General features: G+C 41.4%; 27 protein-coding genes and 1 pseudogene. 4 read left to right on the forward strand and 24 right to left on the reverse strand.

Annotated features, from left to right (window positions below; translation table 11 throughout):
- Positions 1-187: 187 nt before the first annotated feature.
- From PN447_RS08710 to PN447_RS08745, 8 genes and pseudogenes are all read right to left on the reverse strand, one after another.
- On the reverse strand, positions 188-865 hold the full coding sequence (locus PN447_RS08710; protein ID WP_271762391.1) for a TIGR04283 family arsenosugar biosynthesis glycosyltransferase: 678 nt from the start codon (positions 863-865) through the stop codon (positions 188-190).
- Between the two features lie 170 nt (positions 866-1,035).
- Entirely contained in the window at positions 1,036-2,010 is a 975-nt protein-coding gene (locus tag PN447_RS08715; protein ID WP_271762392.1) for a PRC-barrel domain-containing protein, read from the reverse strand.
- A 58-nt stretch (positions 2,011-2,068) separates the two neighbouring features.
- Complete coding sequence (gene smc, locus PN447_RS08720) at positions 2,069-5,641, reverse strand: chromosome segregation protein SMC (protein ID WP_271762393.1); 3,573 nt, start codon at positions 5,639-5,641, stop codon at positions 2,069-2,071.
- Positions 5,642-5,777: 136 nt separating this feature from the next.
- Entirely contained in the window at positions 5,778-6,884 is a 1,107-nt protein-coding gene (locus tag PN447_RS08725) for a tetratricopeptide repeat protein (protein ID WP_271762394.1), read from the reverse strand.
- A gap of 95 nt (positions 6,885-6,979) precedes the next feature.
- Positions 6,980-7,201 (reverse strand): annotated as a pseudogene (locus tag PN447_RS08730) (hypothetical protein); the annotation flags it as partial.
- A gap of 120 nt (positions 7,202-7,321) precedes the next feature.
- Complete coding sequence (locus tag PN447_RS08735; protein ID WP_271762395.1) at positions 7,322-8,500, reverse strand: tetratricopeptide repeat protein; 1,179 nt, start codon at positions 8,498-8,500, stop codon at positions 7,322-7,324.
- A 223-nt stretch (positions 8,501-8,723) separates the two neighbouring features.
- Positions 8,724-10,730: a serine/threonine-protein kinase gene (locus PN447_RS08740; protein ID WP_271762396.1), complete on the reverse strand. Its 2,007-nt coding sequence runs from the start codon at positions 10,728-10,730 to the stop codon at positions 8,724-8,726.
- A 96-nt stretch (positions 10,731-10,826) separates the two neighbouring features.
- A complete protein-coding gene (locus PN447_RS08745; RefSeq protein ID WP_271730946.1) occupies positions 10,827-12,635 on the reverse strand; it encodes an aspartate kinase in 1,809 nt (602 codons plus the stop codon).
- Positions 12,636-12,938: 303 nt separating this feature from the next.
- Here PN447_RS08745 and PN447_RS08750 point away from each other — a divergent pair, with 303 nt between their 5' ends.
- Complete coding sequence (locus PN447_RS08750) at positions 12,939-15,143, forward strand: HAD family hydrolase (protein WP_271762399.1); 2,205 nt, start codon at positions 12,939-12,941, stop codon at positions 15,141-15,143.
- A gap of 7 nt (positions 15,144-15,150) precedes the next feature.
- Here PN447_RS08750 and PN447_RS08755 read toward each other — a convergent pair whose 3' ends face one another.
- The 14 genes from PN447_RS08755 to PN447_RS08820 all read right to left on the reverse strand — a co-directional run bounded on the left by PN447_RS08755 (position 15,151) and on the right by PN447_RS08820 (position 36,462).
- Positions 15,151-16,542: a PP2C family protein-serine/threonine phosphatase gene (locus PN447_RS08755; protein ID WP_271762400.1), complete on the reverse strand. Its 1,392-nt coding sequence runs from the start codon at positions 16,540-16,542 to the stop codon at positions 15,151-15,153.
- 461 nt (positions 16,543-17,003) lie between these two features.
- Positions 17,004-18,500, reverse strand: a complete 1,497-nt coding sequence (ftsY, locus tag PN447_RS08760) for a signal recognition particle-docking protein FtsY (protein WP_271762401.1) — start codon at positions 18,498-18,500, stop codon at positions 17,004-17,006.
- 102 nt (positions 18,501-18,602) lie between these two features.
- Positions 18,603-19,232 carry a transcription antitermination factor NusB gene (gene nusB / locus PN447_RS08765; protein ID WP_271730939.1) on the reverse strand — a complete coding sequence of 210 codons (630 nt, stop codon included), beginning with the start codon at positions 19,230-19,232 and terminating at the stop codon, positions 18,603-18,605.
- 100 nt (positions 19,233-19,332) lie between these two features.
- Positions 19,333-20,067 carry a DUF502 domain-containing protein gene (locus PN447_RS08770; RefSeq protein ID WP_271762402.1) on the reverse strand — a complete coding sequence of 245 codons (735 nt, stop codon included), beginning with the start codon at positions 20,065-20,067 and terminating at the stop codon, positions 19,333-19,335.
- A 339-nt stretch (positions 20,068-20,406) separates the two neighbouring features.
- Positions 20,407-21,240: a hormogonium polysaccharide biosynthesis protein HpsJ gene (gene hpsJ-B / locus PN447_RS08775; RefSeq protein ID WP_271762405.1), complete on the reverse strand. Its 834-nt coding sequence runs from the start codon at positions 21,238-21,240 to the stop codon at positions 20,407-20,409.
- 30 nt (positions 21,241-21,270) lie between these two features.
- The gene (locus tag PN447_RS08780; protein WP_271762406.1) at positions 21,271-21,912 is read right to left on the reverse strand and encodes a TIGR04282 family arsenosugar biosynthesis glycosyltransferase; all 642 of its coding nucleotides are present in this window, start codon (positions 21,910-21,912) and stop codon (positions 21,271-21,273) included.
- Between the two features lie 147 nt (positions 21,913-22,059).
- The gene (gene rpmB / locus PN447_RS08785) at positions 22,060-22,296 is read right to left on the reverse strand and encodes a 50S ribosomal protein L28 (protein WP_271730934.1); all 237 of its coding nucleotides are present in this window, start codon (positions 22,294-22,296) and stop codon (positions 22,060-22,062) included.
- 68 nt (positions 22,297-22,364) lie between these two features.
- The gene (gene htpG / locus PN447_RS08790; RefSeq protein ID WP_271762407.1) at positions 22,365-24,314 is read right to left on the reverse strand and encodes a molecular chaperone HtpG; all 1,950 of its coding nucleotides are present in this window, start codon (positions 24,312-24,314) and stop codon (positions 22,365-22,367) included.
- Between the two features lie 193 nt (positions 24,315-24,507).
- Complete coding sequence (gene clpB, locus PN447_RS08795; RefSeq protein WP_271762408.1) at positions 24,508-27,174, reverse strand: ATP-dependent chaperone ClpB; 2,667 nt, start codon at positions 27,172-27,174, stop codon at positions 24,508-24,510.
- A gap of 288 nt (positions 27,175-27,462) precedes the next feature.
- Positions 27,463-27,858 carry a lactoylglutathione lyase gene (gene gloA / locus PN447_RS08800; RefSeq protein WP_271762409.1) on the reverse strand — a complete coding sequence of 132 codons (396 nt, stop codon included), beginning with the start codon at positions 27,856-27,858 and terminating at the stop codon, positions 27,463-27,465.
- Between the two features lie 416 nt (positions 27,859-28,274).
- The gene (locus tag PN447_RS08805; protein ID WP_271762411.1) at positions 28,275-28,493 is read right to left on the reverse strand and encodes a type II toxin-antitoxin system HicB family antitoxin; all 219 of its coding nucleotides are present in this window, start codon (positions 28,491-28,493) and stop codon (positions 28,275-28,277) included.
- A 140-nt stretch (positions 28,494-28,633) separates the two neighbouring features.
- On the reverse strand, positions 28,634-32,581 hold the full coding sequence (locus PN447_RS08810; RefSeq protein ID WP_271762413.1) for an Eco57I restriction-modification methylase domain-containing protein: 3,948 nt from the start codon (positions 32,579-32,581) through the stop codon (positions 28,634-28,636).
- 140 nt (positions 32,582-32,721) lie between these two features.
- Complete coding sequence (locus PN447_RS08815; RefSeq protein WP_271762414.1) at positions 32,722-36,120, reverse strand: helicase-related protein; 3,399 nt, start codon at positions 36,118-36,120, stop codon at positions 32,722-32,724.
- Positions 36,121-36,285: 165 nt separating this feature from the next.
- On the reverse strand, positions 36,286-36,462 hold the full coding sequence (locus PN447_RS08820; RefSeq protein ID WP_271762415.1) for a hypothetical protein: 177 nt from the start codon (positions 36,460-36,462) through the stop codon (positions 36,286-36,288).
- A 225-nt stretch (positions 36,463-36,687) separates the two neighbouring features.
- Here PN447_RS08820 and eno point away from each other — a divergent pair, with 225 nt between their 5' ends.
- On the forward strand, positions 36,688-37,977 hold the full coding sequence (eno, locus tag PN447_RS08825; RefSeq protein ID WP_271762416.1) for a phosphopyruvate hydratase: 1,290 nt from the start codon (positions 36,688-36,690) through the stop codon (positions 37,975-37,977).
- A 32-nt stretch (positions 37,978-38,009) separates the two neighbouring features.
- On the opposite strand, the gene argC is transcribed toward eno, so the two are convergent.
- A complete protein-coding gene (gene argC / locus PN447_RS08830; RefSeq protein WP_271762417.1) occupies positions 38,010-39,068 on the reverse strand; it encodes an N-acetyl-gamma-glutamyl-phosphate reductase in 1,059 nt (352 codons plus the stop codon).
- Positions 39,069-39,431: 363 nt separating this feature from the next.
- Here argC and ribBA point away from each other — a divergent pair, with 363 nt between their 5' ends.
- Entirely contained in the window at positions 39,432-41,207 is a 1,776-nt protein-coding gene (gene ribBA, locus PN447_RS08835; protein WP_271762418.1) for a bifunctional 3,4-dihydroxy-2-butanone-4-phosphate synthase/GTP cyclohydrolase II, read from the forward strand.
- Between the two features lie 179 nt (positions 41,208-41,386).
- On the opposite strand, the gene PN447_RS08840 is transcribed toward ribBA, so the two are convergent.
- Positions 41,387-43,396 carry a DUF262 domain-containing protein gene (locus PN447_RS08840; protein ID WP_271762421.1) on the reverse strand — a complete coding sequence of 670 codons (2,010 nt, stop codon included), beginning with the start codon at positions 43,394-43,396 and terminating at the stop codon, positions 41,387-41,389.
- 686 nt (positions 43,397-44,082) lie between these two features.
- Here PN447_RS08840 and PN447_RS08845 point away from each other — a divergent pair.
- Positions 44,083-44,850 (forward strand): lipase family protein, encoded by a 768-nt coding sequence (locus tag PN447_RS08845; RefSeq protein ID WP_271762423.1) that lies wholly within the window; start codon positions 44,083-44,085, stop codon positions 44,848-44,850.
- The last annotated feature ends 81 nt before the right edge of the window (positions 44,851-44,931 follow it).

The following is a 44,931-nucleotide window of genomic DNA, read 5'->3' on the forward strand; positions in this document are numbered from 1 at the left end:
GTACACACCAATTCCCTATTCCCTGTTCCCTATTCCCTACTCCCTACTCCCTATTCCCTGTTCCCTATTCCCTACTCCCTACTCCCTATTCCCTACTCCCTGTTCCCTGTTCCCTGTTCCCTCAAACTAAAAAAAATGTACCTCACGAGCATGGGAAATGCTATAACATAGGATATTTATCAAGTTTTTATCGCCGATACCAGCGGCGAATGCGTTTCGGTGATATACCCAGAAGGTAAGCAGTAATTACTATTTGATTCAGGATTGTAGTGTAAAATACTCCTTTTTGCAACCATCTCCGCGCAGAAGTAATAACTGGTACAGGGATGATGATAATTTTGCCGATGCTTTGTAAACGACGGATGAGTTCAAAATCCTCCATGATAGGTAAATCTGGAAAATGACCAACTTGATCGAATACTTCTGCTGTTAAAAATATTGCCTGGTCACCATAGGGCATTTGACAAAAACGCGATCGCCAATTTACTCCTTTTTCTACCCATCTCAAAGTCCACAGGGTGGCATTAATCTGTAAAGCAAAGGCTCCCGCTACCATCTGCGGCTGTTGTACCGCTGTGCGGATCATACCATCAAATCCAGGGGGTAAGCGTGTATCGGCGTGGAGAAACAGGAGGATGTCCCCACTCGCAGCCATAGCACCTGTATTCATTTGAGTAGCACGACCAGGAGCAGAGGTAATGACCTTGACATTTAAAGACTCAGCAATGGTAACAGTGTCATCTTGTGATCCCCCATCTACCACGATTAATTCTACATTAGTGCTGGGTTGAGTACAAGCGATCGCCTCTCGAATATTTCCTGCTTCATTATAGGTGGGGATAATAATTGAAATTTTGTTATACACTGCTTTTGTGAAGTCTCACAAGAGGTTATTTTAGAGGATATTTAGAATAACACTTTGAATTGAAATACCCCCTTCCGTGTATGAGAGGAAGAGGGTTAGGGTTATCTACTTAATTACGAATTACCTTGGCGTAGCGCTTCCGCAGGAAAAAGGAAATATGAGCGATTATTTCAGTATCCGCCTTCTTCTTCGTATTCTGGCTGTCTTTCTTTGATTTTCTTGGGAATATTCACTGGCTTTGGTGCATCCTCCCAAGCATCGCCTTCTACATCATCATCATCGTCGTATTCGTTGGTGTAAGCTTGGGTTTCATATCTGGGTTTAGGTGGCTCTTGATATCTATCCCTAGGAGTAACTTCACTCCAGTTATCTTCCTCGTCTTCTTCGTATGGAATAGATTCGTACTGTTGGGCCCGCATGACTTGACGACGGGGAATTTCTTCTTCCACATAGTCTTGACTCCATTCCTCCTGTTCCACAGGTTCAGGAGCGCGAACTCTGGTTTTAGGTGGTTGTAATGGTACTCCGCTAGGTAGCTGATTCGTTGGTGAAACTGTGCGGGGAATATAGCCATATTCCTCTTCTGCTTCTCTTTCCCAGGGTGCTTTACCGATACCTAAGCGCTCTAGTACGCCCACTGTTAACTGGTTAACTCGCTCTTCGGCTCCTTCAAATACAATCAACCTACTCGGTCCGGTGCTGACGACTTCATCCATCGATAACTCGTAGGTGCTGAGAAATTGGTCAGGAATTTGGGGGACTCCTAAAGAGGCGATGACTATGGAAAGAATCCGACCAGTTTCGCCATTGAACTTGAACCCCCGCACTCTCCCTAATACTTCACCCGTTTCTGTGATTACTTCCCAGTTAATCAGGTTGCTTAAACTCTCAATCTCAATATCTTCGATCGCATCTTCGTTATCAACTAGAATTACATCACCAATTTGGTTGATAGTGTTGAGGTACATATAGCGTGGCAGACCCGAAATAGAGATCAGGCTGTCTCGCAAACCAAGAGCCACAACCTCTCTTTGATCAATATCAACCCAAAGTTGATTGACGATACCGAGCCGTTTGCCGTTATCGCGAGTAATCACCTGGGTGTTTAATATGTCGGAACGCCTAATTATCTGTTCAGAGGTCATTCTATACCGAGTCCTGATCTCGAATCCGGTTTATCTATACACTATTATTAACAAAATCTCAAGCAGATGCATTGGATGATTTTAATTTAATCCCCAATACTTGAGTGTAAGCTCCTCGTGCTTGAGTAACGCCAATAGTCCGTTCGGCCGATTCTATCATCGGACGGCGTAAACTCACAACTATAAATTGGGCTTGTTGGGCTTGTTGTTTAATCATTTTAGCTAATCGCTCGACGTTGGCACCATCTAAAAACATATCTACCTCGTCAAAAGCATAAAATGGGGAGGGGCGGTAACGTTGTAGAGCAAAGATGAAACTTAAGGCTGTGAGGGATTTTTCTCCCCCGGACATGGAAGCAAGGCGCTGTACTGGTTTACCTTTGGGGTGGGCGACTAAATTTAGTCCACTGTTAAAAATATCTTCGGGATCTTCTAGTTGCAAATAGCCGTCACCTTCGGAAAGAACCGCAAAAATAGATTGAAAGTTGGTGTTGACCGCATCAAAGGCTTCTTTAAATGCTAGTTGTCGCAATGTGGTAAAGTTTTCAATCCGTAGGAGTAATTCGGTGCGTTCGCCTTCTAGGGTCTCTAATTTTTCCGTTAGTTCTTCCAGGCGGTTCTGGGTGCGTTCGTATTCCTCTAAGGCCAACATATTCACCGGTTCCATGGCCTGTAAGCGTTTGGTTAGGCTCCGCAGTTCTTTTTGCAGTTCCTCTAAATCTACCTGGTCTGGTACTTCTGGTAAGGGATTGGGCAATTCTGCGCCGGTTTCTCGTAATTGGTTTTGCAATGCTTTCAACTCTTCGAGCCGTTTGTGTTGGGTTTCTTGGAGTTTTTCTATTTCCCATTGCAGTTGTTGTTGATGTAAAAGTTGCGATCGCAATTCTTGTTCTATTTTGTCCCGTTTTTGTTTCTCTAACCCTAAATTTTCGCTGATTTGCTGTAAATTAGCCTGGTTTTGATTAATTTCACTGCTGAGGTTAACTGATTGACTATTCAGGGAATTTAGTTGATTTTCTTGGCTGGTTTGTTGTTGCTGATATTGCTGTATTTTAGCTTCAGCTTCTTGGATGCGTTCTTGCGATCGCTGTTGTTGAGTTTGACAATTTTTTAATTTTTCTTCCGCTTCCCTTAATTCTCTCTCTTTTTGTTGTAGTTGTTGCTCTTGGTTTTTAATAGTTATTTGCATTTCTTGCCATTCTCTGGGGGTTTGAGATGCTTCTAACTCCCCTAACTCTTGTCGCAATTGTTGTAACTCATTTTCTTTTATTGGTAATTCCCGATCTAACACTGATAAACGGGATTGGGCGAGGCTGATTTTTTCGGTATTTTGGGTCAGTTGCGATCGCGTCCCATGCAATTGCTCTGTTAAATTCTTGACTTCTTTTTGCAGTTGTTCCCATTGTAACTGCTGTTCTCTCCGGGTTTGTTTTGCTTCTGCGAGTTCCTGGGTATATTGTTTAGTTTGAGCCGATAAAGTAGTTATAGACTCAGTACAACGTAATAAAATTCGCTCAATCTCTCCCAAGCGCCCCTTTAAAGCTATAGCTTCCTCAGATTCCGCTGACTCAGTTTTCCCAAACCGCAATACAGAACGCTGACTATTACTCCCCCCTGTCATAGCGCCGCTAGTTTCTAACAATTCCCCATCTAAGGTGACAATCCGATACAAACCCATATTTTGCCGGGCTGTTTGGATACTCGTAAATACTACCGTATTACCGAAAACATAACTAAACACATCTTGATAACGGCGATCGCATTCAATTAAATTCACCGCATAATTGACAAAACCGTGGGCATAACGCAAGGTGGCATCCTGAGTAAATTTACTAGGTTTTACCTTATTTAAAGGTAAAAAAGTTGCCCTTCCTGCCCGTTTTTGCTTGAGTAATTCAATTCCCGCCGCGGCGACGCTGTCATCTTCTACGACAATATGACCCAAACGCCCACCAGCGGCAATTTCCAAGGCTAACTGATAGCGGGGGTCTACCTTACCCAACTGTACCACCAAACCGCACAACCCCGGCAGTCCCGACTGTAAAATTACCTTACTGGCTTGGGTTCCCTGTACCTCCTGTTGGGCTTGGGCTTGGGCTTCAATTTTATCTAACTGGCGTTGTTTTTCCCGTTGTTCTTGTAAAAGTCGCTTTTGGGTTTCCTGTTGGATTTGTAACTCTTGTTCTGTAGCTGCGAGAGTTGCGGTTAAATTGGCTATGGGTTCGCCCCCTCCCTGAAACTCCATTTCCCAGCGACTACATTCAGCTTGTTTACCACTTAACTCCGGTTCCCAACTATTAACCAGCTGAGTTTGTTCAGTAATTAGCTGCTGTAACTGCTCATAGCGTTCCCTCAGTTGTGCTTGTTCAGTGCGTTGGGGTTCCAGGATTTGCAGTAAAGATTCAATTTGACGATTAAAAGCTGTTTGTTGCTGTACCCAAGCTTCCGAAGCGGAAGCGATCGCCGCAGCTGCTGACCTGGAAGCATCTAAAACCCCTTGGGCTTGATTTCGTGCTTCCACACAACCCAGAATAGATTCTCTGGCTAAAACCTCAGTTTGGGCTAAACTTGTTAGTGACTGCTGATATTGTGCCACATCCTGCTGAGTTTGGCTCAATTCTTGGGTTGTTTGGGTTATGGCTGCGGTTAATTCCTGTTGTCGGCGCTGGAGTTGTTTAAATTCCGCCTCTTGGGTGGCTAAAGTAGTTTGGAGCGCCAAGAGTTCCTCCTCACCCAAAGCTTTGACATAAGCATTGAGTTGTTCTAGTTGCTCCGTCTGGAGAGTAATGGCGCAATTGAGGTTATTTAACTGAGTAGTAAATTCAATATAACTGCGATCGCCCCCTTGAATTTGCGCCACCAAATTTTCTTGCTGTGCTTGAAGAGAGCGCCAAGATAAAACCGCCTCCCAGGACTGCTTACACTGAAACTCACTGCGGAGTACTTGATACTTTTGCGCCTTAGCACGGGCTTGAGATAGGCGATCGCGCTGTATAGTTAACTCAGTCTGAATAATCCGACAACTATCTTCCTTGTCCTTCACCTCATCCAGAGTTTTCTTAGCTTGGACAATTTTACGGTCAAAAGCCGCCACCCCAGCCAACTCATCAATAATTTCCCGACGTTCCCTAGCATTCATAGAGATAATACTAGTAACATCCCCTTGTAACACCACATTGTAACCCTCTGGATAAATCCGCAGGTTATTCAACTCCTCATGTAGCTCCGTCAGAGTACAAGGCTCACCATTAATATAATAGTTAGAGGTATAACTACCCTGCTGACTTACCCGCAACCTCCGGGTTACAGTCCACTCAGTGACAGCACCCTCCCCAATCTGGGTTTGTGTCCCGGATACATCCCCCGACAAATCAAAGGTTACCGTCACACTGGCCTCAATTCCAGCGCGTCCTTTAGGCTTTTGAGCATTATTCACCAAATCCGGTAACCTATCCGCTCGCATTCCCTTAGAACTAGAAAGCCCTAAACAAAACAGCAACGCATCCAGGATATTAGATTTACCCGAACCATTCGGCCCAGAAATGACCGTAAACCCCGGTAGTAGAGGAACCGAGGTAGTACCACCGAAGGATTTAAAGTTAGTGAGTTCCACGCGCTTGACGTGTACCATAGATGCTGCTTAACTGGGCTGATGTAGCATAAGTGTATCAATTAATTAAGATTTGGCAATAGGGACAAGACCATTTTTTAGCATCCTCTAGGGGAGAACCAGATTTAGGTTAAGTATGAGTTGACATTAAGCTGTTTCAGAGTGGAATATCATCCTTCAGATATTTAATTCTATCCATAGCAGTTTGATAGTCTTTTGTTTTTCCTTGTCTTTTATATATATTGGCAGCAGTCTCAAAATCGTCAATTGCACCCTGGTTGTCTCCTAACTTAGAACGAGCTAACCCCCGGTTGAAGTAAGCATTAGCATAATTAGGGTCAATCTGAATAGCTTGGGTATAGTCATCAATTGCACCCTGCTTGTCTCCTAAGTTAGAGCGAGCATTCCCCCGGTTGTTGTAAGCATTAGCATAATTAGGGTCAATGTGAATAGCTTGGGTATAGTCATCAATTGCACCCTGCTTGTCTCCTAAGTTAGAGCGATCTACCCCCCGGTTGAAGTAAGCTAGAGCAAAATTAGGGTCAATGTGAATAGCTTGGGTATAGTCATCAATTGCACCCTGTTTGTCTCCTAAGTCAGAGCGATCAAACCCCCGGTTGAAGTAAAATTGAGCATTTTGCACAGTTTCATCAACTGGGGAAACTGTCAAACTTTCTAAATAGCCCCGTAAACCCCCACAATAGAGCAACTCATTGATTTTTACCCTGGCTTTCCCCCCAGTCGCAGTGGTCATATTAGTGGGTAAAAACCCTGCTAGGACTAAATGATATTGATTTTGTGCCTCATTGACTTGCTCTTGAATTAAAATACAAACCAAAACAGCATTTTTGTTAATTTCTTCTTGACTAATTGACCATTCAATCTGATTAAATCTACCCTGACGAGCTTTTACCTGAATACCAATAGATGAATCAGCGGTGAGGGTAAAGTCTACCTTACCATCACCACCCTGATATTTTTCATAGTCAACCTCCGTGAGCAGATCACCTAAACGGGTTTTAACTACCTCCTCCCCTAGCTTTCCCTTCATGTTGTTAACAAACACCTGACGAACAGAAGAGGACTTATTTCTATACTTATCAGCCATGTCCCAGCAAAAATCCCGTAATTGCTGTAAGGAGTCACCGGTGATCAGGGTTAACTCACTGTGCTTTCCTTGGTGGTCACACTGGAGTAAATTACCGGATTCCAGTCGGTTGATGAAGTCTGTCTGTTGGGCTTGTAATATAGTTTTCCCGTCCATTAGTAAAAATTCGCCTTCATCTGACAAGGAATATTAACATCTTGAGGAGATATGCAGACGCGGGAAAAATCACAACCATCAAAAACCCAAGGGTGTCCTTGAGGCTTTTGAGCATTATTCACCACATCCGGTAACCTATCCCCTCCCATTCCCTGAGAACTAGAAAGCTCTAAACAAAACAGCAACCCATCGAGAATATGAGATTTTACCGAACCATTGGGGCTAGAAATGACAGTAAACCCCGGTAGTAGAGGAACCGAGGTAGTACCACCGCAGGATTTAAAGTGAGTGAGTTCCACGCGCTTGACGTGTAGCATAGATGCTGCTTAACTGATCTAGTCTAGCACAAGTGTATCAATTAATTAAGCCTTGGCAATAGGGACAAGAGCATTTTTTAGCATCCTCTAGGGGAGAACCAGATTTAGGTTGAGTATGATTTATGACTTTTCATCGCCGTTGCGTGAGAGCAGTTCAATTTTATCTACAGCATATTGATAGCATACTTCATCCCCTACTGTTTGATAGATATATGCAGCAGCTTTCCAGTCATTAATTGCACCCTCCTTATCTCCCATATCACAGAGGGCTAACCCCCGGTTGAAGTAAGCAGAAGCATAATTAGGATTAATCTTAAGGGCTTGGGTATAATCTGCAATTGCTCCCTGATTGTCGTCTAAGTAATAACGGGCTGAACCGCGGTTATTATAAGTATCAGCATCATTGGGGTTAATTTTGAGGGCTTGGGTATAATCTGCAATTGCTCCTTGTTCATCTCCTAGGTCAGATAGAATATTCCCCCGGTTATTGTAAGCATCAGCATCATTGGGGTTAATTTTGAGGGCTTGGGTATAATCTGCAATTGCTCCTTGGTTATCTCCTGCATCACAACGAGCTAACCCCCGATTGTAGTAAGCTAAAGCGTAATTAGGGTTAAGTTTGATGGCTTGAGTATAATCATTAATTGCGCTCTGGTTATCTCCTATATCGGAGTGAGCTAAACCCCGGTTGTAATAAGCTAAAGCATCGTTGTGGTTAAGTTTGATGGCTTGGGTGTAGTCTGCAATTGCAGCAATGGTTTCTCCTAAGTGATAGTGAACTAGACCCCGCAAGTAGTAAGCTGTGGCGAAATTAGGGTTAATTTTCAGGGCTTGGGTATAATCTGCAATTGCCCCCTGGTTATGTCCTAAGTAATAACGAGCTTTTCCCCGGTTGTTGTAAGCATAAGCTAAATTAGGGTTAATGCTGATAGCTTGGGTATAATCTGCAATTGCATCAGCGGTTTCTCCTAAGTAATAGCGAGCTACTCCCCGGTTGTTATAAGCATAAGCATCATTGGGGTTAAGTTTCAGAGCTTCGGTATAATCTTTAACCGCTAATTGCCTATTCCCTAATTTACTGTAAGCATTACCCCGGTTGTTATAAGCATAAGCATCATGGGGATTAATTTTGATGGCTTGGGTATAATCTTCAATGGCTGCGCTGATTTCTCCTAAGTAGTAGCGCGCTTTACCCCGCTGGAAATAAGCGCCAGCATTGTCTGGTTTTAGTTGTAATGCTTGATTACAATGAGCGATCGCACTCTCATAATCTGTTTTATTAAGGTATTCTTTAGCCATATCAATATACTCCTCAACTTCCACAGATGTCTAAGTTTCTAAATAACTATACAAATCTTAGCATTTTACATCAAGTCACAAAAATTACTCGTCTTTGGAAAATTAGGCTGATGGGGTGATAAAATAAACTGGAACCTCACCTGAACACCCCTGGTTGATTTGACGCGGGTATGTGTGGTATTCTCCAATTTAATTGGTAGGATGCCTGAAGTGTATCTGTGGGTTATCGCTTAGTTTGCAGTAAGTTCAGTTCTTTGCGTGCGTCACGAAGACTATTTTGATCTCCACTTTTTTGGAAAAGTTTAATAGCTTGTTCAAAATCGGCGATCGCACTTTGTGTATTTCCCTGTTTTGTGTGATTCACAGCCCTGTTATAATAGGCTAACCCATATTGGGGATTAATGGCGATCGCCTGAGAGTAATCTTTATCCGCAGCTTTGTAATTTCCCAATTGTAGGTGAACATTACCACGGTTATTGTAAGCCGCTACATCCTGAGAATTGAGTTCAATAGCCTTAGTATGGTCTGCAATTGCACCTTGGTAATTTCCAAAAGAAAGACGATGAATACCACGGTGATTATAAGCTGCTCCCCACCGGGGATTTAGCTCTAAAGCTTTATTATAATCTTCACCAGCTTTTAATCTATATCCTAACTCGCTGTGCATATCCGCCCGTTGCAGATAGGTGACTGCTTGAGGATGGCGATTAATGGCGTGAGTATATTCCCGAATGGCTGCATATTTTTGATTTTTGCTCGCGTAAATTAAACCTTTTTGATAATAAGGTCTAGCATCACCGGGATTAATCTTAATGATAGCATCAAAATCCTCCATAGCGGTTTGGTAAATTCTCAGACGACGGCGGAGAATACCCCGTTGTAAATAAGCCTCAATATAATTAGGTCGCAGCCTGATGGCCGTGCTAAAATTTTCATTAGCGCTTCTATTGTCATTCATCTGTACTAAGGCTAAACCCCGCCCATAATAAGCATAGGCATGACGAGAATTTAAGGCGATCGCTTTGGTATAATCAGTAATTGCTTCTTGGTATTTACCCAATCCATATAAAGAAAATCCCCTATCATAGTAAGCATCAGCATTTTCTGGGTTTAATTCAATAGCTTTAGTAGCATCTGTCTTTGCTTGCTGATAGTTTCCCAACCGGTAAAATGCATTTCCACGGCTCTTATAAGCCTGATAATTGCTTGAATCTAATCTAATAGTTTGAGTAAAATCCTCAACTGCAGCTTGATAGTTTCCCTCTTGATATTTTCTCAATCCCTCCTGGTATACTTGCTCAAAGTTTACTGGAGGAGCAATAGTTATCAGTGATGAAACCAACCTCAATACTGTCATTATCCCTATAAAACCTATTCCCCCTAGGATTAACCAAAGTTTTGGGGGTTGCTTCTGAGTAAATTCATGAGTTTTCACCTGCTCTATATCTTTTAAAACTTCAATTACTGACTGGTATCGCCTCTGATAGTCAAAGCGTACCATTTGATCTAAAATTTTTCCTACCTCCTGACAAATTTGAATATTTTTCCTCCGCCAAATAATTGCCCCTGTTAGCAAACCTTTCTGCTGTTGTAAGGTTGATATTTCCTGCTCTGTTAAACCCATAATTGCCGCAATGACAATTATCCCTAAAGCATATATATCACTATTATATTGAGGTTGACCGCGCAATTGTTCTATAGGTACATATTCAAGATTAGCGACAGTATTGGTTATCAGTTCGGGAATAGCGCCAAAATTAACTAAAACTAATTTGTGATCTGACTCTCGACGGATGATATTTGCGGGTTTAATATTCTGGTGAATCACTCCCCGCTCATGTGCAAATACCAAAACTTCTAATACTTCAGATAAAACACTAATTACCTCTTCCTCTATTAAAGGTATCCCCTGTAAAATCTCATTGGTTAAGGTATTACCAATAATATATTCTTCAACTAGATAGAATTTTCCATCTTCTTCAAAATAACTCACTAGATTTTGGATTTGGTCATGTTCCTGACTAAGTTGCTGTAACTTGTGTCCCTCATGGAGAAATAACTCTCGCAGCAGATTTAAATCCGGGAGAGTATCACCATCAGGATGTAGCTCCTTGACTACCAATTGACGACCGGGAACCATAGCATCTTCAGCCAAATAGGTTTGTACCTTCTCCTCTACATTCAGGACTTTCAGGATGTGATAACGGGTATCTAAAATTCGACCATTCATAAGTCTATCAGTGATTACACTTGTAATAATGCCTATTTCCTCAAAGCAATTGTAGTCATGAATCACTGAAGACCTAGGCAGATATTCAATGAATAATTAGGCGGGAACTACAAACTTTTCGGTACCAGCTAACCCAAAGGCGCTGTGAATAACCTGCAAAGCTTTGACACCATCTTCTTGTGCCACAACACAACTAATTTTGATTTCTGAGGTAGCAATCATTTGAATATTAATTTGGTTTTCGGCTAAAGCGTCAAACATTTTCGCCGCAATACCTGGTTGTCCCACCATCCCTGCACCAACGATACTTACCTTGGCGATCGCATTATCTAAGACAACCTCACCCCATTCTAATTCTCCCGCCACTTGAGTGAGCATTTTTTGTGTACTTTCCCCATCCATCTGTGAGACAGTAAAAGCAATGTCCCTTCTAGGAATACCGTCAACTATTCGACACCGTTGAGATTGAATAATCATATCCACACTGACATTATGCTGTGCTAATAGTCCAAATAACCTGGCCGCCATCCCCGGTCGGTCGGGTACTTGACGAATTGCTAGACGTGCTTGGTTCATATCGAGGGCGACACCACGCACTGCGGGAGCAGATAACACAGCAATTGCTTCTGGTTTCTTAATGTCCTGGTCTTCTGCAATTTCAAAAGCTTGACGCAGTGCAGCCACAGCGCGATCGCACTCTGTCGCATCTACTACACAACTAACTTTAACTTCACTAGTAGAAATCATCTGAATATTTACTTGTGCTGCGGCTAAAGTCGCGAACATTTTAGCTGCTACCCCGGGACGCCCAATCATTCCCGCCCCAGCAATACTGACCTTAGCAATATTTTGCTGTACCATCACCTCAGCCTCATCAGAGTTGGGGTGGTTTCTCAATGCTGGGGCGATGGCGGATGCTACCGCTTCCGCGCGTTTTAATATCGGTGCTGTGACGGTGAAAGCAATGTCATTAGTATTACCTTCATGTATAGACTGAATAATCAAATCTACATCTACATCTTGCCGGGATATTTCCCCAAATAACCGCGCTGCTACCCCTGGTTTATCGGGGACGCGCAACAATGCTACCTTGGCTTGGTCTGTATCAAACTCTACATCATCCACAGGGCGGGCAATTTCTAGATTCACCAGCGATCGCCCTTGGGGTTTAGGGGATGTTACCCAAGTACCAGGGTCATCACGCCAACTAGATTTTACCACCAGTGGCACACCATAATTGCGGGCAATTTCCACAGCGCGGGGATGTAAAACTTTCGCCCCCAGGCTTGCGAGTTCGAGCATTTCATTACAGCTAATCTCCTCCATTAACTGAGCCTCTGCTACCAGGCGGGGGTCAGTAGTTAATATACCTGGGACATCCGTATAAATTTCACAAAAATTCGCCCCTATAGCCGCAGCAATAGCCACAGCGGAGGTGTCCGAACCACCCCGACCCAAAGTAGTAATCTCCATATCTCTGAGACTAGATATACCCTGAAATCCAGCAACTACAACCACTTTCCCTTGAGCAATTTGATGACGCAGCCTTTGGGTTTCAATATGTAAAATTCGCGCGCGGGTATGTTCAGCTTCAGTCACAATTCCTACTTGACCACCAGTCATAGAAATTGCTGGCTGTCCAATTTCTTGCAATGCCATACTAACTAAAGCAATAGTGACTTGCTCCCCAGTAGAAAGCAACATATCCATTTCCCTGCGGTTGGGATGGCGAGAAACTTCCTGAGCCATTTTCACCAGTCCATCTGTGGTTTTACCCATCGCCGAAACCACGACGACCACAGAGTTACCCGCCTTAACAGTCTTGTAAACACGCTGTGCAACAGCTTGAATACGTTCTACAGAACCAACAGATGTACCACCGTATTTTTGAACTATGAGCGCCATAAGTTTATATGTAATCAATGCTGCCTACTTTGATCAATGCCCCCCAGGGGAAGCCGAGAAAGTATTGCTGGTTGTTTAGTTTATTAATATCAGAATCAGCGCCGACAAAAAACCGGTAATTTCGGTTTGTTGGTAATACTCACTCAGCAGCACCATTCTCAGACACGGTTGTTACAAATTCGCACATTTGTTTTATAATTCTTAAACATCAGCATAGTTTTGTCACTAATCTGTAGAAGTCAACAGCAGGGTGTATAAGAAGCTGTTGCAGGGCTGTAACACAGTAAAATTGAGGGATGCAAAATGTCAGATAGCCCAGGATTATATATTCTACTAGTCAGTGTTCACGGGTTAATTCGGGGTAAAAATCTAGAATTAGGGCGAGATGCTGACACCGGGGGACAAATTAAATATGCGGTAGAATTGGCTCAGGCTTTAGCGGCCAACCCACAAGTAGAACGTGTAGACCTGGTAACTCGTTTAATTAATGATCCAAAAGTTAGCTCCGATTATGCTCAACCCGTAGAAGTTCTGGGTGACAAAGCCCAAATTATTCGTGTTAATTGCGGGCCCCGTCGCTATCTGCGCAAAGAAGTTCTCTGGCCGCATTTAGATAATTTTGCCGATGAATTACTCAAGCACCTGCGCCAAGTGGGAAAACTACCCGATGTCATTCATAGCCATTACGCCGATGCTGGTTATGTAGGTTGTCGGGTTGCTGGTTGGTTAGGTGTACCCCTTGTGCATACTGGTCACTCCTTAGGACGTGTGAAACAACAACGACTTTTAGACCAGGGTACTAAAAGGGAAACCATTGAAAGCACTTATCACATGAGTACCAGAATTGAGGCTGAGGAAACCACTCTGGCCAGCGCCGCTTTAGTTATCGCTAGTACCCATCAAGAAGTCACCGAGCAGTACGGTATTTATGACCACTATCAGCCTGATAGAATGGTGGTCATTCCCCCTGGGGTAGCACTCAAGGACTTTTACCCGATTCCAGAAAATTGGCAGGAACCAGGAATTTACCAGGATTTAAAACGATTTCTCAATCATCCGGAAAAGCCCATGATTATGGCGCTTTCTCGTCCAGCAATTAAGAAAAATGTCGGTACTCTGGTGAAAGCTTATGGTGAAGATCCACAGTTGCGTCATTTAGCAAATTTAGTCCTGATTTTAGGAAATCGCGATGACATCAGTACCATGGAATCAGACCCACGCCATGTGTTTGCAGAAATTTTTCACTTAATCGACCGCTACGACCTTTATGGATACGTCGCCTACCCCAAACACCATTCATCTGATGAAGTTCCGGAACTATATCGATTGGTGGCGAAAACACAGGGAGTCTTTATCAATCCTGCATTAACTGAGCCATTTGGTCTGACCTTAATTGAGGCTACAGCCTGCGGTGTGCCAATTATCGCCACATCCGATGGTGGTCCACGAGATATCCTGGAGGTCTGCCACAATGGAATGTTGATTGATCCTCTAGATGTGACACAGATCCAGGATGCTCTGCGCACAGCACTCACAGATACAGAACAATGGAAAACTTGGTCTGAAAATGGATTGCATCGAGTGCGGGATAATTTCTCTTGGTCTAGTCACGTAGAACGTTATCTCGAACAGGTGCAGCAGTTATCTCAACGACCAGTCCAATCTCAGCTGAGTCCCCTACCAAAGGCTTTAGCAAGTGACCTCCCTGATTGGAATATCCCTGACCAAAACCGGTTACCAATCGCAGATCGGTTTCTGGTTTGTGAAATTGATAACACCTTATTAGGCGACCAAGAAGCTTTACACAAACTCATTGAGCGAGTACATCAAGAAGGTCAATCTACGGGCGTGGGTATTGCTACAGGGCGCAATTTGCAAAGTTCCTTGGATATGTTGGAAGAATGGGACTTTCCCAGACTAGATTTGCTGATTGTCTCCGCTGGTACTGAAATCTATTATGGACCCCAGGTAGTGCCAGATAGTAACTGGCAAAGACATATTAGTTACCATTGGAATGCTGAGGCTGTCCGTCAAGCAATGGAGACACTACCCGGTGTTTCTCTGCAACCCCCAGAAGCTCAAGGTCAGTTTAAAGTCAGCTACTTTATTGATGAAGTGAAATGTTTAAGCTTTAAGGAAATTATGCGTCATCTGCGGCGGCATAAGCTCCATGTTAAAGGAGTCTATAGCCATAATATGTATCTTGATTTGTTGCCTATCCGGGCTTCTAAGGGAGATGCTATTCGTTATTGTGCTTTGAAGTGGGGACTACCAATACAACGATTTTTAGTAGCAGGTGCATCTGGTAATGATGAATCAATGCTGTCTGGCAATACTTTGGGTGTGGTTGTGGGTAATTACAGCCGTGAACTGGAAAAGTTACGTGAATATCCACAAATTTACTTTGCTCAAGGAAATTATGCCTGGGGTATCTTGGAAGCACTAGACCGCTATGACTTCTTTGGCAGTCTATCTACAGCACAGCTGCATAGTCTAGCAGATCATTAGCTGATTGTCAATGGATTTTCAGAACTACTAATGTCATATCATCGGTGTTTTGCCTTTCACCACCGATAAATTCCAGAACTTGCTCAAACAAATAATCTACAATTTCCTCTGGTCCACTGCAATACCTGCAAGCGGCATTAAAAGCGGCGACAAAATTCTCTTCATCGAAGCGATCGCCACTAGCCGCCGCCGCATCAGTTAAACCGTCTGTATAATAGATGACTGTATCCCCTGCTTCTAACTGTGCCTGGGCATTTTCGTATTGGCTGTTGGCATCTAAACCAATCAGCATTCCCAAAGTATCCAAGCGGGTAATAGTTTTCGTGGCTGCGTGCCACCACAACGGAGGATTGTGTGCGGCATTACTATAAGATAAAACCCGATTAAAAGGATTATATTCTGAGTAAAAAAGAGTCACAAAGCGATGGGAATTTTCCAAATCCGCATACATAACTCGATTCAAATTTTGCAGAATTACACATGGGGAATTACCATGGAACACTTCGCCACGAAGCATTCCCCGCATCATGGTCATAATTAGCCCAGCTGGGACACCTTTACCCATGACATCGCCAATTACCAAACCCCATCCCCTTGTTTCCTGGGTAGTTTTACCATTTAGCTGTACTTGATTGTGATTGGTGGGGATAAAGTCATAGTAATCTCCACCCACACGATTAGCGGGTTTACAGCGTGCGGCTAGGGTCGCCCCGGGAATAATCGGACATTGACGGGGTAGGAGTCGCCGTTGAATTTCTGCCCCAATTTCTAGTTCTTGATCTAAGCGCTCTTTTTTCCTCAATTCTACGGCTAGTTCTTCGTTTTCAATGGCTACAGCTGTTTGATCTGCTACCAGTCTGACTAACTTTTGTCTGGTATCCGTCCAGCTATATTCAGGATCGCGGCTGAGGACGTAAAGCCAACCCCGTTCTGTATGCTTGACGAGAATTGCTGTGCCAAAGATTTGCACATCTGGATCTAAGTAGCGATGGATTTGGTCATCTAACATCCCTGTAGCTGTTGCTAAAGGTCCTGTATGAGATAGAAGTGTGATTTGACTACTAGCTGTTTCTAGAGCTTTGCGGATATTCTTACGCTGGCGGCTATCCTGCCAGTGTAGTTGCTCTAAGCGAATTTGACCATTAGGTTTATGTAGGAATAAAGCACTACCATCTGCATCTGTGACTCGAGTGGCGATCAGTGGTATCAGCTGCAAAAACTGGTTCAAATTATTGAAACTTCTGAGGGCAAATCCTAAAGAACTGAGTAAATCTTGGATTTTATTTTGTTCTCGGCGCAACCGTTCCACAAGTTCTTTGAGTGCCACAACTGGTGTGACATCCGTCTTAGCACTACTATTAGTATCAGTGGGTTGAGAGGGCAGTTGAGACACAGGCAAAGGTATGATTGCACTTAATATAGAGTTTAGGTTACTGAATAAATCAAGTAAATTGCTAGGTTATATTGGGACAAGGTGGATATTTTTAGCAATAGTCACAAGACTTAACATCGAACTAGAGAGAATTATTCTATTTGCTTATGATATCTCTAGCTAAATATTGATGGAATTTCCATCAACAATGAGTAGGTAAAAATCAGCCAATACTCTCATAACATATAAATACCCTAATTTTTCTAGAACTTAATTAGCAAATCATACATCTTTGGAGCCAAAAAAATTTTAATTTTATTATTGCTCACAGGTTTCTGATTCCCCACAGTAACTTATATAGACAATTACTCCTTGCCTTAATTCTTGAGTGTTCTGTTTGTATTTGACTCTGGGTGGGGCAAAATCAACACCCCCACAGGAGACGAATCAGCCAGAGCCAGAAGAAATATTAACTAAAAAAATCGCAATTAGCCACTCAAGAGAGCTTCAACAAATTCGTAGCTAGAAAAAGGACGCAAATCTTCCATACCTTCACCAGCACCAATAAAGCGAATGGGCAAACCCAGCTGCTGCACCACGGCTAAGGCAACACCTCCCTTGGCTGTACCATCTAGCTTAGTTAAGACTACGCCAGTGAGTTGGGCGGCTTGGGAGAAAACTTGAGCTTGACGCAATCCATTTTGACCTAAAGTGGCATCTAAAACCAATAGGGATTCTATTTTGGCATTAGGGGCTTTTTTGTCGATGATCCGGCGGACTTTGCCGAGTTCGTCCATTAAGTTTTTCTTATTTTGCAGTCGCCCGGCGGTGTCTACCAATAGTAACTCCGTTTCTCTTGCTTGGGCTGCGGCGATCGCATCAAAGACCACGGCGGCTGGGTCTGTATTTTTCCCCGGATTAGCAATGACTTCCACACCGCTACGCTGGCCCCACACCTTCACCTGTTCCACTGCTGCGGCCCGAAAGGTATCCGCCGCCCCAATCAAGCATTTATAACCAGATTTTTGGGCTAGGTGGGAGATTTTGCCGATAGTAGTGGTTTTCCCTGCCCCATTCACCCCGGTAATCAACCAAATATTCAAAGTTTCCTTTTCTGGGGCGAAGCTGAAACTTGGGGCTTTTTGGAGTGGCGCGTCTAACATATCGCGCAAAATTTGTTTCAGGTAGGCGATCGCCTCTTCTGGGGGCGTTACCTCTGCTAACAGTTTTTTCTGGAGGGTATTCACAATGTAATCTGTAGCCTCCACACCCACATCAGCTTGGAGAAGTGCGGCTTCTATTTCCGACACAGCCGCTTGATTGAGTGGTCCTTGGCCGACAATTGCCTTAAGTTGGTTAAGAATATTGCGGCGGGTTTTGTCTAAACCTTGCCGGAGTTTTTTCAGCCAGGTAATTTCCTCCACAGAAATATCTTCTGCTCGCCTTCCTTGGGCGGCCAATACTTCTGCTGACCAGAGAAAACCTTCATCAAAAGCTAATGCTTCTTGATCTGGGGTAGTTTCTGCGGTGGTAGCTGGGGTTACCACCTCTGGTTGAGCCACTTCAATAGCCCCGGCTATCAACCTTTCTTGCTTGGCTTGCCGTTCTGCGGCCGCCCGTTCTAAAAAGGATAAATTACTGGGGGCTGTGGGTTCTGGTGTAGCTGCATCTAGACTCCCTGAGTCTATATTGGCAGTTTCCACATCTAACTCTGCTGTAAGGGCAACTTCACTGACTACAGCCGGGGCGGTGTCTAGCGCAGTTTCTATTGTTTGTGCTTCCACATCTGCGACTTCTGGTGCTGTTGTTACTGGTGAAGCTTGTTGTTTTTGCTGGATATTTTTATAAGCAGATTTGGCAAAGGCCAATAAATCTTGTGTGGGGTCTACTTGGGGTTCTGTTACTGGAGGAGTTACCTCTTGTTTTTCTGCGGCTGGGGTATCAGAAGAATCCTGATGTTGACGCTGGAACCAATTAAAAGCCATTACATCTATAAGTATTAGTTGATGATTTATTTTGATGATTTTAACTAAATATCCTCAAGACCCTTGAGGATATTTGGGGAGCGGGAAAATTTGCGCTTTAATCTACACAGGTGCTTTTTGTTCGGTAAATCGGCGCAGAACACCATTAATAAAACGATGACCCTCATCTCCACTGTAGCGTTTAGCTAGCTCTACAGCTTCATTAATAGCTACTCTGTCAGGCAGATTGAAAAACATCATTTCTGCCACTGCGATCCGCAAAATATCTCGGTCTATTTGGGCTAGGCGAGTTACTTGCCAATCTACTAAAGCTGAGGAAATATGTTCATCGATGATCACTCGGTGTTCGTTGACTATTTTCACCAGTTTAATGGCATATTTACCAACTTCCTTATCTTGATTTGCTAATTGAATCAATTCTGGGAACTCAACTGCGGCCCCCAGTTGATTGATGGCGGTTTGGGTGTAGTTAATGGCCTCTTTCAGGAGGTTTCTGGCTGTATCGATGTCTGAAGCACGAGTTTGGCTAGTTAAGAGGCGATCATTACTGCGTTGTAGTTCTCCAGTAGCATTATCTAGAGTATCTTGCACTTCTGATCTCAGGGTGCGGACTGTGGCTAGTATTAATTTTGGTAGATGCTCTTCTGTTAATTTTTTGGGGTTAATTGGCAACTGGCTGAGACTTAAAAGTGCCAATTCACGGGCAATTTGCTGGGGTTTTCGTTCTTGCATTGAAGTATGTGCTTAAGCACTAATGAGGAAGGTGAGTATGGCCGCAATGGTGGCAAAGTCAAATAATCATACTATCTATTGACTGGAAACTTTGCCGTTTTCAGGGTTGTGTTTCTATATTGCGCTCCTGAGGTATAACTAGGGGGGGTAGAGTCTTATTCTCAGCGATAATCCCTCCAGAGACTAATACTTTAAAAGCATCTTCTATGGGGATAGATAGAGTTACTACCTCATCTTCTGGAACTATGGCATACCAGCCGGTGGTAGGATTGGGGGTACTGGGAATAAACACACTCAACATGGGACGGGGCATATGAGCTTGAATATCGGTACTGATATTACCGGTAACGAAGCCGATCGCCCATATTCCTTTTCGGGGATACTCTACTAGAATTACCCGGCGAAACTTGTCGCTGGAATCTTTGACCAGGGTTGCTAACAGCTGTTTGAGAGTTTTGTATACCTGCCCCGCTAGGGGAATTGCCTGCAATAGGCGCTCTCCAAAATCCAATAACCAACGCCCAGCAATGTTCCGAGCCATCAACCCTATTAAAAGAATACTTAGTAAAGGGACCGCCAGCCCCACAGCTAGATTAAGTATATTTACTACTATAGGTTGGAGTCCGTCAAAGGGATTGAGTTGTTTAGGAATTTTAGTCAGGAAGTTGATTACCCAATTAGCAATGGTAATAGTTAGCCAAATAGTTGTTGCTAAAGGAATAACTACTAATAAACCGGCAATTAGGTCATTTTTCAAGTCTTGTTTTAGCTGATTAATTCCCCAGTCTCTATGCTCCTGTTTCAGATTACTAGAATTTTTGTGATTGCTATTCATACCAGCACACTTATCAAATTCTCAAGAGTTAATTGTAATATTTCATACTTTAGCTAGAGGGTAAAGATTGCTAGCATCTGGAATAATGCTGTAAAAATATACACTTGCTGCTCAGGAAACAGCATTTTTCTAGTCGGGTGCATATAGAGATTGACTAAGGAAGAACATGGGGGATGGGATGTGTGAGACTTGTAAACCATTGTTGCAAGTCTCTAATATACTACTGATCCTATCGCGCTGAGTGAAAAGCTGCTGAAAATTCTGTAAGTCTTAGATTACAGCTAAAGAAGGATCATAATTTGTCACTGAGCGGGGGTTTTTTTGTGAAAATTAAGTTCATTAATATTTATCTTCACCAGTGACCGAGATATGTTTCATCCTTCTTAAACCTGTCCAGCCAATAATGATATATCCCAGGGATAAGAGCAAACTACTCACACCAATTCGCAGTCCAGACTTCCAAGCGTTTCCTCTGGCTTGTTTTTCAGCTTCTTCGCGACGTTGGCGAATTTCGGTCAATCTTTGATTTGCTTGTGCTTGGGGGTCTGTTTGCTGGGCGATAAAAGTCTCGAGTTCTGAGGGATTGGCCTTAAATTTCTTGAGTAACTCTTTCTGTTCTGCGGGAAGTTGAGGGTTATTCAGTGCTTGTTGGTATGTTTCCTCATTTTTGAGCAGCTCGGTAAACTGACTTCTAACTTGGTTGCGTAGTTGTTCTAATTGAGCTTTTCCTTGCTCATTGTTGATTTGGGCCTGGAATTGGGATAACTGACTTTGCAGTTGATTTTCTGCTTGTTGAGCTTCTTGGCGGATTTGGCCGAGGTTGTTGGCGCTCGCTTGTCGGACATTATTCAAGTGTAAGGGGAAAATTAATAGGAAAATTAACCCTAAAATACTGGAGAGTATCAAGATGGGAAGTCTGATATCTATAGGTTTGGGTCCATCGCTATGATGAAAACTATCAATCCAATAACCGATGAATAGCATTCCTATACCCACTAAAGGTACAATACCTCTGTCAACTAATGAGGTAGCTAAATTGATTTGCCATCCCGGATCAGTGGGTTGGAAGGGTAAAATCACAATTAAAAACTCTAGCAAAAAGGACAAAAGTAAAATTATCCCCACTACCTTGAGTGTCAAAGCAGCATTCCCCGCAGCAAGACGATTATTCATAATTATTTTTCGTGTATGAAAGTAATTTTCCTATTTAAAGTTACCTGAATATTGTTGCCAAATCTCTAAATCCTCTGGAAGATCCACATCACCTAAAGGAGGTAGGAAAGAAACTGATATTTTCAGGTTTTCAGCAATATTCATAGTTTGTTGTAAGACTTGAGAAGTTCCCCAATCGATATTAAAAAATAATTCTGGGAAGGGGCGACACAAGCCAATCAAGTAATAACCGCCATCAATGGCCGGCCCTAATACCAGGTCATGGGTGTGTAGCTGCTCAAAAGCTTGAGCGAGAATCTCAGCATTGATTCCGGGACAATCTACACCAATAATAATTACTTTTTGAGCGCCAGATTGCCAGGACTGAGTTAGCGATCGCCCCATGCGGGAGCCTAGATCTCCTTCTCCTTGGGTATGGTAGAGTAAATCATCCCCTAGCCAATCTGCCATCAGTTGCAAGTTACCACCGGTGAAACGTACTTCCCAGGATATAGGAGTAGTTTTTTGTAGTGCTTGCACCTGAAGTATTGTATGTTCTGTCATCTGCCGTTGTAAATTGGCAGCACCCACAGCACCCAAAGCAGGTATAAGTCGGGTTTTGGTCTTACCTGGTTCTGGGTAGCGAGTAAAAATAATTAAGTGCTGTTGCTGAATATATAAAAATTTTAGCACATTATATATTAAGTAATTATTCGTTGATTAGCTTGATAATTTAGGGATTGTCCCAAATTGAAAAAACCCCCACTTGGGGGGTATAAGTATTCTCTCTCAGGTGAATAGTAAAAATTAAATCTGGTACTCTATACCTTTTTTCACAGCTTAGTAATGATTAAGATTAATTCCAGCTTCTTTAGCCATGGCTTCTAAGCCTTTGGTTTCTAAGGTTTTGATGGCTTTGGTGGAGAGCTTCATTTTTACCCAGCGATTACCACCGGCCCACCAAACACGCTTATTTTGTAGATTTGCGTGTTGTAGGCGTTTGGTACGGCGGTGAGAGTGAGAAATGTCAAAGGCATTGTTAGCTTTTTTACCAGTTAATTCGCAGCGACGAGACATAGCAACTATCTCCAAGTTTCTATTTGAATACAACCTTTCTATTGTAGTCCCCAAAAGGGCGTGTGTTTCTATTTGCTGGCTTGTTCTGTCAGCTTAGTCAGCACTTCATTGGAGCGTTCAACAAAGGATTTCATTCCTTGGGGGTCAAATCCTTTTTGAGTCATGAGGGCTAAATCATAGACGTGTTGACAAATCATAGTTACTAATGGCTCTGTAGATGATTGACCATCTCCCTGAATAATACTACCTTGGTTGAGATTTGCTAGGTTTTGAATCAGAGGATGAGCGGTATTCACCAATAAAATATGGTCTTCGGGGAATTCTACATTTTGTTGTTGCATCATGGCGCTCATTTCCCGCATACGACGCAGAATTTCTGGTAAGAGTACCATTGCGGGTGGTGTTCCTTGGGGGTCTTCTGATTTTAAGGCTTCGGTGCGGATGTTAACCTTGGGTTTGTTGAGGGATTTTTCAAAGAGTTCTTTGATGGTCTCGCTCTTGGTTTTGTTGGTTTTGGGGTCAACTATTTCCCCGGTTTTGTCTTGGTCTAGGAGGGTATTATCTAGGTCGGAGTCTACCCGGGTAAATTTCACATCGGAGTATTCCCGTTCTAGGAAGTTAATAAAGTGGGTGTCGATGAATGAGTCCATAAATAGGACTTCTAACCCTTGGTTTTTGTGAAGTTCTATATATGCGGATTGACTGGTTTCATCGGTGCTGTAGAATACGCGGTTTTTATGGCGTTCTTCGTTACGTTCCAGGTATTCTTTCAGGGTTGTGTATGGTAGAGCAGATGAGTTTGAGGTGGTAGTTTCCCACGCATCCCCTTCTGATGTGGGAGTTTGGGCTTTTTCCTCTAGTTTGGCTGTGGTGCGGAAGATGATAATGTCTTCGATTTGTTTTTTAAATTTCTCGTCGTTGAGAACACCAAATTTTACGAAGGTGCCGAGGTCTTTCCAAGCGTTGATGTATTGGTTGCGGTGGTCACGGTATAATTCTTTGAGGCGATCGCCTACTTTCTTGGCTATATAGTCGCCGATTTTGCGCACTGTGCGATCGCCTTGTAATGCACTGCGGGAGACATTCAAAGGAATATCTGTACTATCAATTACACCCCGCATGGGCATAAGAAACTGTGGTATAATTTCTTCACAGTTATCGCTGACAAAAACCTGATTACAGAACAGCTTAATTTGTCCTTTAGTCACATCCACATCGGGGCGCATTTTAGGGAAATACAAAATCCCGTTAATAATAAAGGGGTAATCAGTATTTAAATGCACCCATAACAGTGGTTCTTCCTGAAAGGGGTACAGATAGCGATAAAATTCTAAATAATCTTCCTGAGTGAGGTTATGAGTAGACTCCCGCCAAGGTGCTTTCTGCTGATTTAAGACTTCACCTTCCAGTTTAATCGGTACTGGCATGAAGTCGCAATAAGTCTTGACAAGATTCCTAATTCGTGCTGCTTCTAAAAATTCTTCTTCCTCTCCTTGGAGGGTGAGAGTAATAGTAGTACCGCGTGTGCTGCGGGTGGACTCATCTAAAGTAAAAGCTGGGGAACCGTCACAGGTCCAGTGAACAGCTTGGGCCCCTTCTTTATAGGACAGTGTATCAATTTCTACTTTTTGCGCCACCATAAAGGAGGAGTAGAAACCCAAACCGAAGTGACCAATTATCGGTTGGTCTGATTTACCTTCATACTTGTGAATAAATTCTTCAGCACTGGAGAAAGCCACCTGATTGATATATTTTTTCACTTCTTCGGCGGTCATACCAATGCCATTATCACTGATGGCTAGGGTTTTTTTACCTTGATCGATGGTAATTTGAATTTCTGGTTCACCGATATCGCCGCTAAATTCCCCAGCACGGGATACCATATTCAGCTTTTGGATGGCGTCAACGGCGTTAGATACTAATTCCCGGAAGAAGATTTGATGGTCTGAGTACAGGGACTTTTTGATAATGGGAAAAATATTTTCAGTATGAATACTGATGGTGCCTTGTTCGAGCATGACTGGTAAATTTGATGTTAATATCTGATTTTAGCTGTCAGCAGGATTTAGAGATTCCTACCTATAGAATTTTAAAGGTATAGTCCCGGCTATTGCACCGTAATTTGGGCATTGTTTCCCCCCCATGGTATGATTCGGATTTCCGTATCTTGGCTGAGATACTTAGGTCTACCCTAGGGGAGAACAGAGCTTTTTACTGGCTTTTTGACTCTAATACTGTGAGGGTTGATGGTGAAATGGTCACTTTGAGGGGGATTGTTTTACTAAAGGTTAAACCCTGGTCTTGTTTATCGATGTAAATAGTGTCTCCAGGGATGAAGGTATTTTCTAGTAATTTGGTAGCTAGGGGGTTTTCTACTTCTCGCTGAATTGCTCTTTTTAAAGGACGTGCGCCGTAAATTGGGTCATAGCCTACTTCTACTAAATAATCACAGGCGGCGGCGGATATGTCAAAGGAGATTTTCTGCTCTTGTAAGAGGTTTTCTACCCGTTTTAGTTGGATGCGGATGATGTCGCGCATTTCTGCACGGCTCAGGGGGTGGAAGAGGATGATATCATCTACCCGGTTGAGAAATTCTGGGCGGAAGTGCGATCGCAGTGCATCTGTGACCCGTTTTTGCATCATTTCATACTTACTGTCATCCCCAGACACATCTAAAATATATTCGCTACCGATGTTACTAGTCATGACTATGACGGTATTCCGAAAATCTACGACTCTACCCTGAGAGTCAGTAATTCTCCCGTCATCTAAAACTTGCAGCAATATATTAAATACATCGGGGTGGGCTTTTTCGACTTCATCTAGTAGCACCACGGAATAGGGGTGACGGCGCACAGCTTCGGAAAGTTGACCCCCTTCCTCATAACCCACATATCCTGGAGGCGCACCTACTAGGCGAGATACAGAGTGTTTTTCCATATACTCGGACATATCCAAACGGACTAAAGCATCATCGGAATCAAAGAGAAACTGCGCTAAAGCCCTCGCTAGTTCAGTTTTACCTACCCCTGTGGGTCCCATAAACAGGAATGAACCAATGGGACGGCCGGGGTCTTTCATTCCCGCACGGGCGCGACGAATGGCTGCGGATACGGCGGTCACTGCTTCCTGCTGTCCAATTACCCGTTGATGTAAATGTTGTTCGAGTTTTAGGAGTTTTTGGCGTTCCGAGGCTAAGAGGCGATTCACCGGTATACCAGTCCACTTAGCGACAATTTCGGCGATGTCGGCTTCGGTGACTTGTTCGCGCAATAATGTAGAGCCTTGGCTTTGAATTTTTAATAGTTGGGCTTCTTTAGCTTCGCGATCGCGTTGTACCCCTTCGAGTTTACCATACTTTAACTGGGCCGCTTTATTCAAATCATAGGCTCTTTCTGCCTGTTCAATTTGCACCCGTAAAGCGTCCTCTTCTTTTTTTAAGCTACTAATAGCCTCTAATAATTGTTTTTCCCCTTGCCATTGTTCATTAAACTGTTGCTGTTTCACCGTCAAAGTGGCAATTTCTTGTTCAATGCGCTCAAAGCGCTCCCTAGCTGGGGCGGTTTCCTTTTCTTCCCCCGCCAAAGATAGCTTTTCCATTTCCAGCTGCATCAAGCGGCGGTCAATAGCTTCTAATTCCGCTGGTTTAGAGGTAATTTCCATTTTCAATTGAGCCGCGGCTTCATCTACCAAGTCTATGGCCTTATCTGGTAAAAAGCGGTCAGCAATATAACGGGCGGACAAAGTAGCAGCGGCGACTAAAGCTGAGTCAGAAATTTTGACATTGTGGTGAACTTCGTACCGTTCCTTTAACCCCCGGAGAATAGAAATGGTGTTTTCTACACTGGGTTGACCGACGACAACCTGCTGAAAACGGCGTTCTAGAGCTGCGTCTTTTTCAATAAATTTCCTGTATTCATCTAAGGTGGTCGCTCCAATACAGCGTAATTCTCCCCGGGCTAACATGGGTTTGAGTAAGTTACCTGCATCCATCGCTCCTTGTTGATTGGAACCGGTACCGACAACGGTATGTAGTTCATCGATAAATAGGACAATTTGACCGTTAGACTCGGTGACCTCCTTGAGAACTGTTTTCAGGCGTTCTTCAAATTCCCCCCGCAATTTCGCCCCGGCGATTAAACTACCAATATCTAAGGAAATCAATTGACGATTTTTTAGAGATTCCGGGACATCGCCATTAACCATACGCTGTGCTAGAGCTTCGGCGATCGCAGTTTTACCCACCCCTGGTTCCCCAATCAGCACCGGGTTATTCTTACTACGGCGAGATAATACCTGAATTACCCGGCGAATTTCGTCATCTCTCCCAATTACCGGGTCTAATTTTCCTGCTTTTGCTTGTTCAGTTAAATCTCTGCCAAATTTTTGTAGTGCTTCATAGCGAGATTCTGGGTTTTGGTCTGTCACCTTTTGGGTACCGCGAACACTTTTAATGTGAGTTGCTAACTTAGCGCTATCTGTTTCAAAACTTTTGAGAATCCGTTTTCCAATGCGTTCATCATCGGCAAAAGCCAAAATGATGTGTTCTACTGAGATATAAGCATCCTCCATTCTTAGCCTGGTTTCTTCCGCCTTATCTAGTAAGATATCTAAAGAGCGCCCCAGATAAAGCTGATCATTTTTCCCAACTTTGGGTTGACGCTTGGTAAAAGCTTCTAACTGCTGTTGTAACCGCAGGGTATCAACCTCAGCGCGGGTGAATATCCGCACAGCTAAACTGGTAGGTTCTTGTAAAAGGGCTATAATTAAATGTTCTACTTCTAATTGTTGTTGTTGATATCCACGCACTATATCCTGAGATTTGACAATCGCTTCCCAGGCTGTATCAGTAAATTTATTGGGATCTGTAGGCTGCATCTTTAAAGGGTTTGAGATTGGGTAGGTTCAGAAAAGTGTTAATCTGTGAGTTTTGGGTGACGGTCGGGCGCAGGTTTCTGACGCTCTCGCCGTCTCCTCTGTAATTAGCCTAGGATGAAAATATTGTTTAGTCATCCTCAATTATTTTAATGATTTTGCCAGTCACCACTTCCCATACAGTTAGGATAAAACTCTTGTCATGGGGTGAAGATTGAGGGGAGTTTCCTGAGCAATTGTAGCCGATGAGTGTCAGACCCAAAGCCGCCCATCCCTCACAGACTATCTTATCTAGGTGCTGACCCTTCCCATCTGAATTAATTCAATTTTATATCCATCCGGGTCTTCCACAAAAGCAATGACTGTAGAACCGTGTTTCATCGGTCCTGGTTCCCGGGTTACCTTACCACCCCGTTGTTTAATTGCCTCACAAGTGGTATAAATATCATCTACACCCAAGGCGATGTGACCATAGGCGTTACCTAAGTCGTACTTTTCTACTCCCCAATTATAAGTTAATTCTATCACGGTGTTTTGGCTTTCATCGCCGTAGCCGATAAACGCCAAGGTAAATTCCCCACCAGGGTAGTCTTTTTGGCGTAACAATTTCATCCCCAGGAGTTCGCAGTAAAATTTCAAAGATTCTTCTAGGTTACCTACTCGGAGCATTGTGTGTAGTAATCGCATATTCACCTTACTGTTAATTCTGACTTGTATTTTATTCTTCTATTTTAAAGCTAGACTGCTGTAGGCGATCTGCTTGCAGCAGCGCTTCGCTATCGCGGCGTAATATGCGATCGCTGATTCACATTACAGCGCATTTTATCTGAGTGAGGTACACAAGGGCGGGCAGGATGCCCACCCCACAAGATTTATGATATTAAGGTATGTACTTTATTTAGTTGAAAAGTGCTGTAATCGGCAGTTTCGCGCTTGTTTTCGCTTTTTACCATCGCCTATTCAGCATTTAAGCTTTTGAGAATTTTCTGAGCTAACAATTCCTTAATTTCTGTATGTCTTGGTACAGCTTCAATGACTCCAGTTTCAGGGTTAATCCACAGAGAATGAGAAGCACCGTAACTTTTGTTCTAATTCCTTACGTTTCATGGAATTGAAATAGTCTCTTCTATTGATTCTTCTGTTAGTCCCCTGCGGATATCTGCGACACGATCTTCAAGAATCATTTGAATAGCAAGTTTTAAGTTTTCTTTGGCTTCTTCTATACTTTCACCTTGTCCATTAGCACCGGGAATTTCTGGACAAATTGCCCAGTATCCTCCTTCCGTTGCTTTTTCAATGATGGCAGTTAATTCTGCTTTCATATCACTTTTTTTAGAACTCTACTATATTTTAAATGATAATTCGTGACAAGATCAGCGATCGCCCCTTTTGCGCTCTGTGCGATCTGCAAGTTTATTAATCCATAGTTATTTTGATCCTGTAAATCTTTGCACAATAAAATTTACCCCCACCGATTTTTACTATATTCTACAGCTTCTTTGGTTGAAAGTTTAACGCTGGAGTTATTACTGCGAAGGTAAAATACCTCTTCTTCTCTACCGCTATTATCTTTAACTTTTACATATACAGGTTTGGGTGAAGGTTTAACAATTACTCGACATACATCCTGTCCACTTACTTGATGAAAGGTAATTTGGAATAGTGTACCACTATCTTTACCTATTTCTCTTAACAGTAAATCATTATTTAAAAACAGCATATAGCCGTCGTTATTTTGTTTTCTCAATGTTTGATAGTCATTTGTTAAGCCCAAGGGTTCGCCGTCGTCATTTACTCCAATTAATAATGTTCCCCCATCTGCATTTAAAAATGCCGCAACAGTTTTAACGATTTCATGTTCCATTGCTTTATCTTGTTTATTATCGCGTAAATTCCAACGGGCTGTTGATTTGAATTCGATTTTTGCCCCTTCTCCCTGTTGAATTAATTCGATAATTTCTGCATCTCCAGTCATGGGTGCAAAGGTGCGGTAAGCTGCTAATGCTGCTTGTTTGACTGGTTCGGGAACAATGGGGAATGTGGTGAGAATATAACTAAATTCTGCTTCTGTTAAACCGTAAAGATGGGCTATGATTCCATCTAGTTCTGCACGCAGTTGGGCGCGTTCTGTTTCGTTGGTTACGCCATTTTTATGAGATTCTAGTCCTACTTCTTGGGCGAGTTCGTCAAATTCTGGTGTGGTACAAATAAGTTTAGCTGTACGTTGTACTATGTCGTTAAAGTATTTATCTCCTTCTGTTAGACTGGGAGTTTGTGTTTGGTATATAAAAAAATAATTAATATTATTGGTTACTTTTAACCGTAAAATTGAATCATAAACAAAACTATTCCATATAGCACATAAATACAAAATTTCTTGATAAGAAACTATTTGATTACCTTGGTCATCAAACATTTGCACTGTTTGAAGGTTTTCCAAACATAAACTTGGAGGTATAACAGTAGCTATCATTGTTCTTTCATTTGTATTACTTGCTATTTTCCGAAAACCAAGACGATAGGTTTTATAATCAAGTAATTGTCCTACATCCTTTGTTTTTCCCAAAATTATTTGTCTAGCATTTGTCTCTTTAATCCAATACCTATAGGTAGTGGAGAATTCTGATGTAAACTGATGTATCATTTTTCCCTCTAAAATAGGTAACAAATCTTTCCCAGGGGAAGTAAGGAATACTTGGGATTTAGAATCTGGAGCTAATTCACGAGTAAATTTAATGTGGTCAAATCCTGAATTTTCATCACTTAATTGATAATGATTAGATAGTTTATAAGCGATACTATAATTAATTACATTCTTAAACTCCATCACAGAAAGAGAATCAGGTGATAATCTACGAATTAAAGGCACTGAAATTTTAATATGTTCATCATGATTTTGTAAAAATAGCTCAATTTCATTAACTCGCACAGCTTCTCGTGGGTCGATACGAAATGCAGACCTAAATGAATTTGTCACTCCTCCTTTTTCAAAAGTTAATAAGCAGAATTTAAAGCTATGGTGTACACCTTCAAAAATAAATTTTTCGTTAGACAGTCCAAATACTGCATCAATCTTAGTTTGGGTAAATAACATTTCCCTGAGTTGCTTAGTACCCAAATCTGTGTAAATACCAGAGGGAATAATAATCCCACACTCCCCACCTTTGCGTAATAGGTTAAAACATTGTTCTACAAATAATTTATAAAGATTAATATCTGTACCAGACTTTTTACCATTGACAACAGAAATCTGATTTTTATACTGTTCTGCTGAACGATAGTAAGCACTGACATGGGGAAATTCACTCTGATATTGTAACCAAGCTTCAGCAATTTTAGGAGTTTGTAAAAGTTTCTTTTGTTCTTTCTCAAACTCTTTAATATTCATTTTGGTTTTTCTCACTAATTCATTATGCTGAAGGAAAAACTCTCTAGCATTAGGTTTAAATATTTCCCAAGGTGGGTTAGTAATAATTGCATCGAAACCTTTTTTATTCTTTTGTAAAATTTCATCAAACTCGTAACCCCAATGAAAAGGTTGAAAAGCTTCAATATCAGCCAGTGTTAAATCCCGTTTTTGTGATTTACCATTTAATTGTACTTCCTCGTATTTAATTCTTAATTTTTTAAACTCTTGCAACAAAATATTATTCAAATTATTTTGTGCTTCTGCTTTTTTAGCATCAATATCTTGACGTAATGCTTGTAAATCTTCACTATAACTACTAGCATGACGATAAGCAGAAATCAGGCGATTTTTTTCTTCTAATAACTGACTGTAAGTCTTACTGAATAAATCCAACTGTCCCCGACGAGAAGAATCATAATCTGCTTCATTTATCTGCATCAAACCAATTAAAGAATTACCTGCCATAATATTAAAATCAATATTAGGTAATGGTTCTAATTCATCCACAGTATGAGCAGAAGCAACCAATTCTAAAAATAACCGCAGTTTGGCAATTTCTACCGCTTCCGGCATGATGTCAACGCCGTAAAGATTATTAGTGATAATTTGCTTTTTAATATAATATTGTAGAGAAATATGTGCGGCTCTGTCTTTATCTAGACGCTGTTTAAGACTCGGATCTTTAATTCTAATTTCAATCGTGGCAATTACACTAGAATAAATGTAAATCAGTGTTTGCAGTGCCGCAATCAAAAATGCACCAGAACCACAAGCCGGATCTAATAAAGAAAGATTTGGTAAAATATCATAAAGTAACCGTTGACATAAATTACTATCTAGTTTGGTAATTAAATCATTAATACTGTCAAACTTGCGGGGTGCTACTAATTGGTTTACCTGGTCGAGAATGAGTTTATTGATAGTTCTGTCGCATAAATAAGAGGTAATCTCAGGACGGGTATAGTAAGCACCGAAAGCTTTTTGGTTAATATACTTTTCAAAAATATAACCTAATACATAGGGATTAATTTCATTATCATTACCTCCTGGTGTATCATCCAAATTCCAAGAGAATTTAGCAAATAGATTCAATACATTTTCAAAAGCCGAATCCGGGATAGAAATATTATTGTATTGTTGCTCAATTTTATGCTTTAAAAATAATCCACCATTCAAATATTTAACATCACCAATTAATGCTTTAGCGGGTTCAAGACGTTGTTCTTCAGGTTTCGCAAACCCTTCAAAGAACAAAGCGTTTAAAAATTCTTGAAAAAATAAATTTTCACCTCTTGCTTGACTTTTTTGTAATTGATTTTGCAAATAGAGAGTATTATCAACATCATCTGCAAACCCCTTAATAAATCCCTTGCGTTGGAGAAAATAGACAAGCATTAAGCGGTTCAGTAAAACCGAGGTATACCAACGCCTATCCGCCTCATTATCAATCCCCTTAATTAAACTTAAAAAAGTAGTATGTTGTTGTTGAAATTCATTGAAAAATTTCTTGGTTACTCGTTCAACATCGAAACCTCTTTGTAGGCGTTCTGCAATATCAATAACTGTAATATTTTCTAATTCCTCAATGGGAACTCGTAAAGCACTAATTTTACCTAAGAGTAAATCACCGGCTTGACTTTTAGTATAAACATGGTTGCGGGGATAAATTTTATTTCCTTCTCTCTTCACCCAATACCATAATGATTGAGTGCGCTCACTATCAATAAAAATTAACAAATTTTCTAAATGTAATTCAGCGATTTCTCTATAAATTGCCTCAAGGGTCTGACTATTAGGTATTTGACCAGAATCAGAGGTAATTTGCAATACAACTGCCCCCGCTAATTCTGCTATTTTACTACGGGTGTAATTTTCGCCATCAACTTCCATCACCACAGGTTTTTCTCGTCCTGGAGACTCCCACCCTAGTTGTTGGATGAATAAGTCCTGAAAATTAAAATTTTGCAGCAGTTCGCGGCTTGAGGTGAAGTCAATGGACATATTATTTAAGATAAAGAAACTGCATAAACCAGCCATAGTCCCCAAATACTTTGATGGTGACTAGCAATGTTAGTTTTTAATTATACACAATAGGTGTAATATATGTCATGTTAAAAAAAGTGAAGATTAGTTTACGCCTGTTACGCTTGAAACAATCCCAATGAACAAATAATTTGGGGTTCTCGCTTCTCTACTTCTTCACTGACAATACACAAGCGTTCGTCCATTCGCAGTGCTACCACTAACTCCGCCAACTGCTGATTACTGATACCGCTTCGTAGTTGCCGATTGAGAGTATCAATTGCTGACTGTCGCAAGGGATAACGGTAAATATCATCAATAGCTTTCAGCAGTTCATCTGTGACAAAAAGTGTTCCTTTCATCTCCTGTGCATAACTTTTGAGTCGTTCATAGGTACGGAATCTTGCACCAGAAGGTCTTCCCAACTGACCACCAGCATTTTTTTCTTCTTGGGCAATTAATTCCGCACCCTTTTTCACTAATTCATGGTGCTGCTGATTTTTAGGTATAGCTGGTGTAGATTCTGCACAGGCCGCCGCCCTCAGCACTCCCAATTGGGATTGAGTAACGCTGTTACCTTCCCTGTCAACATAAATTAAGGAATCATTACCATCGGTGGTTTTCATGTACAGTAGTACGCCTTCTGGTTGCACAGGTTGGGGAGTATGAGCGCGGGTGGAATAAACCACACTTGGCATTTCTTCAATTATCTTTTTCAAAGCTGGGTTATTATCAGTGGCTTTTTTCCAAATTTGAAATGCTTCTGAGGTTAAATCTACTTCTGCATCTTCTTCCCCATCTAAAATTCCCGATTTTTCATTATATAAATCAAGAATTACTTGAGTATCGTCATCTTCAAAAAATGCTTCATCTGTTCCTACAACTTCGGCATTTTCTTGTAATCTTTGGCGAAGTCTCCCCCGTAAATTAATAATCCGTTCTACTCCTTCTGCTGGTAAAAAGGAATAACAGAGAATTTTTTCGGCATTTTGTCCAATTCTGTCTACCCGTCCTGCCCTTTGAATTAAACGGATAATTGCCCAAGGTAAATCCCAATTGACAATAATTGCACAATCTTGTAAGTTATGACCTTCGCTGAGAATATCAGTGGCAATTAAAACGCGCAATTCTTGTTTTGATGATATCTGTTCTCGTTTACCATTACTCACAGGACTAAATCTGCTGGTAATTTCTGTTGGATGTTTAGATTGTCCTGTTACTCCAGCCACATTAGTAATATTCCAAGTTGGCAAATTCTCAGTTAGATAATGAACTGTATCTGCAAATTGTGTGAAGATTAGAACTTTCTCATGAGGGTGGGTTTTGGTTAAAAGGTTAACTAGGGCTGAAAGTTTTGTATCTGTCTGAAGTTGCCATTGTCCAAGTTCCTGTAATATTTTTATTAAAGATTTGGCATCTGCTAATAAATCTCGTTTCAATCTTTTAACGTCAAATAATGTAGAACGTAGCCACTTAAATCGCTTTTTATATTTGGATGTATATTCTTGGTAAATTGATTCTGCTTTTTGACAAAAACTCTTTTCTGTGACAGTTGTATTTCCCTGTTCTTCTTGTGGAATATCGTTATTAGAATCATCATCTTCTGTTTCTGTATCAAATAAAGTTGCTGCAACTGAATCTGTATCTTCATCGTTATTCCTAGTATCTAATAGTTCAGCATCCTGAGTACCAATAGGAATATCTAACCCCTGTTCTATTGCATATAAATAAATAAAGTTACGTAAAATATGGCGTTCAATTGATTGAACAAAAGCAATACCGCTACTTTCTAAGCGTTTAAATAAGTTGGTACGGGAAAAACCCATCAACCTTCTCCCACCGCGAAATAAACTATTTACTTGCCGTTGTTCTGATTCTGTCGGTGGTTGTTTATGTTTGGAATTAATGTAATTACCAAGTCCATAGCGGGGTAGATTAAGTTGATTAATTACTTCGACTATTGATGCCGAATAAAGTTGAGAGTATGGGTCAGAATTGGCATTTTCTAAGGTGAATTTAATGGTACGAGGTATGCGGTCTGGGAAAAAAGAACGACTGCCATCTGCAAATTTTAAATATTTACGCCCAGCTTCGTCAACATGGGCATAATTTTCTTTAATAAATGAACGAGTCCGACGTACCATGTAGCGTTTCATCAATTCTCGCCAATCATCAGGATGTTCGCTTTTTTCAAATGCTGCTAAGGAACGTACAGAACATTGATGCTTTTTAATAAACTCTAATTCTCCTCTAGTTCCGCCTCCCAGTTCATTAATTAAAGCTTCTGGTCTAAATCCCAAATTTTCGTCTTCTGGGACAAATAGCCGCAATTGGGAAGAAAGGTCTAAATAAGTTTTATTGTAGGGAGTAGCAGATAAGAGAATACATTTAGTTTCATTAGCAGCGATATATTCGGCAATTGCCCGATAACGTTTTCCTTCCCGGTTACGTAAATTATGACTTTCATCAATTAATACAACGCGGTATCGGCGTAGTTCTGGTAATTGATTCTGGACTTTACTAATTGGCATTACCTTAGCATACAGCCGATATTTATCTACATATTCCTGCCACATTTCTACTAAGTTTTTAGGACAAATAATCAGCGTCTCTAAATAACAATCTTCTTGTAATATTTTCGCTAGGGCAGTTCCTACTAAGGTTTTCCCTAAACCAACTACATCCCCAACCAGTACACCCCCACGTCTGGTAACATGACGTGCTGCTAATTGTACTGCTGCTTTTTGGAATTCAAACAAGTTATTAAATTCACGGGGAATGCGAAATTCGGAAATTCCGGCGATAGCTTCATGGGAAAGATGATAAGCAATCTTGAGGTAGATATGATAAGGAGGAATTAATTCTGATCTTGCCCAACTTTCATCAATAATTTGCCCTAATTCTTGGGAGATATCTATACAACCGTAATCTTTCCAACGGTCGTCAAACCACTTTTGGAGTTTATTACAAGCATCATGATCTAAAATGTCAACGTTTAATTCTCCTTGCTTTGCCAAACCGGGAAGTGTAAGGTTACTGCTACCTAAAAATCCTACTGTGGGTGTGTTCGGGTCTTGGCGATGGACAAGATATAGTTTGGCGTGGAGAGGGTGGCGCAAAAACAGTTTAATAATTAATTTTTTTGTTTTCAGTTGGTGACTTAATCGCCTTAACCCTGTTTCATCTTCATTGGTAGGCGCACCAATAGTTAACTGTTGACGAAATTCAGAGGCCATGCGTTTTTTGAAGCGAACAATAGCACTATTATCAATTTTTCCTTCACCAGTACCAAGGGTAAATACAGCATGGACTTCATCACTAGGTAAAGTTTGCATTCCTATTAGTAACCGACAACAAGCGCGTTCTCCACCAATATATTGTTCAATTAAATCATCTATTTTTCGCCAACCTCTCAGATTAAAATAGCCAACACAAAAATCTGCTCTATAGGAGACTTTAAGTGTATCTCTTAATATGGGCAATAATTGTAATTCTATGTTGTCAAATATGCGCGGCATAATTTATTTTTATCAATTATTAAATTGACCTAATTTTTGCTACTAAAATCTTTTTTACCTTTTGTTTGACTTAGATTAACTCAGATAAATATTATTATTTATCTTAACAAAAAAACGATTTTATGTAATTATTTTTATATAAATTTTTAATAGAAAAATAAGTTATTAATAGGACTGACGCAGCTGGCACAGGCGATCTGCTTGCAGATCGCTAAATGAAAGTACATTAGTATTATATAAATTGCTCTGTTTCCAGGCATAATCTCTTTGATATACAGGGATGACAAAACTTTTATTTCTGCCTTCTAGGAACTGATAAATGGGTTGTTTTTTGACTTGCATAGTGGAAAAAATAAGAAAGGGGTAAATTCCAGCATATCCTTGATCCTACTTAGTAGGATATCAGACAATGGGGGCAAAGCGATCGCCCCACCCAGCGCCAACATTGGAAATCTTGTTTAATCTGAGTGGAATTTGCCCCAGTACCCCTTATGCTAACCATTGGGTTATGAATAAACTGTAATAGTTCAACCTAACGACAGACTGAGCAAAAAGGATGAAGCACGGATGAGTAAATTTATTGATACTGCAATTGAAGCCATTGTAGCCCGGGAAATTCTCGATTCCCGGGGGAGGCCGACAGTGGAAGCGGAAGTACATTTAGTTGGTGGTGCTGTGGGGGTAGCTCAGGTTCCCAGTGGTGCTTCCACCGGGACATTTGAAGCCCACGAGCTGCGAGATGGGGATAAAAGCCGCTATGGTGGTAAGGGGGTACTCAAAGCGGTAGAAAATGCCAATCGGGTATTAGCACCAAAATTACTAGGCTTGGATGTGCTCAACCAAGAACTGTTAGACCGGACGATGCTCGCTACAGATGGTTCACCTAACAAAGCCAATTTAGGGGCTAATGCAATTTTAGCCATTTCCTTGGCAGCAGCCAAAGCCGGGGCGGAGGCCTTGGGTATTCCCCTCTATCGCTACTTAGGCGGACCATTGGCGAATTTGTTACCTGTACCCTTAATGAATGTGATTAACGGGGGCGCACACGCTGCAAATAATGTGGATTTTCAAGAGTTTATGATTGTCCCCATTGGTGCGTCTTCTTTCCGGGAAGCTTTGCGCTGGGGTGCGGAGGTGTTTGCTACTCTCAGCAAGGTGTTAGATGACAAAGGTTTACTGACTGGTGTGGGAGATGAGGGGGGTTTTGCTCCTAACCTAGAGTCCAATCAGGTGGCTTTAGAATTATTGGTAGCGGCGATTAAACAAGCTGGTTACAAACCAGGCGAGGAGGTAGCTTTGGCCCTTGATGTAGCGGCCAGTGAGTTTTACAAAAATGGACAGTATGTTTATGATGGTAAACCCCACGCTCCGGCTGAGTTTATTGACTACCTGGGTCAATTAGTGGCAGAATATCCTATTGTCTCCATTGAAGATGGGTTACATGAGGAAGACTGGCAGAATTGGCAATTACTCACCCAAAAGTTAGGCTCTCAGGTGCAGTTGGTGGGTGATGATTTGTTTGTTACCAATGCTACCCGCTTACAAAAGGGGATTGAGGTAAAGGCTGGTAATTCTATTTTGATTAAACTCAATCAAATTGGCTCCCTGACAGAAACTTTGGAAACCATTGATTTAGCTACTCGGAACGGTTTCCGCTCCGTAATTAGCCATAGGTCTGGGGAAACTGAAGATACTACCATCGCGGATTTAGCTGTGGCTACCCGTGCGGGTCAAATTAAGACTGGTTCCCTCTGTCGCAGTGAACGGGTGGCGAAATATAATCGCTTACTCCGGATTGAGGATGAATTGGGCGATCGCGCTGTGTATGCGGGTACTGTAGGTTTAGGACCGAAGTAGGGAGAGGGGAAACAAATTCCCCATGTCCCACATTAAGGATAAAATCCTAATTGGGGCAGTCCCAAGGTTTCATCCCAACCCATCATTAAGTTTAAACACTGTATAGCTTGACCCGCCTGTCCTTTAATCAGGTTGTCAATGGCTGACATGACAATCACTCGGCGAGTGCGCGGGTCAACTTCTACGCCGATATAGCAAAGATTGCTACCACAAGCCCATTTAGTTTGGGGATAAGTACCATTATCACAGACTTTCACCCAGGGGGCGTGACGATAGAAGGCTTTATAGATGGTAATCAGGTCATCCCGCACTAATCCAGGGTCCCGGAGTGTGGCGTATACTGTGGCTAAAATTCCCCGCACCATGGGGATGAGGTGGGGGGTAAATTGAACTTTGACATCGTGACCGGCTAAATCACTACAAATCTGCTCAATTTCAGGGGTGTGGCGGTGATTAACAACGCCATAAGCCCCCAGGGAGTTATCAGCCTCAGCCAATAATAGGTTAATTTTCCCCTGTCTACCTCCCCCTGATGTGCCAGATTTAGCATCGATAATGGCGCTTTCAGGGACGATGAGACCTTGTTTAAGTAGGGGGGAAAGGGCTAATAGGCTCGCAGTGGGGTAACAACCAGGACAACCCACTAGCTGGGCTTCAGCAATGCGATCGCGGTAAAGTTCTGGTAATCCATAGACTGCGGTGGCGGCCATGGCGTTATCTGTTCTCTGTCCCCCATACCAATTAGTATAAGTTGTTAAATCGCTAAATCGATAATCGGCACTCAGATCCAGTACCTTACATCCTTTGGCGCACAATTGGGGTGCAATTTGGTAAGCCAGGCCATTGGGTAGAGATAGAAATACTACCTCACACCGGTGAGCAATGACATCTGGTTCCACTGGTTCGATTGGTAAGTTAACCAGATGAGCCAGATGGGGGTAGAGGTCTGCAAAAGACCGACCAGCACTACTTTCACCCCCTAAATAAACTAGTTCAACTTCTGGATGTTCCATCAGTAATCTGACTAGTTGCACTCCCCCATAACCTGACGCGCCAACAATTCCCACAGGTACGCGTCTAAAATTACCCATAATTATGAAATCCTCATCCGTTTTTAGTTAAGGTGGTTAATTCTCAAATATCAGCTAGAAAATGCACGGCATACAACAATACACCCGTTACCCTCAATGCTAGGTTGTGGCAAGATTTTACACTTTTACTAGACAAAATCAACATTTATCTCCAAAGATCAGCAGTTTGTATAGACAACAGATCAATATTTAGATCAATATTTATTTAAGTAGAGTTAGCCGGTATTCCGCTTCCCAAGTGTTACCGGAAAAGTCTAAAATAGCTGATCAGTCTGGCAATTTAGTTGTAATCCAAATAAACAAGCTACAATCTATAAAGAAGAAATTGTAAGAAAAATTTACTTTTGGTAGCTGGAATTTTCTGTGTCAAAGCCTAAGCCTATACGAAAGACTGATTCTACTCCCCTGAATGGGAACGACTCCCCCACGGTTGTACCGACCACCGGGGACAACATTGATAGTACTGTCTCTTCAACTCCAGCCTTTAAATTTGATTCCATTGATGCTGCTTTGGCAGACTTAAAAGCAGGTCGTGTCATTGTGGTAGTAGATGACGAAAATCGGGAAAATGAAGGCGACTTAATTGGTGCAGCCCAATTTGCTACCCCAGATATGATTAATTTTATGGCGGTGCAAGCTAGGGGGCTGATTTGTCTAGCCATGACAGGCGATCGCTTGGACGAATTAGACTTACCATTAATGGTAACCAACATCACGGATACTAACCAAACAGCATTTACAGTTAGTATTGATGCGGGTCCAGAACTAGGTGTTACTACCGGAATTTCCGCCGAAGACCGCGCCCGCACGATCCAAGTGGCCCTCAACCCAGGGACTAAACCTACAGATTTACGCCGCCCTGGTCATATTTTCCCCATTCGTGCCAAAATGGGGGGTGTACTCAAACGGGCGGGACATACCGAAGCCGCTGTAGATTTATCTCGATTAGCGGGGTTATATCCAGCTGGGGTAATTTGTGAAATTCAAAACCCTGACGGTTCCATGGCGCGGTTACCGGAGTTAATTGATTATGCCCAAAAGCATAATCTGAAAATTGTTAGTATTGCCGATTTAATTAGTTATCGCCTCCAACACGATCGCCTCATATACCGTGAGGTGGTCACTAAACTGCCTAGCCAATTCGGTCAGTTTGATATTTACGCCTATCGCCATACTCTGGATAATACAGAACACGTGGCCATTGTCAAGGGTAACCCAGCTAATTTCCCAGATGCAACAGTGATGGTGCGGATGCACTCGGAATGTTTAACCGGTGATGCTTTGGGTTCTTTACGCTGTGACTGTCGGATGCAGATCAAAGCAGCACTCAAAATGATTGAAGCTGCGGGTCAAGGTGTTGTAGTTTACCTGCGACAAGAAGGGCGGGGAATTGGTTTAATTAATAAGCTCAAAGCCTATTCTTTACAGGATATGGGACTAGATACGGTAGAAGCTAACGAGCGCTTGGGTTTTCCCGCTGACCTGCGGGATTATGGGATGGGGGCGCAAATGCTGATGGATTTGGGGATTAAAAAAATTCGTCTGATTACTAATAATCCCCGTAAAATTGCCGGACTCAAGGGTTATGGGTTACAAGTGGTTGACCGCTTACCGTTATTGATTGAGGCTAATGATTATAATTCCTATTACCTAGCCACCAAAGCCCAAAAGCTGGGTCATATGCTGTTACAGACTTACTTGGTCACAGTCGCAATTAGTTGGAAAGATGACCAGCAATTATTCACTCAACGCTATGAACGTTTAGAACAACTGCGGCTGTTAGCTAAACAAAATCATCTATTATTACAGGAAGAAGCGCGGCCTCTGGGGTTGGCGCTGTTTGCTCAGTCGTCTTTAACAGTACATTTGGGTTTTGACCAAGCAAATGTGGCTGATAGTAATTGGTATCGGCAAAATGGCCATCCTTACTTACAAGCAATTTTCCAAATCCTGGATAATTTAGTTACTTTACCCTACGTGAATAAGTTAGAATTTTTGATTTCTGCTGGTAGTGACCCCTTAAGTAACTTGCAAGTTAAGCTAGACCGTCAGAATTTCTCTTTTAATACCCTACCTTCGACAATATGCGATCGCCTAGAAACTCAGCAAATTTACAGTTTTACTAGGGGGGATGGTTAAAAGTCGGTAATATTTCAGTAGTATAGGACTCCTATTTGATTTTTGAACAAGACTCAGTACACACGGCAATTCTTCTTACCTGTTCCCTGTTCCCTGTTCCCTATTCCCTATTCCCTGTTCCCTGTTCCCTGAAACCAAACAACTTTGTACCTCACGAGCATGGGAAATGCTATATTACATTACTTATCATCGACTGTATCAACATACCATTCCTCGGAAATTTCTGCTGTTTCTATTGCTTTCTGACAAAAAGCACGGATGTCGTTTGCTGATAAATTAACCTCACAAAATGCCCCGTTGTCAAGTTTTCGATATTCCCTAAATTTTTTTTCATCCCATCCTACAAAGCGGGGAAATTGTTCTATAATATCTCTAAATCTATCAGGTTCTCTATCAATAATTTTATTCAATGTAATTTCCAAAACATCCCGCCAACTTTTTACAGGATATTCTTGTTCAAATATATGAAGCAGCTTAGGAGTGGTACGACTACTCCGAGATTTACGACTACTCCGAGATTGAGGCGATGGTTTTGACTCATCACCAAAGTAACTCCATATCTGCAAAGCAATGTCAGCTAGGTATTCTCCTCTTGCTTCAATATCTTTTCTGCACCAAGATTTTTTATTATGAAAATACTTGTTTAATTCTAAATGACTCTTTTGGAAGTGAGTCTGCTTCTTAGGAAAATCATCGTTAGAAAGCTCACCATTATAAGCTGTAAGTGTTAAGTTTCCTAGAGAATGAATAAGTAATTGATGGGTTGACTCCCAATCTTCACCCAAATGTTGTTTCCACCAATCATTTAAAGTTTGTGGCATAATGTGCTCAATTGAAAGCTTATCAAAAGATACCTGCTCTTTATGTTGAAAATATTCTTCCACAGATTCAAGAATTAGTTTGGCTTTTTCATAGCGATTTTCACCACCATATAAATTCACATCCATTAGTCGTAATTTAAATTCCTCATCTTTTGGATAATTACGGCTTTGTAAATCTGATTTTAACCGGACTAAAAAACTATCTGCGGCTAAATTGGAATCTTTGCTCACCTGTGAATATAGTAAGGCAAAAACTCTATTTAAACCTCTAGTTGGAATATTACAAATAAATCTACGTAATATAAAATTTTCGATTATTTTTAAAATCGTCACAAAATCTTCTTCCGAAATTCTATCTTGGGATAGCTCATCATAACAATTTAGGAGGAAGGGGTATACTGTAAATGTTTTTAAGCGATTAATACGATGTAGATATTTGCGTATACTTTCGTTTTCTTCTCTTTCAGGGTTTAAAAGTTTTGCATAGTAGTTAGCAAAAATATATAAGTCTTTCAGGTGTGAAATTGCATCTCCTTCTCCTTTGCTAATAAGGTCTTTAATTTCAAAATAAATTTGATTTTGCTTAATTTCCTTACCACTTTTTGTCAGATAATGACGGACAAATTCTGTCAAATTTTCGCCTAAAATATCTTCCATAGGAGACCAGTATTTTTTATAAACTTCCTCTTGCGTCTCCACATCAATCCGCATAAAGAAATAATTACGTATTAAGTCAGCTTCGGTAAGAGGTCTTCCCTTAGCATTAAGATTTTCAAACACTAAATATGGATCATCTTCATTGCTAAGTTTAACACTGACAACAGAGAGGTTGTTACATATAACTCTTTTGATTTTTTCAACCTCCAACTTGCTGTTTCTAATTTTTCTTTCAAAAAATAAATAACATTCCGAAATTACATTATTTTCAATTGGTGATTCATTATTAATGATGCGATAAAATGCTGTACGGTCTAGTTGTGTAGGCATTAATTTATAATAATCTGAACCCTTTTTGTAGTGATTAACCAGAATGGTTTGATGGATTTCTTCACCTAGTTGCTTATTTCTAGATTGCTTTGCTTTATCTCGCAAAGCACAGAGGAGAATAAAGCTTGTAGTTAGGCGTTGTTGTCCATCAATTAGTAAAAATTTATTTACTCCTTCTTCAGGACCTGAAGCGGTTTGCATGGTAACAATAGAACCCATAAAGTGAGGCCTAGGATGATCTAATGAGCAGAGTTCTGCAATGTCATCCCATAACACCTGCCATTCAGATTTTTTCCAACTGTAAGCTCGTTGAAATAAGGGAACTACATACTGTATTGTACCTTCAATGATATGTTGTAACTTAGTTTCTGAGGCTTGCATTGATGATAATTATTGGCTAATAAGGTATAATCGCATACAAAAATGTATAATTATTTGATGATACAGCGCATTTTATCTGAGTGAGGTATAGAAGGGCGGGCACCGATGCCCACCCCACAAGATTTATGATATTAAGGTGTGTACTTTATTTACTTGAAAAGTGCTGTATTTTGGGTAACTATAGTCATCCTATTTGAGTTGAGAAATTATCAGTGAGGAAAGGGAACAGGGAACAGGGAACAGGGAACAGAAATTGTTCATGAATCATTTAGGATTGCTATATACACGATGTGAAACATATAGTACCACTATTTGGTTACATTTAGCCTAAAAATATATGACATAAATTAATACCCATATTTCCCTAGTACTTATGGCGGCTGGTATTATTCCGGTATATTGTGCGATCGCTATCTATATATTCTGGTTCCCCTGTAGAATGTGGGCGATCGCATAGTGGGAGTAATTTTTTATCTTATATTGTGACTGCATAAGATAAGTAATTTGTCAACCATCTAAAGCCAGAGAATTATTTTGTTACTTGGCATTTTCTGGGCTAAATAGGTGATAAGATGACAAAAACTTGACATAATCAGGGTTTGAGAGTTGATGTTCTAACGCCAATTAGGTCAAGTGGTCAATAGATTAAACACTAGGAAAAACTTTGATCAAGTAACTACTCACCTATGGATATCAATAATTCTAAAGTCCTGAAAATGGCACTCGCTTCTCAAGAAATTTATCACAAGTTTGAGGTGATTTCTAATTCTGGTTTTTTTACTAACTGGTCTTCACCTCCATATCTCATTAATATAGAGGCGACTGATACTCAAGTGGCGATTTTAAGTGATACCTATGAAACTACTATAGTCTTTCGTGGCAGTGAATCCCGCTTAGATTGGAAAACAAATTTAAATTTCCGCAAGCAAGGAAAAGAGTTTTCTCAACAATTTATTGACAAAGGAATTATTGCTGAATATAAACAAGTATATCCTTACTCTACAGGTCAAAGCTCCGGAGCTTTAATTCATCGGGGCTTTTCTAATGCTTACTTGTCTGTAAGATATCAACTTCATGATTATATTCAAACTAATCAGGTTTCTCGTCTGACTGTCACCGGTCATAGTTTAGGCGGTGCTTTAGCTACGATCTGCGCTCTTGATCTGCAATATAATTTTAATTCTCAACTATCTTCCCTTGAAGTCTATACCTTTGGCGCACCGAAAGTAGGTAATAAGAAGTTCTATCAGTCCTATGATAAACGTGTCCCTCAAACCCGTCACTTTATCTACGGTCTTGATATCGTACCTTCTCTACCTCGTTGGTGGCAAGGTTATTTTTATGCTCCGCAAAGAATAAGATTAAGTTCTCGATGGAAATTAAACTTCTTATCTGCTCGGATTAAAGACCATTCTATTAGTAGCTATATTCACTGGTTAGAAAAGTTACTTTAGACGATGTTTGATAACTTTTCAACAGGTAATTTTTATCTTAGGGAACAGGGAACAGGGAACAGGGAACAGGGAACAGGGAAC

The sequence above is a fragment of the Anabaena sp. CS-542/02 genome (assembly GCF_028331085.1).
Classification (GTDB): domain Bacteria; phylum Cyanobacteriota; class Cyanobacteriia; order Cyanobacteriales; family Nostocaceae; genus Anabaenopsis; species Anabaenopsis arnoldii.

Excerpts from the sequence above, each read along its gene's own strand:
- PN447_RS08740 (WP_271762396.1), bottom strand. The coding sequence starts at position 10,730 with ATGAATGGTCGAATTTTAGATACCCGTTATCACATCCTGAAAGTCCTG.
- rpmB (WP_271730934.1), bottom strand. The coding sequence starts at position 22,296 with ATGTCTCGTCGCTGCGAATTAACTGGTAAAAAAGCTAACAATGCCTTT.
- eno (WP_271762416.1), top strand. The coding sequence starts at position 36,688 with ATGAGTAAATTTATTGATACTGCAATTGAAGCCATTGTAGCCCGGGAA.
- gloA (WP_271762409.1), bottom strand. The coding sequence starts at position 27,858 with ATGCGATTACTACACACAATGCTCCGAGTAGGTAACCTAGAAGAATCT.
- PN447_RS08750 (WP_271762399.1), top strand. The coding sequence starts at position 12,939 with ATGTCAGATAGCCCAGGATTATATATTCTACTAGTCAGTGTTCACGGG.
- htpG (WP_271762407.1), bottom strand. The coding sequence starts at position 24,314 with ATGCTCGAACAAGGCACCATCAGTATTCATACTGAAAATATTTTTCCC.
- PN447_RS08820 (WP_271762415.1), bottom strand. The coding sequence starts at position 36,462 with ATGCAAGTCAAAAAACAACCCATTTATCAGTTCCTAGAAGGCAGAAAT.
- ftsY (WP_271762401.1), bottom strand. The coding sequence starts at position 18,500 with ATGGCTTTTAATTGGTTCCAGCGTCAACATCAGGATTCTTCTGATACC.
- clpB (WP_271762408.1), bottom strand. The coding sequence starts at position 27,174 with ATGCAGCCTACAGATCCCAATAAATTTACTGATACAGCCTGGGAAGCG.
- nusB (WP_271730939.1), bottom strand. The coding sequence starts at position 19,232 with ATGCAAGAACGAAAACCCCAGCAAATTGCCCGTGAATTGGCACTTTTA.
- PN447_RS08845 (WP_271762423.1), top strand. The coding sequence starts at position 44,083 with ATGGATATCAATAATTCTAAAGTCCTGAAAATGGCACTCGCTTCTCAA.
- argC (WP_271762417.1), bottom strand. The coding sequence starts at position 39,068 with ATGGGTAATTTTAGACGCGTACCTGTGGGAATTGTTGGCGCGTCAGGT.
- PN447_RS08715 (WP_271762392.1), bottom strand. The coding sequence starts at position 2,010 with ATGACCTCTGAACAGATAATTAGGCGTTCCGACATATTAAACACCCAG.
- PN447_RS08725 (WP_271762394.1), bottom strand. The coding sequence starts at position 6,884 with ATGGACGGGAAAACTATATTACAAGCCCAACAGACAGACTTCATCAAC.
- PN447_RS08805 (WP_271762411.1), bottom strand. The coding sequence starts at position 28,493 with ATGAAAGCAGAATTAACTGCCATCATTGAAAAAGCAACGGAAGGAGGA.
- PN447_RS08745 (WP_271730946.1), bottom strand. The coding sequence starts at position 12,635 with ATGGCGCTCATAGTTCAAAAATACGGTGGTACATCTGTTGGTTCTGTA.
- smc (WP_271762393.1), bottom strand. The coding sequence starts at position 5,641 with ATGGTACACGTCAAGCGCGTGGAACTCACTAACTTTAAATCCTTCGGT.
- PN447_RS08770 (WP_271762402.1), bottom strand. The coding sequence starts at position 20,067 with ATGAATAGCAATCACAAAAATTCTAGTAATCTGAAACAGGAGCATAGA.
- hpsJ-B (WP_271762405.1), bottom strand. The coding sequence starts at position 21,240 with ATGAATAATCGTCTTGCTGCGGGGAATGCTGCTTTGACACTCAAGGTA.
- PN447_RS08810 (WP_271762413.1), bottom strand. The coding sequence starts at position 32,581 with ATGTCCATTGACTTCACCTCAAGCCGCGAACTGCTGCAAAATTTTAAT.
- PN447_RS08840 (WP_271762421.1), bottom strand. The coding sequence starts at position 43,396 with ATGCAAGCCTCAGAAACTAAGTTACAACATATCATTGAAGGTACAATA.
- PN447_RS08735 (WP_271762395.1), bottom strand. The coding sequence starts at position 8,500 with ATGGCTAAAGAATACCTTAATAAAACAGATTATGAGAGTGCGATCGCT.
- PN447_RS08815 (WP_271762414.1), bottom strand. The coding sequence starts at position 36,120 with ATGCCGCGCATATTTGACAACATAGAATTACAATTATTGCCCATATTA.